50 protein-coding genes (2 of these 50 cut by a window edge) are annotated in these 56174 nt (G+C 67.3%); 26 read left to right on the top strand and 24 right to left on the bottom strand.

Translation table 11 applies throughout. The features are described from left to right. Window positions 1-1132, bottom strand: the 5' portion of a protein-coding gene (locus ACFQE9_RS09335) for a helix-turn-helix transcriptional regulator (protein ID WP_379743695.1). 149 nt of this gene lie to the left of the window's left edge; the window shows 1132 of its 1281 coding nt (coding positions 1-1132); its start codon is at window positions 1130-1132; the stop codon falls past the left edge of the window. 139 nt (window positions 1133-1271) lie between these two features. On the opposite strand from ACFQE9_RS09335, the gene ACFQE9_RS09330 reads away from it, so the two are divergent. Together ACFQE9_RS09330 and ACFQE9_RS09325 are read left to right on the top strand one after the other, a co-directional pair. Further along, window positions 1272-1484 carry a DUF7554 family protein gene (locus tag ACFQE9_RS09330; RefSeq protein ID WP_379743692.1) on the top strand — a complete coding sequence of 71 codons (213 nt, stop codon included), beginning with the start codon at window positions 1272-1274 and terminating at the stop codon, window positions 1482-1484. A 105-nt stretch (window positions 1485-1589) separates the two neighbouring features. After that, window positions 1590-2129, top strand: a complete 540-nt coding sequence (locus ACFQE9_RS09325) for a 2'-5' RNA ligase family protein (protein ID WP_379743689.1) — start codon at window positions 1590-1592, stop codon at window positions 2127-2129. A gap of 36 nt (window positions 2130-2165) precedes the next feature. Here the strand turns inward: ACFQE9_RS09325 and ACFQE9_RS09320 are convergent, their stop codons facing one another. The 3 genes from ACFQE9_RS09320 to ACFQE9_RS09310 all read right to left on the bottom strand — a co-directional run bounded on the left by ACFQE9_RS09320 (window position 2166) and on the right by ACFQE9_RS09310 (window position 3997). After that, the gene (locus tag ACFQE9_RS09320) at window positions 2166-2891 is read right to left on the bottom strand and encodes a Zn-ribbon domain-containing protein (RefSeq protein ID WP_379743686.1); all 726 of its coding nucleotides are present in this window, start codon (window positions 2889-2891) and stop codon (window positions 2166-2168) included. Further along, a complete protein-coding gene (locus ACFQE9_RS09315; RefSeq protein ID WP_379743749.1) occupies window positions 2892-3215 on the bottom strand; it encodes a DUF2073 domain-containing protein in 324 nt (107 codons plus the stop codon). Between the two features lie 140 nt (window positions 3216-3355). Then, window positions 3356-3997, bottom strand: a complete 642-nt coding sequence (locus tag ACFQE9_RS09310) for an Era-like GTP-binding protein (protein WP_379743683.1) — start codon at window positions 3995-3997, stop codon at window positions 3356-3358. 1098 nt (window positions 3998-5095) lie between these two features. On the opposite strand from ACFQE9_RS09310, the gene ACFQE9_RS09305 reads away from it, so the two are divergent. Further along, window positions 5096-7156: a Cdc6/Cdc18 family protein gene (locus ACFQE9_RS09305; protein ID WP_379743680.1), complete on the top strand. Its 2061-nt coding sequence runs from the start codon at window positions 5096-5098 to the stop codon at window positions 7154-7156. A 62-nt stretch (window positions 7157-7218) separates the two neighbouring features. Here ACFQE9_RS09305 and ACFQE9_RS09300 read toward each other — a convergent pair whose 3' ends face one another. Next, a complete protein-coding gene (locus ACFQE9_RS09300; RefSeq protein ID WP_379743677.1) occupies window positions 7219-8292 on the bottom strand; it encodes a S26 family signal peptidase in 1074 nt (357 codons plus the stop codon). A 151-nt stretch (window positions 8293-8443) separates the two neighbouring features. On the opposite strand from ACFQE9_RS09300, the gene ACFQE9_RS09295 reads away from it, so the two are divergent. Further along, window positions 8444-10219 carry a DNA-directed DNA polymerase II small subunit gene (locus ACFQE9_RS09295; protein ID WP_379743674.1) on the top strand — a complete coding sequence of 592 codons (1776 nt, stop codon included), beginning with the start codon at window positions 8444-8446 and terminating at the stop codon, window positions 10217-10219. 38 nt (window positions 10220-10257) lie between these two features. Here ACFQE9_RS09295 and ACFQE9_RS09290 read toward each other — a convergent pair whose 3' ends face one another. Then, window positions 10258-10692 (bottom strand): hypothetical protein, encoded by a 435-nt coding sequence (locus ACFQE9_RS09290; protein ID WP_379743671.1) that lies wholly within the window; start codon window positions 10690-10692, stop codon window positions 10258-10260. A 100-nt stretch (window positions 10693-10792) separates the two neighbouring features. Between ACFQE9_RS09290 and ACFQE9_RS15260 the strand changes: the two genes are divergently transcribed. Further along, the gene (locus tag ACFQE9_RS15260; protein WP_464384449.1) at window positions 10793-10882 is read left to right on the top strand and encodes a hypothetical protein; all 90 of its coding nucleotides are present in this window, start codon (window positions 10793-10795) and stop codon (window positions 10880-10882) included. Next, window positions 10883-11707, top strand: coding sequence for a DUF7089 family protein (locus ACFQE9_RS09285; RefSeq protein WP_379743668.1), 825 nt, complete (start codon window positions 10883-10885; stop codon window positions 11705-11707). Between the two features lie 41 nt (window positions 11708-11748). Here ACFQE9_RS09285 and ACFQE9_RS09280 read toward each other — a convergent pair whose 3' ends face one another. Both ACFQE9_RS09280 and ACFQE9_RS09275 read right to left on the bottom strand, forming a co-directional pair. After that, the gene (locus ACFQE9_RS09280) at window positions 11749-12330 is read right to left on the bottom strand and encodes a DUF7090 family protein (RefSeq protein WP_379743665.1); all 582 of its coding nucleotides are present in this window, start codon (window positions 12328-12330) and stop codon (window positions 11749-11751) included. A 95-nt stretch (window positions 12331-12425) separates the two neighbouring features. Beyond that, a complete protein-coding gene (locus ACFQE9_RS09275) occupies window positions 12426-12869 on the bottom strand; it encodes a DUF2391 domain-containing protein (RefSeq protein WP_379743662.1) in 444 nt (147 codons plus the stop codon). A gap of 127 nt (window positions 12870-12996) precedes the next feature. Between ACFQE9_RS09275 and ACFQE9_RS09270 the strand changes: the two genes are divergently transcribed. From ACFQE9_RS09270 to ACFQE9_RS09260, 3 genes are all read left to right on the top strand, one after another. After that, window positions 12997-13677 (top strand): class I SAM-dependent methyltransferase, encoded by a 681-nt coding sequence (locus tag ACFQE9_RS09270; protein ID WP_379743659.1) that lies wholly within the window; start codon window positions 12997-12999, stop codon window positions 13675-13677. Window positions 13678-13827: 150 nt separating this feature from the next. Beyond that, window positions 13828-14793 (top strand): MBL fold metallo-hydrolase, encoded by a 966-nt coding sequence (locus tag ACFQE9_RS09265; RefSeq protein WP_379743656.1) that lies wholly within the window; start codon window positions 13828-13830, stop codon window positions 14791-14793. Further along, on the top strand, window positions 14790-16814 hold the full coding sequence (locus ACFQE9_RS09260; RefSeq protein WP_379743654.1) for an AMP-dependent synthetase/ligase: 2025 nt from the start codon (window positions 14790-14792) through the stop codon (window positions 16812-16814). Before ACFQE9_RS09265 ends, ACFQE9_RS09260 begins: the two co-directional genes overlap by 4 nt. A 54-nt stretch (window positions 16815-16868) precedes the next feature. Here ACFQE9_RS09260 and ACFQE9_RS09255 read toward each other — a convergent pair whose 3' ends face one another. The 9 genes from ACFQE9_RS09255 to ACFQE9_RS09215 form a co-directional block, all read right to left on the bottom strand. Next, window positions 16869-18284 (bottom strand): DHHA1 domain-containing protein, encoded by a 1416-nt coding sequence (locus tag ACFQE9_RS09255; RefSeq protein ID WP_379743651.1) that lies wholly within the window; start codon window positions 18282-18284, stop codon window positions 16869-16871. 59 nt (window positions 18285-18343) lie between these two features. Beyond that, on the bottom strand, window positions 18344-19339 hold the full coding sequence (locus tag ACFQE9_RS09250) for a hypothetical protein (protein WP_379743648.1): 996 nt from the start codon (window positions 19337-19339) through the stop codon (window positions 18344-18346). Then, the gene (locus ACFQE9_RS09245; RefSeq protein WP_379743645.1) at window positions 19336-20535 is read right to left on the bottom strand and encodes a signal peptidase I; all 1200 of its coding nucleotides are present in this window, start codon (window positions 20533-20535) and stop codon (window positions 19336-19338) included. Before ACFQE9_RS09245 ends, ACFQE9_RS09250 begins: the two co-directional genes overlap by 4 nt. Beyond that, window positions 20532-21992, bottom strand: a complete 1461-nt coding sequence (locus tag ACFQE9_RS09240; RefSeq protein WP_379743642.1) for a hypothetical protein — start codon at window positions 21990-21992, stop codon at window positions 20532-20534. Before ACFQE9_RS09240 ends, ACFQE9_RS09245 begins: the two co-directional genes overlap by 4 nt. Next, window positions 21989-22798 (bottom strand): hypothetical protein, encoded by an 810-nt coding sequence (locus ACFQE9_RS09235; RefSeq protein ID WP_379743639.1) that lies wholly within the window; start codon window positions 22796-22798, stop codon window positions 21989-21991. The genes ACFQE9_RS09240 and ACFQE9_RS09235 overlap by 4 nt, the downstream gene beginning before the upstream one ends. Window positions 22799-23000: 202 nt before the next feature. After that, window positions 23001-24629: a hypothetical protein gene (locus ACFQE9_RS09230; RefSeq protein WP_379743636.1), complete on the bottom strand. Its 1629-nt coding sequence runs from the start codon at window positions 24627-24629 to the stop codon at window positions 23001-23003. 131 nt (window positions 24630-24760) lie between these two features. Further along, window positions 24761-26407, bottom strand: a complete 1647-nt coding sequence (locus ACFQE9_RS09225) for a SipW-dependent-type signal peptide-containing protein (RefSeq protein WP_379743633.1) — start codon at window positions 26405-26407, stop codon at window positions 24761-24763. 131 nt (window positions 26408-26538) lie between these two features. Then, the gene (locus ACFQE9_RS09220) at window positions 26539-28206 is read right to left on the bottom strand and encodes a SipW-dependent-type signal peptide-containing protein (RefSeq protein WP_379743630.1); all 1668 of its coding nucleotides are present in this window, start codon (window positions 28204-28206) and stop codon (window positions 26539-26541) included. Window positions 28207-28298: 92 nt separating this feature from the next. Beyond that, entirely contained in the window at window positions 28299-29855 is a 1557-nt protein-coding gene (locus tag ACFQE9_RS09215; RefSeq protein ID WP_379743627.1) for a vWA domain-containing protein, read from the bottom strand. Window positions 29856-30215: 360 nt separating this feature from the next. On the opposite strand from ACFQE9_RS09215, the gene ACFQE9_RS09210 reads away from it, so the two are divergent. After that, a complete protein-coding gene (locus ACFQE9_RS09210; RefSeq protein WP_379743624.1) occupies window positions 30216-30764 on the top strand; it encodes a DUF7344 domain-containing protein in 549 nt (182 codons plus the stop codon). A gap of 551 nt (window positions 30765-31315) precedes the next feature. Further along, on the top strand, window positions 31316-31930 hold the full coding sequence (locus ACFQE9_RS09205; RefSeq protein WP_379743621.1) for a DUF7344 domain-containing protein: 615 nt from the start codon (window positions 31316-31318) through the stop codon (window positions 31928-31930). 175 nt (window positions 31931-32105) lie between these two features. Here ACFQE9_RS09205 and ACFQE9_RS09200 read toward each other — a convergent pair whose 3' ends face one another. After that, entirely contained in the window at window positions 32106-32978 is an 873-nt protein-coding gene (locus ACFQE9_RS09200) for a DUF8054 domain-containing protein (protein WP_379743618.1), read from the bottom strand. A gap of 39 nt (window positions 32979-33017) precedes the next feature. Further along, window positions 33018-33920 (bottom strand): TrmB family transcriptional regulator, encoded by a 903-nt coding sequence (locus tag ACFQE9_RS09195; protein ID WP_379743615.1) that lies wholly within the window; start codon window positions 33918-33920, stop codon window positions 33018-33020. Between the two features lie 330 nt (window positions 33921-34250). On the opposite strand from ACFQE9_RS09195, the gene ACFQE9_RS09190 reads away from it, so the two are divergent. The 9 genes from ACFQE9_RS09190 (at window position 34251) to ACFQE9_RS09150 (ending at window position 43562) form a co-directional block, all read left to right on the top strand. Beyond that, window positions 34251-35585 carry an O-acetylhomoserine aminocarboxypropyltransferase/cysteine synthase family protein gene (locus ACFQE9_RS09190; RefSeq protein ID WP_379743612.1) on the top strand — a complete coding sequence of 445 codons (1335 nt, stop codon included), beginning with the start codon at window positions 34251-34253 and terminating at the stop codon, window positions 35583-35585. Next, window positions 35582-36952: a homoserine O-acetyltransferase MetX gene (gene metX / locus ACFQE9_RS09185; protein ID WP_379743609.1), complete on the top strand. Its 1371-nt coding sequence runs from the start codon at window positions 35582-35584 to the stop codon at window positions 36950-36952. Before ACFQE9_RS09190 ends, metX begins: the two co-directional genes overlap by 4 nt. Window positions 36953-37062: 110 nt before the next feature. After that, window positions 37063-37416, top strand: coding sequence for a DNA-binding protein (locus tag ACFQE9_RS09180; protein ID WP_379743606.1), 354 nt, complete (start codon window positions 37063-37065; stop codon window positions 37414-37416). 8 nt (window positions 37417-37424) lie between these two features. Next, entirely contained in the window at window positions 37425-38018 is a 594-nt protein-coding gene (locus ACFQE9_RS09175) for a DUF7411 family protein (protein ID WP_379743603.1), read from the top strand. A 168-nt stretch (window positions 38019-38186) separates the two neighbouring features. Next, on the top strand, window positions 38187-39503 hold the full coding sequence (gene hisS / locus ACFQE9_RS09170) for a histidine--tRNA ligase (protein WP_379743600.1): 1317 nt from the start codon (window positions 38187-38189) through the stop codon (window positions 39501-39503). A 108-nt stretch (window positions 39504-39611) separates the two neighbouring features. Beyond that, window positions 39612-40580: a PstS family phosphate ABC transporter substrate-binding protein gene (locus ACFQE9_RS09165; protein ID WP_379743597.1), complete on the top strand. Its 969-nt coding sequence runs from the start codon at window positions 39612-39614 to the stop codon at window positions 40578-40580. A gap of 4 nt (window positions 40581-40584) precedes the next feature. Continuing rightward, the gene (gene pstC / locus ACFQE9_RS09160) at window positions 40585-41529 is read left to right on the top strand and encodes a phosphate ABC transporter permease subunit PstC (RefSeq protein WP_379743594.1); all 945 of its coding nucleotides are present in this window, start codon (window positions 40585-40587) and stop codon (window positions 41527-41529) included. Continuing rightward, window positions 41526-42506 (top strand): phosphate ABC transporter permease PstA, encoded by a 981-nt coding sequence (pstA, locus tag ACFQE9_RS09155; RefSeq protein ID WP_379743591.1) that lies wholly within the window; start codon window positions 41526-41528, stop codon window positions 42504-42506. The genes pstC and pstA overlap by 4 nt, the downstream gene beginning before the upstream one ends. Before the next feature lie 147 nt (window positions 42507-42653). Then, window positions 42654-43562 carry an NADP-dependent phosphogluconate dehydrogenase gene (locus ACFQE9_RS09150; RefSeq protein WP_379743588.1) on the top strand — a complete coding sequence of 303 codons (909 nt, stop codon included), beginning with the start codon at window positions 42654-42656 and terminating at the stop codon, window positions 43560-43562. 71 nt (window positions 43563-43633) lie between these two features. On the opposite strand, the gene ACFQE9_RS09145 is transcribed toward ACFQE9_RS09150, so the two are convergent. Continuing rightward, window positions 43634-44485: a CPBP family intramembrane glutamic endopeptidase gene (locus ACFQE9_RS09145; protein ID WP_379743585.1), complete on the bottom strand. Its 852-nt coding sequence runs from the start codon at window positions 44483-44485 to the stop codon at window positions 43634-43636. A 66-nt stretch (window positions 44486-44551) separates the two neighbouring features. Continuing rightward, window positions 44552-45097: an NUDIX hydrolase gene (locus ACFQE9_RS09140; RefSeq protein ID WP_379743582.1), complete on the bottom strand. Its 546-nt coding sequence runs from the start codon at window positions 45095-45097 to the stop codon at window positions 44552-44554. 130 nt (window positions 45098-45227) lie between these two features. On the opposite strand from ACFQE9_RS09140, the gene ACFQE9_RS09135 reads away from it, so the two are divergent. The 3 genes from ACFQE9_RS09135 to ACFQE9_RS09125 all read left to right on the top strand — a co-directional run bounded on the left by ACFQE9_RS09135 (window position 45228) and on the right by ACFQE9_RS09125 (window position 46130). Beyond that, window positions 45228-45464, top strand: coding sequence for a DUF2061 domain-containing protein (locus ACFQE9_RS09135; protein ID WP_379743579.1), 237 nt, complete (start codon window positions 45228-45230; stop codon window positions 45462-45464). Window positions 45465-45591: 127 nt separating this feature from the next. Further along, the gene (locus tag ACFQE9_RS09130) at window positions 45592-45822 is read left to right on the top strand and encodes a DUF2249 domain-containing protein (RefSeq protein ID WP_379743576.1); all 231 of its coding nucleotides are present in this window, start codon (window positions 45592-45594) and stop codon (window positions 45820-45822) included. An 86-nt stretch (window positions 45823-45908) separates the two neighbouring features. After that, window positions 45909-46130, top strand: coding sequence for a DUF2249 domain-containing protein (locus tag ACFQE9_RS09125; RefSeq protein WP_379743573.1), 222 nt, complete (start codon window positions 45909-45911; stop codon window positions 46128-46130). Window positions 46131-46167: 37 nt separating this feature from the next. Here ACFQE9_RS09125 and ACFQE9_RS09120 read toward each other — a convergent pair whose 3' ends face one another. Further along, on the bottom strand, window positions 46168-48426 hold the full coding sequence (locus tag ACFQE9_RS09120; RefSeq protein WP_379743570.1) for a hypothetical protein: 2259 nt from the start codon (window positions 48424-48426) through the stop codon (window positions 46168-46170). A gap of 293 nt (window positions 48427-48719) precedes the next feature. Between ACFQE9_RS09120 and arcD the strand changes: the two genes are divergently transcribed. Next, entirely contained in the window at window positions 48720-50162 is a 1443-nt protein-coding gene (arcD, locus tag ACFQE9_RS09115) for an arginine/ornithine antiporter ArcD (protein ID WP_379743567.1), read from the top strand. A 33-nt stretch (window positions 50163-50195) separates the two neighbouring features. Here the strand turns inward: arcD and ACFQE9_RS09110 are convergent, their stop codons facing one another. Next, window positions 50196-51971, bottom strand: a complete 1776-nt coding sequence (locus ACFQE9_RS09110; RefSeq protein WP_379743564.1) for a hypothetical protein — start codon at window positions 51969-51971, stop codon at window positions 50196-50198. Between the two features lie 231 nt (window positions 51972-52202). On the opposite strand from ACFQE9_RS09110, the gene ACFQE9_RS09105 reads away from it, so the two are divergent. Both ACFQE9_RS09105 and ppc read left to right on the top strand, forming a co-directional pair. Next, on the top strand, window positions 52203-53090 hold the full coding sequence (locus tag ACFQE9_RS09105; RefSeq protein WP_379743562.1) for a dihydrodipicolinate synthase family protein: 888 nt from the start codon (window positions 52203-52205) through the stop codon (window positions 53088-53090). Window positions 53091-53380: 290 nt separating this feature from the next. Then, window positions 53381-56068 carry a phosphoenolpyruvate carboxylase gene (gene ppc, locus ACFQE9_RS09100; RefSeq protein WP_379743559.1) on the top strand — a complete coding sequence of 896 codons (2688 nt, stop codon included), beginning with the start codon at window positions 53381-53383 and terminating at the stop codon, window positions 56066-56068. Between the two features lie 27 nt (window positions 56069-56095). Here the strand turns inward: ppc and ACFQE9_RS09095 are convergent, their stop codons facing one another. Beyond that, window positions 56096-56174, bottom strand: partial view of a Gfo/Idh/MocA family protein gene (locus ACFQE9_RS09095; protein ID WP_379743556.1) — the 3' portion only. It continues 899 nt past the right edge of the window; the window shows 79 of its 978 coding nt (coding positions 900-978); its start codon lies off the right edge, out of view; the stop codon is at window positions 56096-56098.

Genomic DNA, 56174 nt, shown 5'->3' with positions numbered 1-56174 from the left:
CGAGTTTTTCCTCCTCGCGAAGCCCGGAGACGATCTGGCTCGTCCGGGCGTCGGTCCACCCGAGCGTCTGAACGACGTCCTGCTGTTTCATCCGGCCGCCGTTCTCGCGAAGCAGGCGAAGGACCCGCTCCTCGTTGCTCAACAGCTCCTCGGGATCGGATCCGGTTCCCGCCTGCGATCCCTCGGTCCCCGCGTCCGAGGTCGTATCGGTTTTCGACGCGTCACCGGTCTTCGACGCGGCACCAACTCCCGACGTCGATGCCGCCTCCTCCTCCTCCTCGGGCTCGACGGATTCCTCGCCCGCATCGGGATTCGCCCCCGCGGTCGGCGTCGACGATCCGTCCTGGTCCGTTCGACGACGATACGCCACCAGAAGGACGGCGACGGCGAGGACGGCGATTACGGCGAGCGCCAACGGAAGCGGACCGATTCCGGTTCCCAACACGCCCGCGGGGACCGCCTCGACGTGCGGCTCGTCGGCGGCGAAGTCGACGGGACCCGCCCAGGTGACCGAGGTCGAACTCGTCTCGTCGGGCGACGGTCGAACGGTCTCGAGCTCGTAGGATTCCGGCCACGCGAGCGTGAGACGCTGTCCCTCATCGAGGAAGAGCCCGGCGAGCGCGTCGCCGGCCGCCATCCGCTCGTCGGAGACGGCCGCGAAGTTCGTCCACTCGAACTCGTAGACCAACACCCCATAGGCCTCCGGCAGCTCGCGGCGTTCGGCCTCGACGGTGACGTTTTGGACCGCCATCGACCGGCCGGTCGCCGCGGCGGCGGCGTCGGCCGACGACTGCATCCGCGACCGGAATCGATCGGCGTAGGCCGACTCGTTCGCCGCGACGTCCGAACTGAGGTTCTCGAAGGCCGCCTCGCGCTCGTCCGTATCGAGCCGCGTCCGGTACTCGATCCGCCAGGCGGCGTCCCCGGACTCCGTCACCGTCGCACGAAGGGTCACCCGGTCGGCGTCGATCTCCTGTGCGGCGACCGATCCGCCGCCGAGTTCGAGGCCGGTCGCGGTCCCGGACGCTCCGACGACCACGAGGGCCGCAACCGAGACGACGAGAACGGCTGCGAACGTGACGAGAAGGGTACGTCGTGACCGATCGGTACGAACCGTCGCGTGTCCCCCCATGGAGGACGATGTGCGCCCACACCCTATATCGGTTACTCATGCGTCGGTGTGGTGACGAATGGATGATACGTTCGGACGGAGACGGGGGCGTCGGAGCGAGAGCCACAATCCTTATCGACGTACGAAAACGAGAACGTCCATGGACTCCCGAGGGCGAACGGGCACCGACCGGGCGAGCCTGGAGGTCGAGGATCTGTTGAAGATCGTGCTCGGACTCGCGATCGTCTGGTTGATCCTCGAGATACTCGACCTGCTGTTGGACATCACCTTCGCGGTGTTTCGGATGCTCCCGACGCTCATCGGGATCGTCCTCGTCGTCGTGATCGTCCTCTGGTTGACAGACAGGATCTGATCGCGACGGGAACGGACCACACCCATCTTTAGTACGGACCACGTGCTCTGTTAGTTTCACGGACCACGTGCACCGGTAGTTTCGATCGGTCCTCACTACTCGATCATGTTCAGCCTCAACGTTCCGCTTCCCCCGGCCGTCGACCGACTCGCCGACGATCTCCACCCGCAACTCGTCGCGTTCGATCGGCTTCGCGAGCGCCGCACGCTGGTCTGCAAGCGGATCGGTGCCGAGGACGTCGGAGTTGCCCCCGGACGGGACCCGACCGCGGAACGCGATCGCGCCGTGGCCGAGATCCGCGAGCGTGTCCGGCCGGTGCTCGACGGAACCGATCCGATCGACCTCCGAATCACCGGGATCGAGTACTTCCGACGGCCGACACGCGGACCGGGACCGGTCGTCTACCTGCGCGTCGAGAGCGGCGATCTCCGACGGGTACATCGACGCCTCTGTGGCGTCTTCGATCCGGTCGAAGGAATGGAGGGCGAGGAGTACACCCCGCACGTGACGCTCGCGCGGGGTGGAGATATCGAGGCGGCTGAACGCCTCACGAACCTCGAGGTGGATCCGATCGAGTGGCGCGCGGGATCGCTCGAAGTCTACGATCCCGACTTTCGCGAGCCGGCGGCGACGATCGAATTCTGAGTGTCGAAAGGGGGACGTGCGGCGAGAATCGGGAAGTCAGTCCTCGTCGGGGCCCCAATCGCCCGGCATCTCGATGACGTAGCGGCCGTCCTCCTGTAAGGAGATGATGTACTCCTGTCTGTCGTACAGCTCCATCAGGTTGAGTTCGTACTGGCCCGGACTGACGATCCGGATGCTCTCGAACTGGTCGTTGAGTTCCTCGCGGAGTTCCGCGAGTTCCGGGCTCGGATCGTGATCCGGAGCGGGGTCCGTGTCCGGGTGGTCGGCGGGAGCGTCCGAGGCGTTCTCGCCGCGACCGGGATCGACGTCGGGGTCGGAGTCGGCGGCGGACCCCTCCGGCGACCCGAACGAATCCGACTCCTTGGTGACCGACAGCTCGTCGGAGCTTACGACCGCGGAGCGAGCGTCGGCCTGGGCGTGATCCTCCATGCCGGAAGCGTCGTCGTCGATCTCCGTTGCGTCATCGGGGTCGGATCTCGGTCCCGATCCGGATTCCGATCCAGATCCGGATCGGGAAGCGGAGCCGCCGACGTTTGCGGTTCGCGCGGATTCCTCGTCTCCGACTCCACCGGGGCCATCGGACGCTCCGACCCCACCGGAGGCATCGGACGCATCGGCGGGCCCGCCCCCTCGTTCGTCGGGATCGATCGCGGATCCGGGTCTGAACTGGAACTTGTTGCCGCCGCAGTCGGGACAGCCGGAGAGCATCTGCTTCGAGCCGTCGGCGAAGGTTCGGCCGCACTCCGTACACTGGTGTGGCATCTACCGGCGGGAGACGAGCGCGCTGATGAGCGTCTCGTCTTTGTGCAGCGTTTTGAGCTGGTTGGCGGGGCCGATGACGGTGAGCTTCTGGGTCGACTCACGGCCCATGATCCGATCGAGGAGCGTCTTGTCGCCGGCGTCGGATCGGGGATACGTCTCGATCTCGATGCCGCTGAAGTCGTCGGGGCTGATCTCCGTCATCGTGACCTCGATGAGCTTCGACTCCTCGTCGGGCGAGAGCCCCTCCTCGAGGATGACGATGTTGCCGTCGCGGACGCCGTCGAGAATGAGCCGGATCTTCTCCATGCTCGTGAGCCCCTCCATTCGGGCGCCGCTTATCAGATCGATGCGTACGCCGTCGTCGTCGCCGGGCACGCCGTCGTCGCCGGGTACGCCATCGTCGCCGTCGGGATTCGATCCCCCCGGGACTCCATCGGGGGACTCGTCGGGTGTTGCCTCGGGCATTATCCGAAGTACTCCGCGATCTTGTCGTATACCTCGTCCATGTTGTCGCCCTCCAGGGCCGAAAGCGGGATCGTCTCGTGTTGGGGGAAGGCGTTCGCGACGCGCTGGACGTTCGATTCCGGGAGGTCGGTCTTGTTCGCGAGGATCAACACGGGGAGGTCCTGCGACTCGATGATCCCGATGAGCATCGTGTTGACCTGCGTGAACGGATCGCTTGAGGAGTCGAGGACATAGATGACGCCGTCGACGTCCTCGCGGAGCCAGTGCATCGCCTCCGCGACGCCCTCCGTGGCCTCGCGCGAGCGACGGACCGCGTCGTCCTTTTCCATCTCGTGGTCGAGGAACTCGGTGTAGTCGACCTTGGTCGTGACCCCGGGGGTGTCGACGATGTCGATCGTCACGGTCCGTCCGTTCCGTTCGATCTCGACGTCCTCCTTGCGACGAGCTCGTCTCGTCTCGTGGGGTATGTGGCTTTCCGGACCGACGGCGTCGCCGGTCCAGTCTCGGGCGATACGGTTCGCAAGCGTCGTCTTTCCGGCGTTTGGCGGTCCGTAGATGCCGATCCGCTTCGGCTCGTCCTCCGCAAACAGCCGGTCAGTGGCTCGCGAGATGCTGTCTTTGAGATTCGTGAGCAGTCCCATCCTGGCCTCCGTCCCTGCGACCGCGCGGGGAGTATACCGCAGTTTCCACGCCGCTCTCACTTAAGAACTGCGTCAGACGCGGCGAGGCCGGCGATTCCCCGGACCGTGGTTGAGGACGCGACATCGGCAGATATTGTGTGGCACGGTTCACAATACCGTGCGTCACGATCCGTGATATTGTGCGTCACGATCCGTGATATTGTATACCAGTATCTATTGAATATCGCGATCCGAGATGTCGCATACCATGCCCTACGGTCTTGCAGTAACGATGACGGATCCGTCGAGTTCTCGTCGATCGCCGAGGTCCGACGTTGGATTGGTGATAGGTCCGACGTTGGGTGAGTCCGGCGGCGGGTAAGTTGCACGTTGGATCGGTCCAACGTTGGGTCGGTGAGACGACCACCCCCCAACCCCTTCGTTTCGGGTGGAACTCGATCTGGAGGGGTGGGGGTCGGAGAGAGGGCGATCAAATAACGGTGGTTTTATTATGTGTTGTAGAGTAACGGACCCGTACTGCAGAAAGAGGTATTATTCACACCCAATATATATTTATTTTATCTATTCTACAGAGAATTATATTCCGGAATCCACTTCGAGCTCACGTCCAACGTCTTCCCTTCTGGTTCCACTCGAAACGAAGGGGTGGGGGGTCGGTGGATGGATGGAAGAAGACGAAGGGAAAAAGGCGTGATCGACCGAGTGCAGAGGATCAGGCCACGTCGATCGATATTTGATCGGACAGTACTCGTTGTCCGCTTCGGAGGATTCCTTGCAGACCAAGGCACACGTTGACTATCGAAACTATCGACGGTTTATGAATCGCTGATAATCCGTCCCGATCGTTGACTAGCAGCGTTCTCGCGACATGAGCCTGTGGGATCGATCCGTTCACCACACCTTCGATCCATTCGTCACACCCACCTTCCTTTCAATTGGAGAGGACAATACTTTTACCGTATGTGCACATCTGTTTCGCTTGCATCATCTGGACGCCCCGTCTCGAGCGATCTCACGTATCCATCGGGTTCATGCCGCCCAACGCCGATATCTCCGCTCCCTTCGGGGTGTTCTCCACATGAAACAGAGGGGTTGGAAATGGGTCAAAACGACACGACACAGGGGGAGGCGATCGACGAAACCGGTTCGAATAGTTCGACGCGAAAGGATCCATCCACGGCCCAGTCGGGATCCGATCCCGTCGAGGATCTCGACGAACAGGACGAGGAACAGGACGACGAACGTGATGGAGAAGCCGACGCTCGTGACGGGGATGACGACGAACGTGACGACGATGGCGATGTGACGTCAGGCGTCATAGACGACGCCACGACCGACGCTGACGACGATGTACCCGGTGACGACGATGTACTGACCGATGTCCACACGAAGACGATTCCGAACACCGGGGTGAATGACGACGCGGAGACGAACACGAATCCGAACGCGGAGACGAACGTGATCCCGGACTCCGCGGGGAACCCGAAGCCATCCGAAACCGGCCGATCGATCGGGGCCGACGTCGATTCACCCGATCCCTCGAGTCGCGATCGCTCCTCGCCGGACGTCGACCTCGACGGCGTGGTTCTCGACGACGAGGACGGCGACGAACAGACGCAGGGCCTCTTCGACGACCTGCTCTCCGGGGAGCCGATATTCGAGAACAAGGAGGTGCTTCGACCCTCCTACACCCCCCGTGAGCTTCCACACCGGAACGACCAGATCAACCGGATGGCCACGATTCTCGTCTCCGCGCTTCGCGGGGAGACCCCCTCCAACATCCTGATCTACGGAAAGACCGGCACCGGAAAGACCGCCTCCGCCAAGTTCGTCTCCAACGAGCTCGAGTCCACCTCGACGAAGTACGAGGTTCCCTGCGACGTTCAGTACATCAACTGCGAGGTGACCGATACACAGTACCGCGTGCTCGCGCAGCTCGCCAACGAGTTCATCGAGCAGAACGAGGCGGTCATCGACGACCGGATCGAGGAACTTCGGGAGCTCCGATCACGTCTCGAGGACGACTCCGACCCCGTCGACGACCGTTTCGACTCCACTGCCGACGCCGCTTCCGCCTCCGACTCCGCTCCGGACGACGGCGTGACCTCCGGCGATTCCACCTCCACCGATTCCACTCCCGTTGATTCCGTCTCCACCGATTCCGCCTCAAGCGATGCCGCCGATCCATCCGGCCCGATCGCCGGCTCCGAGTTCGACGACGTCGAGGCGATCGAGGACCGGATCGCCGAACTCGAGGACGACGCGGCGGACATGGAGGAGGTGCCCATGACCGGATGGCCCACCGACCGCGTCTACTCGACCTTCTTCGAGGCGGTCGACTATCGCGAGCGCGTGGTCGTCATCATGCTCGACGAGATCGACAAGCTCGTCGAGAAGTCCGGCGACGACACGCTGTATAACCTCTCGCGGATGAACTCGGAGCTCGACAACTCCCGGATCTCGATCATGGGGATCTCGAACGACCTGAAGTTCACCGACTTCCTCGATCCCCGGGTCAAATCGAGCCTCGGCGAGGAGGAGATCGTCTTTCCGCCCTACGACGCCAACCAGCTCCGTGACATCCTCCAGCACCGCGCCGACGTGGCGTTCAAACCCGACGCGCTCACCGACGACGTGATCCCGCTTTGTGCGGCCTTCGCCGCCCAGGAGCACGGTGACGCCCGACGCGCCCTCGATCTCCTCCGGACAGCCGGCGAGCTGGCCGAGCGGTCACAGGCCGAGATCGTCGGCGAGGAACACGTCCGACAGGCACAGGACAAGATCGAACTCGACCGCGTCGTCGAGGTGGTCAGAACGCTTCCGACCCAGAGCAAGATCGTCCTCTTTTCGATCATCCTCCTCGAGAAGAACGGCGTCCACAACATCAACACGGGAGAGGTGTTCAACATCTACAAACGCCTCTGTGAGGAGATCGACGCCGACGTGTTGACCCAGCGTCGCGTGACCGACCTCATCTCGGAACTCGACATGCTCGGCATCGTCAACGCCGTCGTCGTCTCGAAGGGCCGATACGGCCGGACCAAGGAGATGAGCCTCTCCGTCCCGCTCGAGGAGACCGAGGCCGTCCTCCTGTCGGACTCGCGGCTCGGCGACATCGAGAACGCCCAGCCGTTCGTTCAGGCTCGATTCGACAACTGATCCACGACTGATCCGTCCGATCGGCCGATCGGTCGAAATCCGTCGGGTCAGTTCTCGGCCGCTTACGTCCCCCGGACCCGTCCGTACGTGATCGCCGTGGCCCCGCCGACCGTGACGGTGACGGGATCGATCCCGTCGATCGGATCGAAATCCTCGAATCCTCCGGGGTCCGGAACGGACGCGACCGTCCCCTGTCCTCGGATCACCGTGTCGAAGAACTCCTCGGTCGTCGCCTCTCCGGTCGCGATCAGTCGGAGCCAGCCGAGGTAGGGGATCCGAACGCGAGCAACGCCGGTTATCCATTCGGATCGAACCGGCGGCGCGACCCCGTTCACCTGGTCGTACCGCGAGTTCGCATCCCCCTTCGTGATGTATCCCGAATGCGGGGCGGGACAGTGGGTGATATCCGAACAATCCTGGCTCCCGAGGTATCGCTCGTCCGCCCGATCGACCCAGTTTTCTCCCCCCTCGACGTGGAACCTGGCGCGGTGAATGATCGGCGACCCGATCCGTCCCGGGTGGGAGAACACCACTACGGACCCGTAGGTCCCGAACGAACGATATCCGGCGTCCTCCCCGCGCTCGTAGGACACTATCCCCCGATCGTTCGTCGCCGCCTCGGGGGCGAACCGTCCCGGATCCGTGACCACGATCAGGTCGCCTTTCACCATGTTCGGATCCATGCTTCCCGACTCGACGGCCACCATCGGCGGCCACACCCCGCTCACTCCGAACAGGAGCAACCCGACGAGAAGCACGATCAACACGCTCGTCGCCATCTCGCGGATCCACATCGCCGGCCCCCGGTCGGCCGAGAGGAACCGTCGGATGGCGCCCGTCGCGCCCGAATTCTCGTTTTCGATCGATTCTCGAGTTTCGTTTCGGCTCCACTCGAAGCCGTCGATCGGGTCGGCCGATTCGCTCTCGAGACTTCGTCTCTCGGGACTGCGGTCCGGATCGGAACTGACTCTTGGATCCGGTTCGGCTCCAACCCCGGAATCGACGTCGTGGTTTCCCGCTTCTCCGCTCCCGTCTTCACCGTTCGCCGCTTCCTCGGTGGAGCGGTCGGATCGGACGTTCTCCGTCCCCGTTCGATCGCCCGACGGCTCGTCCGATCGACCTCCTCCCGAACCCATTACCCGTCCGTTCGTCGTGTTCCGGTTTGAAGGTTCTGGGTCGAGCGAGGCGTTCTTCCGTTCGACTTCGCTTTCGAGTCGATCCGCGTTCCCCCGTTCGGAAGCTTCCCCGTTCGGCATTCTTTTGGCCCCGCTTCCCCTGCGGTCTGACGTGCCACTCGAGACGACCTCCCGGATCGTGGCCGAGCTCGCGGACCGCGGCTACAACGCCGAGCGCGAGGCCGTCACGCTGATCGCGAACGCGGGCGACCCGGACGCCACGCTCGAGGACGTCGTCGAGACGGCTCCCGAGGACGCACTCCGGATCACCGCCGACCACGTCCGCTCCGTCACGTCGTCGGACCCCTCCGTTTCGACTCGAACCACCGCCGATCCATCCGGCGAATCGGAACGCCGATCTCCAGTTGAAACGAAGGGGTCTACACACGGGGACAAAGTCGACCCGGAAGCCGATCGGGAGACGGACGAATTCGATCGCGGACGCGAGGGAACATCGATCGGTTCGCCTGGGGAGGGGAGGACGACCGACACCGCTTCCGATCGAGATTCCGCGCCCCCTGGCGGCCGGACCGTGTCCGCGGAATCACCTGCGTCATCCACGGACGGTCCCGGCCCGACCACGGACGGTCCGGATACCGCCACGGAGGGCCCGAACGCCTCCACGGAGGCCCCGAACACCCCCACGGAGCGATCGACGTCCACGGAACGATCGGCTCCCGTGGAACGGGCGATCGAGATCGCGGACGACATGACCGGGCGAAGCACCGGTACGGGGGAATACGCCGACTTCGTCAGAACCTTCCGTGACCGGTACGAGCGGCTCTCGAGGCTGCTCGGCGGCCGCGTCAACCACCGGCCGGCCAGCGCGATCGCGGACATGCCGGGCGGCAGCGACGCGGCGATGATCGGCCTCGTCAACGACGTGCGATCGACGAAGTCCGGCCACTGGCTCGTCGAACTCGAGGACACCACGGGGACGTTTCCGGCGTTGATCATGAAGGATAAGGGGATCGCGGACCTCGTCGACGAGATCCTCCTGGACGAGTGTCTCGCGATCGACGGGACGCTCTCGGACGACGCCGGGATCCTCTTTGCGGATTCGGTCCACTTCCCGGACGTCCCCCGGACGTTCCAGCCGAGCTTCGCGGACCGGCAGGTCCAGGCCGCGCTCATCTCGGACGTTCACGTCGGCTCCCAGGAGTTCATGCGGGACGCCTGGCAGTCGTTTTCCAGCTGGCTCCACACCGAGGAGGCCGAGGCGATCGAGTACCTGCTCATCGCCGGCGACATGGTCGAGGGCGTCGGCGTCTATCCCGACCAGGACGAGGAGCTCGACATCGTCGACATCTACGAGCAGTACGAGCGGTTCTCCGAGCACCTCAAGGAGGTTCCCGCCGACCTCGAGGTCGTCATGATCCCCGGCAACCACGACGCCGTCCGGCTCGCGGAACCCCAACCCGCCTTCGACGAGGAGCTCCGGGGCATCATGTCCGCTCACGACTCGCGGATCGTCTCGAACCCGGCCATGGTCACCGTCGAGAACGTCTCGGTGTTGATGTACCACGGCGTCTCGCTCGACGAGGTCATCGCGGAGCTCCCCGCCGAGAAGGCGAGCTACGACGAGCCCCACCGGGCGATGTACCAGCTCCTCAAGAAGCGCCACGTCGCCCCGCAGTTCGGCGGCCACACGCGGGTGGCCCCGGAGGAGCGCGACCACCTGGTGATCGAGAACGTCCCCGAGGTGTTTCACACCGGCCACGTCCACAAGCTCGGCTGGGGGAAGTACCACAACGTGCTCGCGGTCAACTCCGGGTGCTGGCAGGCTCAGACCGACTTCCAGCGGTCCGTCAACATCGATCCCGACGCCGGCTTCGCTCCCGTCCTCGATCTCGACACGCTCGAGATGACCGTCCACAAGTTCTCGTGATCGGATCTCCTCGAACGGGGCTGTTCTCCCGTCCAGCATCACCGTCGGTCGTCGACCTCGATCCGATAGCGAACCGTCGGCGTCCCCTCGAATCGTGGACCAGCGCCCGCCCGATCGAATCCGGCATCCTCCAACAGCTCTCGACGCTCCGTCTCCTCCCGGTCCACGATCGCCTCGATCGCCAGTCCCTCGCCGGACGCGAAGCGTTTCGGCTCCTCCAACAGGCGTTTCAACGCCGTCCGATCGCCGTCCAATCCGGTCACGTGGACGGTACCCCTGCGGGCGTCGAAGGCGACGTATCCGATCGGTTCGTCCGACGCCTCGGCGGCCTCGCGAGTCGATCCGGGCTCGTCGTTCGCGACCGCCACGCGGACCGAGCGGTCGTGAACCATCTCGCGAGCGGCGTCGACGGGCCGTCCCGACAGCGCCGCGATCGCCTCCGCGTCGTTCTCGACGGCGTCTCGTACGCGCACGGTCGGTGATCGGTCGAACTACACTTAAAAACATCCACCGGAGCTTCCCGTCTCGGGACGAACCGGATGGATTTAAGCGACCGGCGATCCGAGCCACGGTATGAGCACCCCAACGAAGGTCGTCCTCGGAACGGTCGGCGCCTCGGCTGTTCTTTCGATCCTCATCGTCCTGATGTACGCGTTCGGCTGAATGTTCTCGACGCGCGAGCTTCCGGCGGACCTCGAGGCGGTTCGGTCGACGCACGCGCCGGGGACTCCGGTCCTCGATGCGGACGCCGACTTCGAGACGATCCCGCCGGCCGCGGCCGAGGACCTCGGGCTCCTCGTCGATCGACTCGATCCGGCGAGCCACCCGACCGACTGGCTCCCCGAGGACGCGCCACAGGTTCTGTACCGCTACTGCGGCGGGGATTTCACCGTCGGAATGCCCGGCGACGGGACCGTCGTTTGGACCGATCAGACGGTTCCGGAGACGGTGATCTGCAAGCGCCGCGGCGAGCACACGCCCGACGACTTCCTCGCGTTCCTGATCGCGCGCGCCCTCGTCGAGATCGGCGCGGAAGCCCCGAACGGAACCGCGATCCCGGACCACTTTCTCCCCTTCTTCGGCGAGCGATACCGCGATCTCGACGCCGCGATACGCGGCACCGACGCCCTCGGCGATCCCGGGCCGGCGGACGTCTATCAGATCGCCAACGCGCTCTTCGACGCCTGGATCGGCCTCGTGACCCGCGAGACCTTCGCCGGGTGGGCGGGCGAACACGACCGGCTCCACGACGCGTGGGTTGACGCCGGCGATCGACTGACCGATCGCCTCGAGGCGCTCCCCGGACGGATCGCCCGCGGGGAGACCGACTTCGCCGCCGCGACCGAGTACGCCTGCTCCGCGGTCCGCCACGACCTCGACCTCCCGGCGCCGTTCGCGGCCCTCGACGCCTCGGTCTACCTCGAACACGGGCCCGACTACGCGGTGGCTTGGACCGAACGCACGCTCGAGGCGCTGGACGGCGATTAGTGGTGGGTGGTGGGCGGATCGTGATGAACGATCGCTGATCGCTACCGCATCTCGACCGTCACGCTGCCGTCCGCCTGCAGGTCGACGACGCCGTCGAAGAGCTCCCGAAACCGATCGATGTGCGCGTCGTCGTGGACCTCCTTCGAGAGGTGAAACAGCCCGACTGCGTCGTGTTCGTCGAGCAGCTCGAGGATCGAGGCGGCCGCCTCCTGTGCCGCCTCCTCGTCCGCGTAGTAGGCCATCTCCGTCAGCGAGTCGATCGAGACGCGGAGCTTCCCGTCGTGTTCCGCGAGGAAGCGCTCTATCGAGTCGACCACGCCGTCGAGGTCGTCCGGCGAGGCGACGTAGTGGACGTCGTCGCCGGACCGTCGCGAGTATCCCCGTTCGACCGAGATCGTATCGAGGATCGTCGCCGTCGACTCGTCGACGTCGTAGTACTCGAGCTTCTGTTCGACCTCGCGGGCCGTCGTCCGCGTCGAGACCACGAGAAACGCGTCGGTATCGGCCTTCAGGAAGTCGGTGTCGATGCGGTCGGTCTCGCCGATGCTCGGGTGTATCAAAAGCAGTCCGGTGCCGCCGGGGATCGTTTCGGGGCCGTTCTCGATGGCCAACGTGTACTCCATACACGCCGCTACCCCCGAACGGACTTAACTGGTTTGCAGGCGCGAGATCGATCCCGGGAGGCACCCTTTGATTCCGCAACCGCATCCAGCAACGATCAGAACACGCTGTCGGCCGTCGCCGCCCCGACGACGCTGAAGACGGCGCCGACGGTGACCGCCTTCGCGGTCGTGATCCACACCGCCCGTCCGGTCATCCCTTGGTCGATCAGGAAGGTCTCCGGCGCGTCGAAAAGCAGCGCGAGAACTAACACCGATCCGAACGACACCGTCATCAGCGACAGAAACCGGATCGGGATCCCGGCGACCGCCTGTTCCTCCTCGGGCTCGCGGCCGGTGTCGGCCCGGTAGAGCGCCGCGTATCCGATCGCCGCGACGACGCCGGCCGTCAGGACGGCCTGGATCGCGTTCATCCCCCTCGCGAGGACCCACACCTCCTCGGTCACGACGAAGGGTCCCGCAAGCAGGAACCCGCCGACGGTCTGCTGGGCCGAGTCCGCGATCCGGAAGTTCGGCCGGCGGAGCGCCCGCGGTCGTTTCATACGCCGCGTCGGTTCCCCTGGGTCAAAAATCCGCCGTTGGAAACGCGGTCGGTCCCGTTGGACGCGACCGAGCGCTCCGAGTCCGAGCGTCCGAACCGGTTTTCACCTCGCCGCACGCACGTTGAGTATGAGCGTTCGCGAGGAGTTCGACGACTGGGCGGCGGAGGGACGCGACCGGGGCATGGAGCGGCGACACTGGCACACCGCGAAACACGTTCTGGCCCGGATGCCGGTCGAACCGGGCGACGCCGTCGTCGATCTCGGCACCGGATCGGGATACGCGCTTCGCGCCCTTCGCGAACGGGACATCGGATCCGGATACGGTCTCGACGGCGCTCCGGAGATGGTTCGGAACGCCCGCGAGTACACGGACGACGCGGCGATCGAGTTTCTGGTCGGCGACTTCGACGCGCTCCCGTTTCGCGACGACGCCGTCGATCACGTCTTCTCGATGGAGGCGTTCTACTACGCGAGCGACCCCCACTCGACGCTCTCGGAGGTTCGACGCGTCCTCAAACCCGGCGGGACGTTCTACTGTGCCGTCAACTTCTTCGCCGAGAGCGAGCACACCCACGAGTGGCAGGAGAAGATCTCCGTGGACATGACCCTGTGGAACCGCGCGCAGTATCGCGAGGCGTTCCGCGAGGCGGGGCTGTTCGTCGCCGCACAGGACGCGATCCCCGACCGCGAGACGGAGATCCCGCCGGCCGAGGAGTTCCCCACCGAGGACTGGGAGACGCGCGAGGCGATGGTCGACCGGTATCGGACGTGGGGAACGCTTCTTACCGTCGGCGTCTCACCGGAGTGAGACGTCCGACCGCTTTGGCGTCTCACCGGAGTGAGACGTCCGACCGCTTTGGTGTCTCACCGGAGTGAGACGTCCGACCGCTTTGGCGTCTCACCGGAGTGAGACGTCCGACCGACAACGCTTAACCGACCACCCGAGACACGTTCGCGTGTGAGACGCCACCATCCACGCGCCGCCGACGGAAGCGGACTCGAACCGGGGGCGTTCGAGGCGGTCCGCGGCGTCGAGGACCTGTATTACCACGAGACCGGGATGTACGGGACGACCGGATACGGGTCGGTCTACGTCTACGATACCCCCGATCCGGCCGTGATCGACACGGGGATCGGAACGAACCGCGAGCTGCTCTTCGAGACGCTCTCCGAGCTCGGCATCGACGCCGCCGACCTCGCGTGGATCCTCCCGACCCACGCCCACCTCGATCACGCGGGCGGTGCGGGGTTCCTCGCGGAACGGTACCCGAACGCCGCGGTCCGGATCCACGAACGCGGCGTCCGCCACCTGGTCGATCCGACCCGGCTCGTCGAGGGGACGAAGGCAGCCGTCGGCGACCAGTGGCGCCACTACGTCGAACCCGAACCCGTCCCCGACGACCGCATCGACGGCCTCGCCGACGGCGATCCGATCGACCTCGGCGACCGTCGACTCGACGTCTACGGGGCCCCGGGCCACGCCCCACACCAGACGATCTTCCACGAGCCGGACGACGGCGTCGTCTTCACGGCCGACGCGGCCGGCATCTACGTCCCCCGGATCGACGCGATCCGGCCGACCGCCCCGCCGCCGCAGTTCGACCTCGACGCGTCGCTGTCCGACGCCTCCACGATCGCGGGTCTCGACCCCGAAGTGCTCTGTTTCTCCCACTTCGGCCCCCGAAAGTACGACTCCGAGATCGTTCCGCGCATAAAGCGGACCTACGTCGAGTGGGTACAGGCCGTGAGAGAGAAACGCGCCGAACTCGGCGACGACGAGACGGTCGTTCGGCACTTCCGGGAGACGGCCGACTCGGAGGGCGTCTGGACCGAAGAGCGCGTGCGTGCGAACGCCGCACTCAACGCACGCGGCGTGTTATCCCACCTCGATCGGGAGGACTCTCCCGAGGAGGAGCCGCGATGAGCTACCGCGAGGCCGAGTCGCAGTTCTCGGAGCGACTGTCGCTGCCCGGGACGATCCCGCGGACGTTCGACCGCTGTGCCGAGCGCTACGGCGACCGGACCGCCCAACGCTACAAGGGCGGCGTCCACGATCGCTCGCTGGTCGAGGCAGGCGTGATCCCGGAGGCGCCGGACGGCTCGTACGCCGGGATCGATTACGACCGGATGCGATCGATCGTGGAACGCCTGGCCGCGGGGTTTCGCGAGGTCGGCGTCGGACCGGGAACGCGGGTCGCGATCTACGCTCGGACGCGCATGGAGTGGGCCCACGTCGACTTCGCCGTTCTCGCGGCCGGCGGCGTCGTCACCACCGTCTATCCGTCGGCGTCCCCCTCCCGGCTTCGCCACCTCCTCGACGACGCCACGGCGACCGTCGTCGTGGGCGAACACGCCGACCACGTCCAACGGGTCCGCGAGATCGAAGACGAGCTGGGTCACGACCTTCGAGCCGTCGTCACGATGGATGCAGTCTCGGACGGTGTCGCCGGTGCGGAGGCTTCCGACGCGCCGTCCGGCTCCGAGTGTCCGACCCTCTCTCTCGGCGACCTGTACGAGCGCGGATCGGCGTCCTTCGATCGGGCCGCCTACGACTCCTGGCTCGTGGACCGGCGGGCGGACGACCTCGCGAGCCTCATCTACACCTCGGGGACGACCGGCCGACCCAAGGGCGTCATGCTCACCCACCGAAACCTCCGGGCGAACATCGCGCAGTGTTACACCCGGCTCGGGCCGCGCCGGCACGCCGGATCGTCGGATCGTGGCTCGGAAACGCTGGACGACACGTCCGGAACGCCGCACCTCGGTTCCCACTCGACGGCGCTCTCCTACCTCCCGCTCGCCCACGTCTTCGAGCGGCTGGTCGGCCACTACCTCATGTTCGCCTCCGGCGCCACCGTCGCCTACGCCGAGAGCCCCGACACGCTCGCGGAGGACCTCTCGCTCGTCTCCCCGACCGTCGCGACCGGCGTGCCTCGCGTCTACGAGAAGCTCGACGCCGCGATCCGCAGGAACGTCGCCGAGTCATCGATCAAAGCGCGGCTCCTCGAGTGGGCGATCGACGTCGGCTCGTCGTCCGACCTCCGCCGAACCGCACCCGATGGTCCGCTCTCCTCGCTCAAACGTTCCGTCGCCGACTCGCTCGTGCTCTCGTCCGCTCGGGAGGCGTTCGGCGGCGAGATCGACTTCCTCATCTCCGGCGGCGGCCCGCTCTCCTCGGATCTCTGTGACCGCTATCACGCGATGGGCGTCCCGATCCTCGAGGGATACGGCCTCACGGAGACCTCGCCAGTCGTCTCGCTCAACCCGCCGGACGCGCCCGAAGTCGGTACCATCGGCCCGCCCGTGATCGACACCGACGTCAGCCTCGATCGCTCGGTGGGAGGGGATCTGGAACCCGATCGCGGCGGCGAGATCGGCGAGCTCCTGGTCGAGGGACCGCAGGTGACGAACGGTTACCTCGACGCTCCCGAGGCGAACCGGGAGGCGTTCACCGACGACGGCCGGTTCCGGACCGGCGACGTCGTCGAGTTGCGCCCCGACGGCTATATCGAGTTCCGCGGGCGCGCCGACAGCCTCATCGTCCTCTCGACCGGCAAGACGGTCGCGCCCGAACCGATCGAGGACGCGCTCGCCGGGAGCGACCTCGTCGAGACCGGGCTGGTCGTCGGGGACGCTCGGAAGTTCGTCGGCGCACTCGTCGTCCCCGACGTCGAGGCGCTTTCGGCGTGGGCCGCCGACCGCGGGATCGACCTGCCCGACGACCGCGCGGCGATATGTGCGGACGATCGTGTCCGCGAGCGGATCGCCGAAACGGTCGATCGGGTCAACGAGGGATTCGAATCCCACGAGCGGATCAAGCGGTTTCGGCTCGTCCCCGAACCCTTCACTCGGGAGAACGGCCTCCTCACCCCGACGATGAAGAAGAAACGTCGCGCGATCCGTGACCGATACGCCGCCGCCTTCGAGTCGATCTACGAGGAGTGAGCCGTCGACGGAGGCGTTCTCGCTGCCCGCTCATCCGGGTTGACCGCCGCCCACTCACCCGAGCTGATCGCCGACGATCGCGTTCGCGGTCTCGAGGAACTCCCGCCGTGTTCCGTCGGGGATCGTCGCCCCCGCGGCGACGTCGTGGCCGCCGCCCTCGCCCTCGACGGCCCGCGACGCCTCGCCCATGACGGCCGAGAGGTCGAGCCCCTTTCGGACCAGCCGATGTGACCCGCGTGCGGACACCTTCAGGTGGTCGGCGTCCTTTCTCGCGAACGCGACGATCGGCTTCGAGGCGTCGACCGCGGGCGAGCCGATCGCCATTCCGGCGACGATCCCGACGATCGTCTCGCGGATCCGCGACCCGGCGTCGAACCATTGGAGGTGATCCTCGTGGGTCACTCCCTCGGCCTTCACGAACTGCAGTCCCTCCGAGAGGTTCCGCCGGTGGTTTCGCAGGAGGGTTCGCGCCTGCTCGAGGGCCGCCCCGCGCTCGCCGAGACAGACCGCGAGTCCGACGTCCGCGCGCTCGTACCGCGCCGTCGCGTTGAGCAGGGTCGAGAACTCGCTGACGTCGCGTAGCTCGGTGCCCGGCTCCTCGTCGGTGAGGGTGTAGGCGGTCCCGACCAGCTCCTCGATCCGGTCCGCGGGCACGCCGCTCGCGACCGCCCGCTGCATCAGCGCGCTCGCGAGCGTTCGCCGGTCCTCGTCGGTGAGATCGACCCACCGACGCCACTCGCCGTCCTCGGAGCGCAACTCGAGATCGAGGTCCGACAGGAACGCGATCGCGCCCGCCTCGTCGTTCGAGACGCCGGGGATCCGCACGTCGCTCGCGTACTCGAGAAGCTTCGGCAGGGGCCGGGTCTGTTTCCCGTAGAGGGTTAGATCCGTTCCGCTCTCGACCACACCGGCCGAGACGGCGTGGTCGACGATCCCCTCGTTCGCCCCGGTCAGTCCCTCGGTACCGCCCTGCATGTCGCCGATCGCTCCCACGACCGCAAGCGCCGCGAGGTCGCGATTCTCGGGGTCCAGCGCGTGTGCGAGCACGTAGCTCGCGCCCGCCCCCGACAGCTCCGACGCGCCGTCGAGTCCGAAGAGCAGCGGATTGAGGTGGTACTCCGTCTCGGCGTCGGCGGGCTGGTGGTGGTCCGCGATCACCGGGGTGAACGCGCCCGCCGCCTCGTGTTCGGCGATCGCGTCCAGCTGGCCGGAGCCGAAGTCGGTGAACAGGACGGTGTCGAACTCGCGTTCCGCGATCGCCGCGATCGACTCCTCGTCGAGCTGCTTCTCGAAGACGACCTCGTGGTCGATCCCCGCCCGCGAGAGCGCGCTCGTGGCGATCGCGCCGCTCGTGAGCCCGTCCGCGTCGATGTGGGAGGCGAGCAGGACGCGGTCGGCCTCACGCAGGCGGGTCGCGCACGCCTCGGCGCGTTCGGCGAGGGCTGGAACGGGTGGACCGGCGACGGACATGTCCGTGAATAGTCGCTCCATCCGGGATAAACGCTCGCTCTGGAGTGGCCCCGCCTCAATCACTCCGTGTCGGAGTCCGCATCCTCGCTGCCGCTGCCGTCGTCGCCGGACTCGCCATCGCCTCCGGAACTGCCGCCGGTATTCTGGCCGCCAGTACCGGATCCGCCGTCAGATCCGCCGTCCCCGTCGCCGGACGATTCGTCTTCGCCGCCGTTCGATCCATCGTCTCCGTCGCCGGACGATCCGTCGTCGTCACCATCCGTGTCGCCTTCGGCTCCGCCATCCTGTTCGTCGTCCGCGTCCGTGTCCGTATCGCCATCGTTCTCGTCGGCGTCGGCGTCGGCGTCGGTATCCTCGTCGCCGCCGTCCGTTTCCTTCTCGTCGTTCTCATCGCCGTTGGCGTTCTCGTCGTCGCCATCGTTGTCATCGCCTTCGTCCGGGTTCGCCGGTTGCTCGTCGTCCGGATCCTCGTCTTCGTCCATCTGCTCGTCCTTCTCGTCCGATTCCGCGTCGTCGTTCTCCTTCGCTTCGCCATCTCCACCGTTCTCCTCGTCGTCTCCACCGTCCTCCTCGTCGGGAACTTCCCCGGCCTCGTCGCCCTGCTCGCCGCCCTCCGCACCGTCTTTCTGCACGTCGTCTTCCTGCACGTCGTCTTCTCCCAGTTCTCCGTCCTCGCCCTCCTGAGCTTCCTCGTCGTCGGGGGATTTTTCCTCGTTCACGCCGCCCAGCAGACCGATGGGTTGGCCGCCGTTCCCGTTTCCGCCACCGTTCCCGCCTCGCTTCGCGTTCGGCTTTTTCTGCTCGTCGCCCTCCTCACCGTCCTCTTCGGTCTCGTTCAGCGTCGCGATCTCCACCTCGGCATCCGCGTTGCCGTAGTTCCGCTCCACGACGTCCGTCGTGTACCCGTCCGGTATCTCTCCGGTCTCGATCGTGCCGCTCACCGCCGCCGAATCGCCGAGCAGCGCCACCGTCGCCGCGCCGCCGCCGAAGGCGGCGAGCGTGACGCACAGACAGACGATCCCGACCGCCAATCGACCGTATCTTTCGGTTGTCATTTCTGATCCTCCCCGTTTCGCCCCGTCGTGTCTCGAGCGGCGCCCATCGCCGACTCGTCGACCCGGGCGCCGTTTTCCACCGGGATCTCGACGCGATCCTCCGCTTTCGCTTCCGTCGATTGGGTCGCTCCATCGATCGACGCGGCGGACTCGGGATCGGGGTCGGAACCGGCGGGATCGCCGCCATCCGTGAGGCTTCCCGCTCCGTCCGTTCCGCCGGTCCCGGAGTCGACGATTTCCGGCGTCCCATCCGCTCCGCGTGCCTCGTCAGTTTCGTTGGATCCGTCCGAATCCGCCTCCGGATCGACGTCGGTCCCGTCGTCCTCGTCGCTCTCACCGCCGCTCAACCGCATCGAGACCATCGCGCCGCCGATCGCGAGCGTCGAGAGCACGGCCGCGAACGCGACGGCGATCGAAAGCGACGTCTGCAGCTCCCACGCGATGTAGACGCAGTAGGGCGTGACGAGGACCAACACGCCGGTCGAGAGCTGGAGGTCGTTCTCGGTGAGGACGACGTCCTCGTCCGGCTCCTCGACGGCTGTGGTCGCCTCCAGATTCCGATCGCCTCCGGCTGCCGCGCCGGTCGCGGTGGCCGCGTCCGAATCGACCGCGGTGGCGTCCGAATCGGTCGCGGCGGCGGTCGACGCTCCCGTCGTGGCCGACCCGTCCGCCTCTGCGTCCGAACCGCCCTGCGAGGCGCCGCGACTCGCCGCCAGAAGCGACCAGAGTTCCGTCACGATCAGCAGTCCGATCGGGATCGCAACGAGAAGCAGGAACCCCTCCCGCGAGTTGACCGCCTGGATGACGTAGCCGATGTACGGGATAGTGACGAGCACCGTCCCGAGGACGTTCCCCGCCGGCACCGTGCTCGCGTCCACGTCCTCGTTGGCGTCGCCCTTCGTCTCGAACTGCCGGTCGGCGCCCTCGCCCTGGACGCCGACGACGCGGTGGGTCACCGGCGTCTCCGAGCCCTCGCGAACGAAGGTGATCACGTCCCCGGTTCCGACGGCCCCCGGATCGGTCTCGTCGACGATCACGACGTCGCCCGGCTGGATCGCCGGGGCCATGCTCCCGGTGAGCACCACGAAGCTGTGCTCGGCGCCGATCACGCCCGGGACCGCGTAGATCACGAACGGGATCACGACCGCGAGCAGCACCAGCAGGCCGAGCCCGCGAACCACCGTGGAGCGGTTCATCGCTCGCTCACCTCACAGATGGCGTCGCCGTTCTTGTTGGTCGCGGCGACCACGGTCAGCGTCCGGGTATCGTCCGTGACCGTCTTTCCCGGGCCGAACGGCTTCGAACAGCTCGTGTGGATCGTTCCGAGCGTCCACTCGTCGTCGTTCGAGTCGACCACCGAGAGGTCGAAGTTCGGCTGATGATCCCCGTTGAGTGGGACGGTGAACTTGTCGCCCGATTCGACGTCCTCGACCTCAGTCATCTGTCCGTCCGGCGGGCCGCCCCCGTTCGACTGCTGGGGTCCACCCCCGCCCGACTGCTGCGGCTTTCCGTTGCCGTCCTCTTGCTGGTCGATCACGACGGTCACGGTCCCCGGGCCCTCGTACTCGAAGGTCGCGCTGGCGACGCGCTCGTCACCCTCGTTCTCACAGGGGGCGCAGTCGCCGTTTCCGCCCTCTCCGCACGTGAAGACGGTGATCGAGTCGATCCCCGGACGGGACGTGTCGTCGCCCTCGTCGCTCGGCGTACAGATGCGCCCGCGCGTCCGGGTGAGCGGATCGACATCGTGAGTGACGCTCTGGTCCTCCGACTCCAGCTCCACCTCGCAGATCGGCGGCGCCGTCGACTCGTCGCCGTCCTTCAACAGACGGAACGCGACACAGACGGTCTCGCTGGTCCCGTCGCCGTCGACGGCGTTCGTGACCTGGAGGACCTCGATCTCGTGTTCGTCGTCGCCGTCGAGCTCGTAGCTCGCACCCGGCACGAGCGTGTCGTCGAGCTTCACCGTGCCGAGTTCGCTGCACTCCTCACACTCGAAATCGGGGCACGTAGCGGCGTCGAACGCCTCCGACGTCGCCTCCGATTCCGGAACGTGGCGACACTGTTCGGCCACCAGTTCGAACTCGAGGTCGCTCGTTGCGTTGCCCGCCCACGCGGCGTCGCTCGGGAGCCGGTAGTCGAACACCAGACACGGATCGTCCGCCGCGGAGAGACACGGATCGTTCGGATCGTCGACCCGAACGCCGCCCGCGAGATCCCCGCGAAGCTCCGAAAGCGACGTCCAGGTCCCGCTCGAGTTGAGGGCCCGTCGGGTGTCCTCGTCGCCGCAGGTCTCCTCGATGGCCAGCCGAACCTCGAGGGCCTCGCCGAGCGGGTCGATGGCGGGCGGACAGGCGGTCCGAAGCCAGACCCGGATCGGGTTTTCGTCGATCGACAGCCCGAACCGTTCCGTCCGGCTGTCGCCCGGGTCGAGATCCCCGAAGGCGAACGTCGTCTTCCCGCCGAGCGTCTCACAGGACGTGGAGTCACACTCCACCTCGAGTCCGACCGCGCCGGCGCGCTGGGCGCTCGAGACGGTCTCGCGATCCGAGAGGTAGGCGGCGCTCGTCGCGCCCCCGGCCAGCCCGAAGGCGCCCATTCCGGTCACGCCGGCAAGTACCTGTCGGCGGCTTACGCCGGGCGGATCTCGGCTCATAGCTCACCTCCGCACTGTTCGGCCCGGAACGCGAGCCCGAACTCCGCCGCGGTTCCCTGGTAGGCGTTGGTGACCGACTCGTCGATCCGCCAGGCGAACCCCAGACAGAGGCGGTCGCCCTCCTCGAGACAGCCCTTGAGCCCGCTCGTGATGGGGAGCCCGTCGCCGTCCGGACCGTACTGGTCGCCGAGATCGCGAAGCGTCGTCTCGATCGCCGGGTTCTCGGGAACCGACTCCGCGCCCTGACAGCCGCCGATCCCGAGGATTCCGGTGTCGTACCACAGCGCCACCTCGATCACCTCGGCGAGGGCTCCGGAGACCGGCCCCTCGCCGCTTCCGTCCGTCACGAACAGCCGCACGCGGGCGTCCATCTCCTCGATGGCCAGCCCGATCCCGACCGCTCCGGAGTCCCCCGGGAGCACGTTCGAGGCGTCGATCAGCGGTCCGGGAACGCCGGAGGCCTCGCTCTCGACGCTCGGTCCGGTGGGCGTTCCGGTTCCGCCGCCTCCGCCGCCGTTGGTTTCGTTCGAGTCTTCTCCCTCCTCCGGGTCGTCGTCGCCGTTGGACCCGTCGTCCGTCGGCTCCCCGTTGTAGGTGCTGTTCCAGCCGACGCGGATCTGCGGTCCGTCCTCGGGGGTGGAATCGGGCGTCGCCGCGTAGGTGTACCGCGTGTACCGATCGACCGGACCCGCGGAGGGCCGGCTCGGCGCGAGTCGCCTCCCCGCGGTCAATCCGACGACGCCGATGCTACTCGCGCCGGCGAGGAGTCGTCGTCGTGTCAGCGTCGATCGGTCTTCGTTCGTCATGTCCTTCGTTCATCCCCCGTCGGAACGGCCATCGTTCCCCCGCTCGTCGCCTCGGGCAGCGGCCGTTCCCGTTCGAGTAATTCGATCGGGCGCTCGAGACATATGCATGCGTCCCCTACCGGTCGCGATTCCGGCGGTATGCACACCATACCGTCCGAAACGTCCGGATCCTGTCGCCCATGAACCGACCGGCGAGTCCGGATCACGACTGGGATCCTCCGTCGATCTCCTCCGTGCTCCCTTCGGTTTCGCTCCCGTTCACCTCGGTTTCGTTCCCGTTCTCGCCGTCGTCAGCTTCGCTCCCGTTCTCGACCCCTGGCGAGTCGTTGTGGCGGCACTGCTCGGTGTAGAAGCCGAGATCGAAGCCGACCGAGTCGGTCTGGACCTCGTTGCCGACCGCACACGGGAGCCACCACTCGAGGCCCACGTAGTGGGTCGTCGAGGGTTCGAAGCACTTCGGATCGGGATCCGGGTCCGGGTCGGGATCTGGATCCGGACCCGGCGTCTCGCCCTCGTAACAGATGCTGACGTGACTCACGCCGTATCGCTGGTCGCCGGTCCGGAACGGCGCGCCGAGCCCCTCGCCCGCGCTCGCGGTCAGGACCTCGCCGTTCTCCGTGCGCCGGCAGATGTTCGCGTTCGGGCCGCCCTTGACGATGATCGTGTTCGCCTCGAAGCCGTCGAGTTCGACGTCGAACGCCCGGACGTCGGAATCCTGGCCGCCCGATATCTCCGTGACCGTGATCGTCACGGTCCCGACGGCGGTCTGGTACGTCTGCGACTCGCCGACCGCGCTCGGCAGGTCCTCGGACTCGATCTTGATCGCCCGGAGCAGTCCGTGGTCACCACAGGTCGGGTTCCCCGGCTCCACGTGGCAGTCGTCCTCGGTCAGCGTGACGCCGTCGTCGCCGACCGGCACGACCGGCGTGACCGGTCCGACCGGCGTGTCTCCGCCGTTCTCCGCACCCCCGCTCGGGGAAAGCGGCAGGCCACGTCCCTCGCCGAGCAGCTCCAGCACCGATCCCAGCGGACCCGTGACGATCTCCGTCTCGCCGTTCTCCACGAGGTTGTCGCCGTCGTCGTACCACAGCCGAACGAACAGGTGTTCGGCCAGTTGGCCCTCCTCGGGAAGCTCGTCGTACAGCTCCGCGAGCCGCTCGCGCTCGGGTTCGCTGTAGCCGTTCTGGGCGTTCTCCGTGAGCTCCCCGGTCAGCCAGACGTATCCGGGGTTGTCACACAGGTGATAGCTCAACGTGATCTCGCCGAAGTCGCACGGCTTGACGTCCGAAAGCGAGACGAGGGGCTCGTAGGTTCCCTCCTCCTCGTTCCAGGTGTCGTCGTTCTCGGTTCGCAGGCCGGTCCCGTCGCCGTCCTCGCGCGGGTCCATGTCCGCGGGGACGTCGGCGCCGAGCGCGCAGACGTACGCGTCGGACTCCGGGTCGTCCCACCCCTCCGGCGGGCTCTGTATCCCGTCGTCGGTGTCGTCCGGGTATGCCTCGAGCGCGGTCGCGTTCATGAAGTCGTCGACGTCCCCCTGTGGGACCGCGAAGACCGGCTCCGAGCTGGGGAATCCTCGCCGCTGGCCGAGGTCCTCGTCCTCGCCGAGATACGTCCCGTACTCCGTGCCCGCGCTGCCGTCGAAGTAGTGTTCCGACCAGTCGAGCTTGAGGTCGAGCGTTCCGGCGACGAGCGTGTTCCCCGTGAACCGCTCCTCGTCGTTCAGGTAGGCGGTGGTCCCGAACCCGGCGCCGGCCGAGGCGACGCCCATGGCGCCGAGTCCGGCGAGTACCGTCCGTCGCGAGAGTCCGGGTCGATCGTCGTTGTTGCTCATGATGTCCCCGTTGGGGAATCCCGCGGCCGGAGTCGAACCGGCCTCGGATCCCGACCACGTCGGCCGTATCCGCGGGAACCGTTCCGGGCGTCCGGAACGGAAGTTCGGGTGCGATGCCGCTCGATCGGATTTTACTCGGGGGTCGGAGTCCCGGTCGGCGTGGGAGTTGGCGTGCCGTTCTCCGCGGTCGAGTTTCCGGGGTCGTCGTTGTGGCGGCACTGCTCGGTGTAGAAGCCGAGGTCGAAGTGCGCCTCGTCGCCCTGGATGATGTTTCCAACCGAGGTCGGGACCTCCCACTCGAAACCGATGCAGAAGCCCGCGCGGGCGGGGTAGCAGTCCGCGCCGAGCTGGACCATGCCCTCGTCCTCGTCGTTCTCGAGTTCGAAGGTGTTCTCCATCAGCTCCTGGAGCGTCCCCTCGAAGATTGCTTCCTCGCCCTCTTCGACGACTTCGTCTTGCTCGTTTACCTCATCCTCGTCGTAGACGTTGTTACAGTCCTCGTCGTACCAGACCGTGACCTCGACCTTCTCGGCGAGATGGCCGGAGTCCTCGACCTCGTCGACCGTCGTCGGGCCGTCATTGCCGGCTTGGTCGAGTATCGCGTCGATCTCGGGTTCGGTGAGGGTGCCGCCGTTCTGTGAGAAGTTGGCGGCGGTCATCCAGACGTAGCCGGGGTTGTCACACAGATGGAGCGAGAAGGTGATCTCGCCGCTGTCGCCCGGTTTGACGTCGGTGAACTCGACGAGGTGCTCCTGGTCGGGGTAGTTCTCGCTCTGGAAGACGGCCGGCACGTCGAGTTCGGAACCGCTGTCGATTCCACAGGAACTGTGGATGGTGACGGGGCCTACCTCGTTGTTCTCGCTCTCGTCGAGACCGCTCTCGAGAACGATCTCGTCGGAGTCCTGGCCGCTTCCTCCGCTGAGGATCATGACTTCCTCTACGATGCCGTCGTCCTCCCTCCGGCTCTGCTCGGCTGCGGCACCGTTGAATGCCGCTGAAAGTCGGATGGCGAACTCGTCGTTGAGTGGGCCGAGCGCGCCGCCGTCGGTGTACCCCTCCTGCCACGCCCAGTCGGCCGTCCACTCGGAGTAGGGGTCCGGCCCGTCGTCCTGTTCCTGCCAATCTCCGGTCCCGGTGAAACCGGATCCGTTCGGGGCGCCCTCGAGAGTGTAGGAGGCTACTCCGCCGCCGTTCGCCTCCTGATCGTCGTTAACGACGACGAGGCTCAGCTCGCCGTTTGCCGTGTTCTCGTAGAGGAAGATTACGCTCGTATCCGCCCTCGTAATATCGCCGTTTTGAGCGGCGAAGTTGCTGTAGTCGTAGAAATCCTCCACGCTCTCCTCTCCACTCAGCGGTTCGATGCAGTAGGACTCGTCGCCGTAGGTGACGTAGTACTCGTCGTCCTCGCAGTCACAACACGCGGGAATCTCGGCGGCGTCGAACACCGGCTCCGTCTCGCCGGCGCCGGAGTAGTGGACGCCGTCGAGGTCTTGGAGACCGTCGCCGTAGCTCTGGTCGTCCATCGCGGTGTCGGGGTAGGCGTTCACGGCGTGGTCGCCGACTTCACCGTCGCTGCCGGGGATCGGCCCGTTGTAGGTCTGTTGCCAGTCGACCTTGAGGTCGAGTTCGCCGGCGGTGAGCGTGTTTCCGGTGAACGATTCCTCGTCGCTGAAATAGGCGGTCGTGCCGAGGCCGGCACCCGCGGAGGCGACGCCGATCGCGCCCATGCTCGCGAGTACCCGTCGACGCGACAGCCCGAGTTTATCTTGCTTGCTCATGCTTGCACATCCCCCTTACGGGGAGCCCCGCGGCCGGAGTCGAACCGGCCTCGGATCCCGGCCACGTCGGCCGTATCCGCGGGAACCGTCCCGAGCGATCGGAACGGAAGTTCGGGTGCGATGCCTCTCGATCAGGCTGTCTGTTCGGTGCCGTTCTCCGTCGAGTCGTTCTCCGCAGTCGCGTTTCCGGGGTCGTCGTTGTGGCGGCACTGCTCGGTGTAGAAGCCGAGGTCGAAGTGCGCCTCGTCGCCCTGGATCTCGTTGCCGACCTCGGTCGAGACCTCCCACTCGAAGCCGATACAGAAGCCCGCGCGGGCCGGGTAACACTCCTGATCACCGTCATCGACGCCGAGGGGGATCATGCCATCGTCCTCGTCGTCCTCGAGTTCGAAGGTGTTCTCCATCAGCTCCTGGAGCGTTCCCTCGAAGATCGCTTCCTCGCCCTCCTCGGCTTGCTCGACCTCTTCGGGATCGTCGTAGACGTTGTCGCAATCGTCGTCGTACCAGACGGTGACGTCGACGTGGTCGGCGAGGCGACCCGCCTCGAGGTCGACCTCGCCATCGTTGCCGTACTCTCCGTCGAGTAGGGTTTCCCGTTCAGGTTCGGTGAGGGTGCCGCCATTCTGTGAGAAGTTGGCGGCGGTCATCCAGACGTAGCCGGGGTTGTCACAGAGGTGGAGTGAGAAGGTGATCTCGCCGCTGTCGCCCGGTTTGACGTCGGCGAACTCGACGAGGTGCTCCTGGTCGGGGTAGTTCTCGCTTTGGAAGACGGCCGGGACGTCCAGCTCGACGCCGCTGTCGATCCCACACGAGCTGTGGATGGTGATCTGATCGACGTTGTCCCCAGCTTGGGTGACCTCCTCTACGACGATCTCGTCCGAGCTACCGAACCCGGATCCGCCGCTCAGAACGACGAGTTCCTCGATCTGTCCCGACCCTAACGGATTCCGGTCAGCCGCCTGGTTGAACGCGGCCGAGATCCGGAGCGCGAAGTCGTCCTCGAGGTGGCCGATCGCGCCGCCGTCCGTTCGGTCCGTTCCCCAGGCCCAGTCGACCTCCCACTCCTCGTACTGCTCGAATCCCTGGCTCTCGTTACCCTCGATGTCGTCTTTGACCTGCCAGTCGCCGCTTCCGACCAACCATCCCGAGCTGCTCGGGGCGCCTTCGATCGTCACCGACGCGGCGCCGCCGCCGTCCTCGTTCGTGTACGCGTCGTGTACGAACACGAGACTGAGATCCCCCGCATCGTCCTCGTGGAGGAACATCACGCTCGTGTCCTCCCGTTGAATGTCGTCGTTCTGGGAGGAGTACTGGACGCTTCCGCCGGCTTCGACGTAGTCGTAGAAGTCCTCGATGCTGTCCGCAGAGGTCACCGGCTCGATGCAGTAGGACTCGCCACCGTAGGTGAGGTAGTACTCGTCGTCCTCGCAGTCACAGCAGGCGGGGATCTCCGCCGCGTTGAAGACGGGTTCCACGTCGCCGGCGCCGGAGTAGTGGACGCCGTCGAGGTCTTGGAGGCCGTCGCCGTAGCTCTGGTCGTCCATCGCGGTGTCGGGGTAGGCGTTCACGGCGTGTTCGCCCACTTCCCCGTCGCTGCCGGGGATCGGTCCGTTGTAGGTTTGCTGCCAGTCGACCTTGAGGTCGAGTTCGCCGGCGGTAAGCGTGTTTCCGGTGAACGATTCCTCGTCGCTGAAATAGGCTGTGGTGCCGAGTCCGGCACCCGCGGAGGCGACGCCGATCGCGCCCATGCTCGCGAGTACCCGTCGACGCGACAGCCCGAGTTTATCTTGCTTGCTCATGATCTTCGTCCCCTCGTGGGGGAATCCCACCGGCGGAGTCGAACCGCCGTATCACGGGGGAGAACCCCCGTACCACTGTGGGAGGTTCTCGTTCAGTCGGCGGTGCCGCTGCCGTTGGTGCTGTTCGCGCCCGACGGGAGCCCGTTGTCGTCGGTGAAGTTGCCGTCGAACGGGTTCTCCGGCGGCTCGTCGTTGTGCCGGCTCTGGAGCGCGTAGAAGCCGAGATCGAAGCCGACCGAGTCGGTTTGGACCTCGTTGCCGACGTCATCAGGCAGCTCCCACTCGAAGCCGAGACAGTGGGTCATTCCGCCGACGAACGGGTCGTCCTCCTCCGTGGAGCGGTCGCCGTCGAGGGCGATCCCCTCCTCGAGGGCCTCCATCGTGTTGGCGAGCGAGTCCTCGAGGATGACCGTCTCGCCGCCGGTGATCGTCTCTCCGACCTGCGAGAAGAGCTGCCCGATGGCAGCGTCATCCGCGCCGATGAAGACGTGGTCCTCGTCCGGATCGCTGGCGAGGTCATCGAGTTCGTCCTCGCTTGCCCCGCCGACGCCGATCGCGAAGATCTCCGTTCCGGCGTCCTTCGCCGCCTGTCCGTCGGTGTTGATGTCGCCGTCGCCGAAGACGACCATGATCCGGCGCACGCCCTCGGGACAGTTCTCGAGATCACCCTGTGCGGCGTCCACGCCGGCTTGTGCGTTGGTACCGCCGCTGGCGCTCAGGTTCTCGATCGCGGGCCCGACACCGTTCCCTGCGGCAGGATCGCCGGGCTGGTCGTCGTACACATCGGTGAGTGTCTGTACGACGCTCCCGTTGTTGTCGAACTCCGATACGCCGACCTGGTTGTCGGAGTTGGCATCGAGAATGGTCTGTGCGAGCTGTTGAGCTCCGTCCTTCGCGTTTTCGATCCGGGTCCCGCCCATCGATCCGGACGTGTCGATCACGAGTTGGACGCACACTTCCTCCGACCCCGTACCGTCGCCGGCGTCGTGGACGTTGTTACAGTTCTCGTCGTACCACAGCTTCGTCTGGATGGCGTCGGCGAGCTCGCCATCGCCGTCGATCTCGCTGTCCGAGAGATCGTTGTTCTCGTCGTCAGAGGCGGCCTCGGGCTCCGTGACGGTGTTCTCGTCGTTGGCCGTCAGCGCGCCGTTCATGTACATCCACGCGGGGTTGTCACAGATGTGGAGGCTGACGGTGACCTCGCCGGAGTCTCCCGGCTTCACGTCCTCGAGGGTGAACACCGGGATCTCGTCGCCGTTGATGAGTCCGAGTTCCGGAGCACAGAGATCCGTGTTCTGGACCTCGTCCTCCCAGAGGTCTCCGTCGTCGACGTCGGGGACCTCGCCGATCAGATAGGTCCCCTCCTCGTCCTCGACCTCCTCGACCTCGAAGGGCTCGCCGGGTCCGTCCTCGCTGTACCAGCCGTTGATCTCCTCCAAGCGGCCGGGGCCGCCCGAGTATGTCGCCTTGTAGTCGAGCTTCAGATCGAGCTCGCCCGCGGTGAGGCTGTTCTCCTCGAAACTCTCCTCGTCGCTGAAGTAGGCGGTCGTGCCGATTCCCGCGCCGGCCGAGGCGACGCCGATCGCGCCGAGGCCGCCGAGGACGCGACGTCGGGAGAGTCCGTGTCTGTTGTCCGTGTGATCGCTCATGGTGTGGTCTCCTGAACGGATCTCGTGGCCTCGACGGCCCGACCGTTCAGTTGTCGTTCCCTGTGAGCGGATCCCACGTAGTTACGAGTCGACACGTCACGTCCGAACGACCGCTTCGGGAGGATGGTGCGTGAATTCGGGTGTTTCAACGGCTCGTTCGCTCACGATCGGCGGTTTTGAACGATCCATTCTCCTCGTCAACACGTCTCAAACAGACCGTTCGGCGACCGTAGTCCGGCCCTACGGCCGTTCCCACGCCGCGTTCGCGACCGGTAGGGTCCCCATCCTGACGGTTGATCCGGCCTAACTGCGAGTCGATACCGCCTCTCGACGATCCATGACGACGAAGGTGATGTCCACATGCCCATGTTTCGAACCACCGACCTCCCGGAATCGGACGTCTATACCGTCCTCGCGAACGCGCGGCGTCGCGAGACGGTTCGCCATCTGACCACCTCGAACGGAACGATCACCCTCGGCACGCTCGCGACGGAGATCGCCGCCGAGGAGACCGGCCAGTCGCCCCCGCCGAAGGCGGCCTATGACAGCGTCCGCAGCTCGCTTCGCCAGACGCACCTCCCGATGCTCGACGATCTCGGCGTCGTCGAGTACGACCCGGACACACACGTGATTCGCCTCCGCGAGCGCGCACGCGACGTGGACACCTACATGGAGCTGATCACGCCCTACGGCATCACCTGGGGGGAGCTGTATCGGACGCTCGGCGTCCTCTCGCTTTTCCTCGTCGTGGCCGCGCTGCTCGAGGCCCCCGTGATCGCGCTCGTCGACCCGCTCTTGTGGTCGAGCCTCTCGCTCGCCGTCTTCGCGGTCGCCATCGCCGCCCAGTTTTGGACCCACCGCTGGTACGTGATCCGTTCCCTGCGCGGGCTCGAACGGGGGTGGCGGTGACCGATGCGCCCCACGGCCACTCACCGCCGACGCGCGAACCACCGACACGCGGGGATCCACGCCGCCCGGTCGCCGCCTGCCGACGTGTCCTCCGACGGGCTTCACCAACCATGTCGATCGTTGTCACTCGATTCATCACGATTTCGGAATCGAATGAAAATGTGGAACATACATACCACGACGACTCGTTCGAGGCCAGTTGTAGGACCTCGCCATCGTCGGCGTCGATGGCGGCGCCGATCGGGGGCCGGTTCCAGCCCCGTCTCGGCGTACTCGTCCCGGACCGACGCATCGAACGGATCCACGAACGCTTTCGCTCCGAACAGGCCAATGTTCCAACCCACCACCCCCGACTTTCGATCCGACCACCGACTCCCACGCACCCGGCTGGACGCTCCCGATCGCACGGCAGCCGCCGCGATTCTCGTCCGGTTTGCGTCCCCCGGAGTTCCGACGGCGTCCGCCGGTCGGGCGGACGTCACGGCACCCGTGGACCCCTCGAGCGCTCCCGTCGGGATGTGCCCGATCGGCCCGCTCGGGGAGGTGGTACGATGATCGCGTCTCTCGGGTTCGCGACGGAGCGCGCACAGGCGGTGGACTCCGGCGACCTCGACGTCACCGCGGAGGCGGGTGCTGACGGCGACGACGGGGAGCCCGACCGTGATCTCTCGAAGGACACGGTCTTCGGCATGCTGTCGAACCAGCGCCGTCGCCGCGTCATCGAGCACCTCAGCCGGGCGGAGGACCGCCGGATGACGATCCGGGACCTCTCGGAGGTGATCGCGGCCGAGGAGAACGACGTCTCCCAGGCGGAGGTGACCTACAAACAGCGGAAACGGGTCTACACCTCGCTGTATCAGATCCACCTTCCGACCCTCGACGAGAACGGCATCGTCGACTACGAGAAGCGGTCGGGAGTCGTCGAGCTGGCCGATACGGCGTCCGACTGTACCGTCTACCTCGAGACGGTTCCCGAGGGCCACCTGTCGTGGTGTGAGTACTGGATGGCGCTTGCGACCGTCTCCGTGGCGTTCGCGGCGACGTCGGCTCTCGGATTCCTTCCCTACTTCTCCGCGCACGGACACGTCTCGACCGTGCTCCTGGCCTCCGTGTTCGCCCTCTCGGCGATCGCCTTCGCGCTCACCGACGAGCGGACCCAGATCTGACGGCGGATTCCGGGGATCCTGTTTTGAAAGCGGGTTCGGATGATCCTGATTTGAACGCGATTCAGGGGTTGAACGTGAGTCGAAAGAGGCTCGCACCTCCCTCTTTCGAACTCCCTTGAGCGTACATCGAGAAACAGGCCACTCCGTTCGGAATCCGTCGACGGCCTCCCGGCCGCTACTGATCGGGTAGCTCGGCGGGATCGACGTCGAGTTCGAACAGTCGCGAATCACACGATCGACACGTCGCGGTCACCACGTCGCGGCTGCGACAGCAGGACTCCACGACGTCCTGTGACAACACGACCTCGCCGTCACAGGCCGGACACCGCTCGAGGAACAGCCGGAGCGCGCCGAGGATCTCCGCGCGAAGCGAGAGCGGGCGCCGCTCCCAGTCGGGATCCCATCGCGGCAGCTCCGTCGCCGCGGCCGCGTCCGCGACGCAGGCGGCACGCGACGGCCACGACGCCAGGTGGGCGTCGTCGGCCCACGCGAGGAACGACCGTGAGTGTGCCTCGAACTCGATGACGTCGGGATCCGCGTCGACGAACGTCCCGAGGCTTCGTTTGATCGTCGCCTCGTCGTTCCAGTGGTCGTGGATCGATCGGGTCCACGCGCGCTCGAAGTCGCGATCGAGAACCAGGTCCTCCTCCGAGGGGTCGTCGACGACGATCCCGATCTCGATCAACAACGCCTCGGGGCTCTCCCCGTCCCAGCCGAGCCCCTCCGCCCCTTGTCCCCCCTTTTCGAACCACGCCAGAACCCGGTCGGGAAAGTAGCGCTTCGTGAGCGTGGGCGTCCCGGGGATCAGGTAGCCGCGGAGGTAGATCGCGGCGACCGCGATGATCAACGTCGCCGCTGCGATCCCGAACGGCGACAGATCGAACGACATCGCGACGTATCCGGCCCCGATCGAGAGGACGATCGCGATCGCGACGTTCAGGATCGTACAGGGCAGACAGCGGTTCTCGCCGGTATACTCCGGCCGCCTCAACTGGGCGATGACTCCTCTCAGCTGGGAGATGACCCCCGTTTCGCTCGACGCCTTCATACCGGCCCGTCGGCTCCTCGGTGGTTAGTTATGGTCGCCCTACTGTTCCCGTTCGGTGCCCGTTCCCTCCGGTTTGTCGTTCGTTCCTCCTGGTTCGGTGCTCGTTCCGTCCGATTCGCTCGCCGGGACCTCGGAGTCCGTCGTCGACGTCCCGGTGTCCCTCACCGATCGATTCTCGCGTGCGAGCAGACGGCGGGCGACGACGACCAGCCCGTTCTCGCCCCCCGAACCGACGATCGCGTGCTCCTCGTCGGACTCCGGATGGATCGTGGTGAGGAGAGCCGCGGACCGGTCGACCAACAGCAGCCGGCCGATCGATCGCCCTTCATCGTCCACCTCGCACAGCCACTCGTGTTCGGACACGACGGTCTCCGCCCGCGGAAGCGCCTCCTCGATCCGGGACCGGACGGTCTCGGTCGCGGCCGCGACGATCAACGTCACTCCCTCGGCGACGCGTTCGAGCGCTTCGAGACATCCCTCCGTGAGGACCGTCCGACGCCCCAGCCCCACCACGACCTCGTCCGAGGCGTCGTCCACGAGCCGCCGGATCCGGTCGTCGATCGCCTCCCGTCCCGAGACCGTCCACACTTTCCGATCCTCGACGTCGGTTTCGTCGCCGGCGTTCGAGATCGCCTCGAGGGCGTTCGCCAGCCGGTCGAGGTTCCGCTCGTACCGCTCGCGAAACGTCCGGACGGCCTCCTCGATCCGCACGGGACGAAACCGCTTCGGACTCGAGTGCTGGACCGCGATGAGCCCGCGCGCCTCCAGCACGCGGACCGCGTCGTAGACTCGCGTCCGTGGCACGTCCGTGACCTCGCTTATCTCCTTTGCCGTCGCCGTCGACAGGTGCGTCAGGCCGACGAAGCACTCCGACTCGTACTCGCGTAACCCGAGCTGTTGTAACGCCTCAACCGCCTCCTCGCTTGGTTCCGGTGTTGCCATGTGTTTGGCTCCCCTCCCTCCCGAACCGCAGTTCAGCGGGACGTCGCGTCCGGCGACGTTCCGGAGACGGCGGCTCTCAGGAGACGCAGACCCGACGACTCAACCGCTATCACCCACGATCGCGTTCGTGCTCCCTTCTGTCGGAGATGTGATGTTATCTACATAGTTCTATCGGCCGTCCCACGTTTCACCGGACGACCCACCGCTCCGGAGAGCCTCTCTCAATAGGCGGCGTGGTCGCGTTCCTTCCGTGTGGACTCGCGATCGACGTCCGGCAGGGCTTGCCGTAACTGACAGTTATAGGAGTATTGAGATATATGCGTGTAGTACATGACCAGAGGGTTCAGGACCCGGAGTCTCCACGCCGGCGTCGAACCGGACCCGGCGACCGGGGCGCGCTCGGTTCCCATCTACCAGACCACGTCGTACGCCTTCGAGGACGCGGACGCGACCGCAAAGCGGTACGCGCTTCGGGCGGACGGCGACGTCTACTCGCGGATCTCGAACCCGACCGCCTCGGCCCTCGAGGATCGGATCGCCGACCTGGAGGGCGGGACGGGCGCGGTCGCGACCGGGTCGGGGATGGGCGCCTTCGACGCGATCGTCACGGTTCTGGCGTCCGCGGGCGACAACGTCGTCGCGAGCGCGGAGATGTACGGCGGGACCTCGACGTATCTCTCGACGATCGCCGACCGCCGCGGGATCGAGGCGCGCACGGTCGAGACCCTCGCGTACGATCGCTACGCCGAGGCGATCGACGAGGACACCGCCTTCGTGCACGTCGAGACGATCTCGAACCCCTCGCTCGCCACGCCGGATCTCGAACGACTCGCGGACGTCGCCCACGAGAACGCCGTCCCGCTCGTCGTCGACAACACCTTCGCGACCCCGGCGCTTTGCCGGCCGTTCGAACACGGCGTCGACGTCGTCTGGGAGTCCACGACGAAGTGGATGACGGGCAACGGCACGACCGTCGGCGGCGTCGTCGTCGACGGCGGGACCTTCCCGTGGGACCACCCCGACGCGGACTACCCGGAGCTGTCGGGCGAGAACCCCGCCTACGGGATCGACTTCTCCGAGCGGTTCGGCGACGCCCCCCTCGCGAACGTCGTCCGCCAGCGGAGCCTCCGGACCACCGGCGGCCAGCAGTCGCCCTTCGACGCCTGGCAGACGCTACAGGGCCTCGAGACGCTCCCGATCCGCATGGAGCGCCACTGCGGGAACGCCCGGGCGATCGCCGAGTTCCTCCGGGAGGACGACCGGGTGGCGTGGGTGAGCTACCCCGGCTTCGCGGACCACGAGACCCACGCGAACGCGGACCGCTACCTCGATGGATACGGCGGCATGGTCACCTTCGGCGTCGAGGGCGGCTTCGAGGCCGCGAAGACGCTCTGTGAGTCCGTCGAGCTGACGAGCTTCCTCGCGAACGTCGGCGACGCGAAATCGTTAATCATCCACCCCGCCTCGACCACACACGCACAGATGGACCGGACCGAACAGCGAAACGCCGGCGTCAGCCCGGACATGCTCCGGCTCTCCGTCGGCCTCGAGGACCCCGCGGACGTCGCCGCCGACCTCGATCGCGGGCTCGCGGCCGGCGAGCGAGCCGCCGATTCGGGGACGCGGGGCGGACCAGCCTCGCCCACGGAGGACCGAGACCGATGAGCAGGATCCCACACGACCACGGCGTCGCGACGCTCGGGGAGTTCACCTTCGAGTGCGGCCGCTCGATCCCGGAGTTGCGGATCGCCTACGAGACCTACGGCGAGTTCACCGGCGACAACGCGGTGCTCGCGTGTCACGCCCTGACCGGCAGCCAGAACGTCGCTCGCACGCCCGAGGAGGCGGGAAGCGACGCAACCGGGGACGACGCGGACGCCAACGGCGCGGACGACGTCGACGAGACCGGCGACACCGGCGATGCCGGCGACGCCCCCGACACGCCCGCCCAGGCCGGCCAGGCCCGCGCGTGGTGGGACGACGTCGTCGGGCCGGGCAAGGCGATCGACACGACGGAGTACTACGTCGTCTGCGCGAACGTCCCGGGCTCGTGTTACGGCAGTTCGGGCCCCGCGAGCCCCCGTCCGGACGGCGTCGAACCCGACCACGAGGTCGACCACGACCGGTGGGCCCTGGAGTTTCCGCCCGTCCAGGTCGGCGACTGGACGCGCGCCCAGCGTCGGCTGCTCGACCACCTGGGCGTCGGCCGGCTCCACGCCGTCGTCGGCGGCAGCGTCGGCGGGATGAACGTCCTCGACTGGGGCAAGCGGTATCCCGACGACGCCGACCAGCTGATCGCCATTGCGACCGCGGCCAGGCTCGATCCGCAGTGTCTCGCCCTCGAGGCGATCGCCCGGCGGGCGATTCGGTCGGACCCGAACTGGAACGGCGGCGACTACTACGGCGACCGACCGAAACCCGAGACCGGACTCGGGATCGCCCGGCAGATCGGCCACATCATGTACCTCTCGAAGTCCTCCATGGACCGGAAGTTCGGCCGACGGTCGGCCGGCCGCGACTCGTTGACGCGCGGCGAGGGGCTCGACGTCGCGGAGAACCCCGCGGCGACGTTCTTCCCGTACCGGGAGGTCGAGTCCTACCTCGATTACAACGCCGCGTCCTTCGCGGACCGTTTCGACGCGAACAGCTACCTCTATCTCACCCGCGCGATGGACGAGTACGACCTCGCGGCCGGCTACGCGACCGACGCGGACGCGCTCGCGGCGTTCACGGGCGAGGCGCTCGTGATGTCCTTTTCGGAGGACTGGCACTTCACCGTCGACCAGGCGGCCGACCTCTCCGACGCGTTCCGCGAGGCCGAGGTCCCCGTCGCCCACCACGTCGTCGACTCCGATCACGGACACGACGCCTTCCTCGTCGAGCCGGAGAGCGTCGGCCCGCCGGTTCACGACTTCCTCGAGGCGGGCCTCGACGGCAAGTCGGTCGTCGACGTCGCGGAGGCGGACGACCCCGTGGCCGACGGGTCCGGGCGCACGCACGCGCCGGTTCACTCCAGCCTCTTTTCGGGGTGACCGTTTCGCCCTCTTTTCGGGATGACCGTTTCCGATCGCGGGCCCGATCAGCCCCGCGATCGGTTCGCGCCTCCGAAATGGTTTTTCACGAGTAGCCGAAAGGGATCCGTATGAGCGACGCACCCGACGACGAACGGCTCGAGGAACTGCGCGAACAGAAGATGCAGGAACTGCAGGACCAGGCCCAGCAGGGCGGCGCCGACCAGGAGGCCCAGGACGCCGCCCGCGAGCGCGCGGAGGCACAACAGGAGGCCGTCCTCAAACAGCACCTCACCGACGGGGCCCGCCAGCGGCTCAACGCCGTCGAGATGTCGAAACCCGACTTCGCCGCGCGGGTGAAAAAGCAGGTCGCGGCGCTCGCCCAGAGCGGTCGCGTCCAGGGACGGATCGACGAGGACCAGATGAAGGAGCTCCTCCGTGAGCTCCAGCCCGACCAGAAGAGCTTCGACATCCGCCATCGGTGACTCGAGGGATGGAGCTGGCCCTCCTGTACAGCGGCGGCAAGGACTCCTCGCTTTCGGCGGTGCTCCTCGACCGGTTTTACGACGTCCGCTGTGTGACCGGCACCTTCGGGATCACCGACGACTGGCGACACGCCGAGCGCGCGGCCGCCGAGCTCGGGTTCCCGTTCGAGCGGATCGAACTCGAGGAGTCCGCCGCTCGCGAGGCCGTCGACCGGATGTACGAGGACGGCTACCCCAGAAACGGCATCCAGCACGTCCACGAACACGCCCTCGAGACCATCGCCGAGCTCGACGTCGACGCCGTCGCGGACGGAACCAGACGCGACGATCGCGTCCCGACCGTCTCGCGCGCGCAGGCACAGAGCCTCGAGGACCGCCACGACGTCGATTACCTCGCGCCCCTTTCGGGGTTCGGGCGCAACGCGGTCGACCGGCTGACGGAGGTGACCTTCGACGTCGAGTCCGGCCCCAGCGAGCAGATCGAGAAGTCCGACTACGAGGACGAACTGCGCGCGCTCCTCGCGGAGACCCACGACGTCGACGCCGTCGCCGAGGTCTTCCCCGACCACGAACAGACGTACGTCCGCGGTCGGACCGACTGAGGACCGATCGCCGACCCATCGGCCAAAGCGGATCGCGGACCCATCGATCGAGGCCCCGATCGGGTTTCGACCCGCGGTCGACCCGTTCTCCCCGCTCGGCTCCCTCCCGGCGTTCGTTCCCGTCCGCGAAGGGATGCTTTCAAGCGCTCGCTCGCCGAACCGCGGCGTATGTACGACCGACTGAAGGGGTTTCGCGACTTCTACCCGGGCGAGCAGTCCGCCCGCCGCGAGGTGACGGACACGGTGGAGGCCGCCGCCCGCAGCTACGGCTTCCGCGAGGTGGCCACGCCCGCGCTCGAGCGCACCCGGATGTACACGGACAAATCCGGCGAGGAGATCGTCGAGGAGCTCTACTCGTTCGTCGACAAGGGCGACCGCGAGGTCGCGATGACCCCGGAGCTCACCCCGACGGTCGCGCGCATGGTGGTCGCGCGCGGCCAGGAGCTCTCGAAGCCGATCAAGTGGTTCTCGACGCGCCCGTTCTGGCGGTACGAGCAGGTCCAACAGGGCCGGTTCCGCGAGTTCTACCAGACGAACATCGACGTCTTCGGGTCCGCGGAGCCCGAGGCCGACGCGGAGGTGCTCGCGGTCGCGGCGGACGCGCTCACCGGGCTCGGCCTCACCGGCGACGACTTCGAGTTCCGCGTCTCCCACCGTGACATCCTCGGCGGGCTGGTCCGCGCGCTCGCGGCCGACCCCGACGCGGTGGACGCCGCCGCCGCCATCCGCGCGGTCGACAAGCGCGCGAAGATCGACGAGGCGGAGTACCTCACCCTCCTCTCGGAGGCCGGCCTGGAGCGCGGGACCGCTCGGGACTTCGACGACCTCATCGCTGGCGTCGACGCGGTCGAGGACCTCGACGCGGTGGCCGAGGCGGGCGGCGCGGACGTCGAGGCCGCCGTCGAGAACCTGCGGAACGTCCTCGCGGCCGCCGACGACTTCGGCGCGGGCGAGTTCTGTGAGGTCTCGTTGACGACCGCGCGCGGGCTCGATTACTACACCGGCGTCGTCTTCGAGTGTTTCGACTCGACCGGCGAGGTGTCCCGCTCCGTCTTCGGCGGCGGACGCTACGACGACCTGATCGAGAGCTTCGGCGGCCAGCCCACCCCGGCCGTGGGGGTCGCTCCCGGACACGCGACGCTCAAGCTGCTTTGTCAACGTGCCGGCGTCTGGCCCGCGGAGGAGCTGTCGACGGACTACTACGTGCTCACCGTCGGCGACACGCGCGCTGAGGCCGCGCGGATCGCACGCGAGCTCCGCGATCTCGGCCACGTCGTCGAGGCGGACGTCGCCGACCGCGGCTTCGGCGGCCAGCTCGGTTACGCCGACTCGATCAACGCGGAGACGACCGTGATCGTCGGAGAACAGGACCTCGCGAACGACGAGGTCACGATCAAGGACATGGAAAGCGGCGACCAGACGACGGCGCCCGTCGACGAGTTCCCGCCAGAGGCGGGCCGGCCGACCTACGAGGACTACGAGTAGGCCGATTCTGCACACACTCTTCGCGACTATATATCTCTATATACCTCTATATCGAATAGATACCGCTAATAGTAGCGTTCATCCCTTTCACTCGAGTTGATGGGAGTGATGGACGTGTCCAACCGCGGCGATCGCGTTTCGACCGGAACGCGTCGACGATTCCTCACCACCGCAGGGGCGGCTGCGACGTTCGGCCTCGCCGGTTGTCTGGGCGGCGGCGAGGATCGCGAGATCCGGATCACGGGCAGCAGTACCGTGTTCCCGCTTTCGGAGGCCGTCGCCGAGGAGTACCAGCGCGAGACCGACGACGTGAACATCTCCGTCTCCTCGGACGGATCGACCGGCGGCTTCGAGCAGTTCTTCATCCCCGGCGACAGCGACATCAACGGCGCCTCGCGGCCCATCCTCGAGGAGGAGGTCGAGCGGTGTCGCGAGAACGGCTTCGAGCCGATCGAGATCCAGTGTGCCGGCGACGCCTTGACGGCCATCGTCAACAACGAGGCCGACTGGGTCGACTGCATGACGATCGACGAGCTCGGACAGATCTGGGACCCCGAGGCCGAAAACGAGCTGTGGTCGGACGTCAATTCGGACTGGCCCGACGAACCCTTCGAGCTGTACGGGCCCGCCACCACGAGCGGGACCTTCGACTACTGGACCGAGGAGGTCATCGGGAAGTTCCGCCGGATCCGCGACGACTTCGAGGGGACCGAACAGGACGACATCATCGCCTCCGGCGTCGAGGGGAGCGAGTACGCCCACGGGTACCTCCCCTTCTCCTACTACACGAACAATCAGGATCAGGTGAAGGCGCTCGACGTCGACGGCGGAAACGGCTGTACGGCACCGAGCTTGGAGGCCGCCTCGACCGGCGAGTACCCGCTCTCGCGGCCGATCTTCTGGTACGTCAACGGCAACAAGCTTACGGAGAACCCGGCACTCGAGCCGTTCATGCGGTTCGCCATCGAACTGACCGGCGACCAGTCGATCGTCGCCGACGACATCGGCTACGTCCCGATGAACGACGACGAGATCGAGAACAACCTCGCGAAGATCGACGACGCGGTAAGCGAGTGATCCGATGACGACCAGTCCCGCGATCGGCGAACGCTCCGACCGCGAGCGGCGGATCGGACGGGCCGTCAAGGGGGTCTTCCTCGTGTGTGCGGTCGCCACCGTGTTGATCACCCTCGGCATCATCCTCACGCTGTTCAAGGACGCGACGACCTTCTTCGCGCAGGTTCCCGTCGTCGACTTCCTGACCGGCACCGAGTGGAAGCCGACGCAGTTGACCGGCGGCGGCGAGTACAAGTTCGGCGTCCTCCCGCTTCTCAGCGGGACGATCCTCATCACCGTGGTCTCCGCGATCATCGCGCTGCCGACCGGACTCGCCGCGGCGCTTTACCTCTCGGAGTTCGCAAGCGAGCGCGTGCGCTCGGTGCTCAAACCCGCACTCGAGATCCTCGCGGGGATCCCGACCATCGTCTACGGCTACTTCGCACTCGTCTACATCACGCCCTTCCTCGAGCGGATCGGGCTGCCCGTGAGCACGTTCAACGCGCTCTCGGCGTCGATCGTCGTCGGCGTGATGATCATCCCGATGGTTTCGTCGATCTCCGAGGACGCCCTGTCGGCGGTCCCCGACGACCTCCGAGAGGCCGCCTACGGGCTCGGATCCACCAAGTTCGACACCTCCGTTCGCGTCGTCGTCCCCGCGGCCGTCTCCGGAATCTTCTCGTCGTTCGTGCTCGCGCTCTCGCGGGCGATCGGCGAGACCATGGCCGTCACCGTCGCGGCCGGCCAGACGCCGCGGATGTTGAGCATCCTCGAGATCGATCAGAACCTGATGCAGTCGAGCGAGACGATCACGGCCGCGATGGTGAACGTCGCACACGCCGAGGGCGGCGGCGGGACGCCCGCCTACTACTCGATGTTCGCGCTCGGGCTCGTCCTGTTCGTGTTCACCTTCAGCCTCAACATCGGCGCCGAGGTCATTCGCGACCGGCTCCGGGAGGAGTACCGATGAGCGCCGAGGTCGATGCGGGAGGCGCCGGGAACGGGCCCGCTGCCGGCTCCGACTCCGGCTCCGAGCCCGGCGACAACCCCTTCCGCGAGAGCGGCTGGGAGCCGCTCTACCGGTCGCTTCGCGACCGGTCGTTCGCGGCGATCCTGTTGATCGCGGCGATCTCCGGGATCGCGATGATGGCCATCCTCCTCGCGTACGTCGCCGTCGACGCCTTCTCGATCCTCGATCCCGAACACGGGTCGTGGGTCGACTGGCAGTTCCTCACGAGCCTGCCCTCGCGGACCCCCGCGGAGGCCGGCTTCCTCGCGCCCATCGTCGGCTCGCTCCTCATCCTCTCCGTGATGATCTTCGCCGTCTTCCCCATCGGGATCGGCGCGGCGATCTACTTGGAGGAGTACGCGCCCGAAAACCGGGTCACCCGGCTCGTCCGGATCAACATCGCGAACCTCGCCGGCGTTCCCTCGGTCGTCTACGGACTGCTCGGACTGGCCGTCTTCGTCCGCGGGATCGGCCTCGAGAGCGGGATCGTTCTCGTGGGCGGGCTCACGGTCGGACTGCTCGTGTTGCCCATCGTCATCGTCTCCTCCCAGGAGGCGCTGCGGGCGGTCCCCGACTCCTACAGACAGGCCAGCCGCGGCATGGGCGCGAGCGAGTGGCAGACGCTCAAGAACGTCACGCTCCCGCAGGCGCTGCCCGGCATTCTCACCGGGACGATCCTCGCGCTCGGGCGCGCGATCGGCGAGACCGCGCCGCTCATCATGATCGGCGCCGCCACGAGCGTCTTCAGCGTCCCCACGACGCTCTTCGACAGCGTCAGCGCGATGCCGATGCAGATCTACAACTGGCGTGCGCGGCCCCAACCCGAGTTCCGCTACGGCGTGGTCGCCGCCGGCGTCGTCGTGCTGCTCGCGATGATGCTGCTTCTCAACGCCACCGCGATCCTGCTTCGCAACCGGTACCAGCGTCGGGACGTCTAGACGGCCGGTCCGTCCCGACTCTCCGGCGATACCCCCTCTCGTCGCCGATCGTTCTCGTCGCCGACGGCCCCCGCTCGTTTTTCGTCGCCGAATCCCCTCTCGTCGCCGATCGCAACCAATAGGGCCCGTCCTCGTGATTCGACGCGTATGCACCTTGGCGTCATCGGCTTGGGCCGGATGGGACGGATCGTCGTCGATCGCTGCCTCGATGCGGGCCACGACGTGGTCGCCTTCGACCTCTCGGCGGAGGCGACCGCCGCGGCCGCGGAGGCCGGCGCGGAGCCGGCCGACTCCGTCGACGACCTGTGTGACCGCCTCGATTCGGGACGCGAGGACGGAAAGCGGATCTGGCTCATGGTGCCGGCCGGCGACCCCGTTGACGCCACGCTCGAGGACCTCGAGCCCCGCCTCGACGGCGACGACGTGGTCGTCGACGGCGGCAACTCACACTTCGAGGCGTCGATGCGCCGGGCCGGAGCGACCGACGCCGCCTACCTCGACTGTGGCACCTCCGGCGGCCCCGCCAGCGCCGAGGCGGGTTTCTCGCTCATGGTCGGCGGCCCCGAGTGGGCCTACGAGGCGATGACGCCCGTCCTCGACGCCGTCGCCACCGGCCCGGACGGCCACGATCGGATGGGCGAGTCGGGCTCCGGCCACTACGTCAAGATGGTTCACAACGGCGTCGAGTACGCGCTGATGCAGGCCTACGGCGAGGGCTTCGAGCTGCTTCACGACGGCCGCTTCGACCTCGACATGGAGTCCATCGCGCGCACGTGGAACAACGGCGCGGTCGTCCGCTCGTGGCTCCTCGAGCTGTGTGAGGAGGCGTTCCGCGAGGAGGGCTCGGACCTCGGAGACGTCGCCGACCACGTCGCCGGCGGCTCGACGGGAACCTGGACGGTTCAGGAGGCCCTCGAACAGGAGGTTCCGGTCCCGCTCATCTACGACGCGCTCGCCGAGCGGTTCGACTCGCGAAACGAGGGACGGTTCTCGCGGCGGCTCGCCAACCGGCTGCGGTACGGATTCGGCCGACACGAGGTCAAACGGCGGGAGTGACGCCCGACGAGGATGTTTTCTCCCCGATCGCCGTGCCGTTCGGCGGGTGGCGGAGGTCGACGGCCGCCGCCTCAAAACGCCGCGGCGGCCATCGCGATCCCTCCCGGAATCGCGTCCGCGTACGCGATCGTGACGTACAATAGCGTGAACAGGGTCGCGTTGTAGACGCCGTGGATGAGCGCGGGGACCACGACGTTTCCGGTGTACTCGTAGCTGGCCCCGAAGACGAGGCTCGGGACGATCAACACGCCGATGCTCACGAGGTTGCCCGTCGCGGAGCCGCCGGTGAGCGCGAACCAGTGGAGGCCCGCGAAGACGACGCTCGTGGCCACGATGGCCGTCACCGGCGAGAAGACCTCCCGGAGCCGGCCCTGGACGACGCCGCGAAACAGCAGTTCCTCGCCGGGGCCGATGAGGAGGATCGACGCGGGGATGAGAAGCAGGAGGACCTCGGGGTTCTCCATGCCGATCTGGGCGGCCTGGTTCGTCCCGGTCTCGAGGCTCGTTCCGGAGAGCGCTTGGTAGGCCGTGATCGCGAACGCGCCGGCGAGCGCCCCCGCGAACGCCAGCACGTACCCTCCCGCGACGACGAGGGCTTCGCGGAGGTTCGGGACGGAGGCGCCGATCGAAAAGCGGGTCGCGTCGATCGGGACCCCGAGACGCTCGCGGAGGACCGGCCGAATCTCCGGTTGCACCTGGACGTACGCGAGCGCCACGCCCGCACAGCCGACCCCCTGGACGAACACGAGGCTCAAGACGATCCCCAAAGAGGGAGTGACTTCGATCCCGATCAGGGTCAAGACGACCCCTCCGACGAGCGTGAGGAGGAACCCGAGGAGGAGGCCGCCGGCACCCAATCCGATCGCGACGACGATCGCGACGGCGGCGATCAGCGCGGTTCGTCCACCGACGTGGCTCGACATGCACGCGGGTTGGCGGCGGACGAGGAAAACTGTTGGCACACCGGTACGCCGAGTGTCGACGTGCTGCTACCGGGTGATCAACTCGTGGTACGTCACCGCCGTGACCGTGCGCCCGTCGTCGATCCGGCCGTCGACGACGTCCGAGAGCAGGTCGTCGTACGCGACGACCTCGACCGCGATCGACTCGTCGTGATCGAGGTCGCGTTCCGCCGTCGGCTCGCACCCCCGCGCGAGGACGTGCTGGTGTCTCGAGTTCGAGACGCCGTTCGACGGCTCGACGTCGAGAAGCGGCTCGAAGCCGTCGGCCGCGTAGCCGGTCTCCTCGGCCAGCTCGCGGGCCGCGGCCGCCTCGAGGTCCCCGTCGTCGCCCGGCTCCATCGAGCCCGCGGGAAGCCCGCGGTTGACCCGCCCCACCGCCTGGCGCCACTCGTCTATCACGACGACCTCGCCCGCCGGCGTGAACGGCAGGATCACCACCGCCGGGGGCTCCTCAAGGTAGTGGTACTCGCCCTCCGTCCCGTCCGGAAACCGGACCTCGTCGCGCCGGACGTCGAAGCCCGGACACGTGTAGTCGATCCCGCCTCCGGTCGTCTTCCAGGTGAGTCCAGTCATCGATCCCCGATCGGTCGAGCGCCGTGATAAACCGTCTGCACCCGCGGTGTAACTAAAAACAGTAACTAACGGTTGGAAAGGTTCGCACTATCGGTTATCTATAAGTCCTCGCTCCCGAAACGTCCGGTCGATGCCCGGGGGACTCTCGCGAACCGCCGTTCACTCGCGTCGTCGAGCGCTCGCCAAGACCCTCTGTTACCGGCTCCTCATGGTGGCGATCACCGTCTGTATCGCGTGGCTCGTCGTCGGCGATCTCGACGACGCCGTGAACATCGGCCTCCTCGCGAACGTCGTGAAGACCGGGACCTACTACGCCTACGAGCGCCTGTGGGACCGCGTCCGATGGGGCGTCTCGACGCCGGCCTGAGTCGGGTTCGAGTTCGCTCCGCTCCTCGAGCGGTGGGTCCCCCGAGCGCGCCGGCTCCGACCCGCGTCTCGCCCCCGAATACGTTCGCCTGAAGACGCAGGTGTCCCCGCCCCCGATCCGCCAGTGTATGCCAACGCTCGACGTCCGTGACGTTCCGCCGGTCGATCGACACGACAGGATACACGACGCGTTCGCCGCGATGGAGCCCGGCGAGACGCTGACGATCGTCAACGACCACGAGCCGAAGCCGCTGTTCTACGAGATGGCGGCCGAGGTCGAGGCTTTCGACGAGGAGGGGTACGCCGTCACCCGCGAGGCCGCGGACGAGTTCCGCGCGGAGTTCCCGAAGCGGGAGTGACGCCGAAACGGGATCGGCGTGTCCTGACCGTCGATCGAACATATTCGAGGGAATCGTCACCTGCGGTCCGTCCGTATCGACGCTCGATGAGCGTTCACGAACGCAGACTCGACGTTCGCGATCCGGAGGACCCGCCCTTCGACCGCATCCAGGAGGCCCTTTCGGACCTCGACCCCGACGAGCGACTGACGCTGATCAACGGCTTCGAGCCGGAACCCCTCTACGACGTGCTCGATCGCCGCGGGTTCACCTACGAGACGACGCAGGTGGCCGACGACGAGTGGCACGTCGAGATCGAACACGCGTGAGCGGCGGTGCCACGTCCGGTTGATCCCCGGGCATCCGCTACAGCGCGTCGCTCTCGCGGGCCTGCTCGGCCCGACGTCCCGCCTGATCGAGCCGGTTTTCGCTCGCTCGCGCGATCGGATTCGGCAGGTCGCCTTCGGCCGCCGCGAGCCGGTCGCTCACCCGACCGAGCCGCTCGATGACCGTCTCGAGGCGACGGTCGGCGTTCCCGCGCTCGCCGGCCCGCGCCCGTTCCGCGGCCGCTCGAGCGCTCTCTGCGACCGCCTCCAGGGCCCGGCGCAACCCCGTGATCGCGTTCGACGACCCGTCCGACGTCGTGTTTCCGCCGCCGGTCGTGGTGCCGGTTCGCCCGGAACCGTCCCCTCCGTCGCCGTCAGCGTCGTCGCCGTCGTCCTCGCTGCCTCCGTCGTCGCTCGTCCCGTCCTCGAGTGCCGCCACCTGCTCGTGTGTCTCCTCGGCGATGTCGGCGACGAAGCTCGCGAGCGACGCCTTGCCGGTCTCGGGGCGATCGATGCGGATCCCCGTCTCGTTCCCGGGATCCGGATTCACCCGATACGCGCCGACCGCGTCGTCGGAATCGCGGACCTCCGTCGTGTACGCTCCCCCCTCGTGGACGTAGACCGCGTCGGATCCCTCGACCGCCGACTCGTAGATGCGGCCGCCGAAGTCGTCCTCGACCGCCACGCGCGAGAGGTCGACGTCGGCCTCCGCGTCCGTGACCTCGAGCTTTCTCGCGTGTTCGCGTGCGACGAGCGGGATCTCCCCGTCGACGCCGGCGGTCGTCGCCGGGCCGTCCTCCGTGACGCTCACCCGCTCGCTGTGGGGCGTCCTCCCGGCTCCGTTCACCGTGAGCCGGTGGTCGCCGGCCGCCACGTCCCGCACGGCGGCGACGCCGCCGAAGGTCGGTACGGCCTCCGGGTCGCTCTCCAGGAGCGCGATCGATTCGACGGACGACTCCGTGGTCGAGATCCCCTCGTTCGTCGGCGCCTCCTCGTCGACGACCGCGTCCGTAACCCGGGCGAGCACGGTGTGGACCGGGGCCGCCTCGCCGATCGCCGCGTACTCCCCGGCCAGCGACTGTCGATGGTTCGCGGCCGTGATGTCCGTCGCCGGGTTCGAGAACCGCGGCTGGCTCCAGGGGGTTCCCGTCGTGGTGATGTGGCCGGCCATCGCGTCCTCGACCGCCTCCGGGATCGCGAACTCGAAGCTCAACTGCGGGCCGGTGAAGTCAGTGATGTGTTCGATCTCCGCGATCGGAACCAGTTCGTAGGCGACGTCCGTCGTCTCACCGTCCCCTCCGTTCTCCGTGCCGCCCGCCTCGTCCGCTTCCGTGCCGCCTGCCTCGCTCCCCTCCGTCTCCGCCGTCTCCTCGTGTCCGAAGACGAGTCCCGTCTCCCGCTCGGGGAGACTTGAGGGAACGGACTCGATCGCATCGAACGAGCGAACCGTGAGCTCCTCGTCGATCAGGGACTCGCGGGTGACCGAGGGGAGCCGGTCGTGTTCGTAGATCGGCGCCCCCTCGTACTCCGGCACCACGTAGGGGAGTCGGGACCCCTCGTCGCGCGGGAGCCCGTAGGCGAGCGGGATCTCCGCGAGGTCCTCGATCCCGTCTATCGCCGTGTTCGTGATGTCCGCGAGCAGTCCCTCCGTCGAGATTCGCTGGAAGCGGTCCGGGACCTCGTTGACCGAGAGGGCGCTCGAGTGGGAGCCGAGCTCGGAGAGGATCCGCGGCGTCGTCTCCGGGTCCGGATCGAGGAACTCGTTGTTCGGAACGCTCCGCGAGTGCGAGCTCGCGACGTAGAGACGCGGCTCCCCGTCGTCCGTGTCCACGAAGACGGAAAGCACCTCCCAGTCGTGCCAGTGGAAGTTGGTCGTGAACTGGTCGAACGCGGAGTAGTACCAGAACTGCACCGCCGCGAGCGGCGAGTCGTCGTACTCGACGACGTGGTAGAAGACCGTCGGGTTCGGCGGCTCCCCGTCCTCGTCGAACCGCTCGTGGTAGCCGTCGAGCGCGTCGAACCCGTCGACGATCGCCTCGCCGTCGCGCTCGCTCTCGTAGGGGCGTGGATCCGTCGGGAACCACTTCTCGGCCGCGTCGAAGTAGATCCGCGGCGCGAACCGCTCGGCCAGCTCCCGCGCTCGGTCGTCCGTCGCCTCCGTCGTTCCGGCGTCGTCCTCGCGTTCGAGCGCGCCACACCCCGAAAGCGACGCGCTCGCGGCTCCGGCCACCCCTTTCAGGACCGCCCGTCGATCGACGCGCGGTTCACGGCCCCTCTCGCCCCCCCGTTCCCGTCTCATTCGTTCGCGATCCGTCGCCCCGGCCGAATAACTCTTCCGTGCCGACGGGCCGCCTCACGCCCGTCCCGTGATCCGCCTCGGTCCGCTCGCGGATCCACACGTTCTACCTGCGGCCTCCACGTCCCATCCGCACCCCGCCACGTTCCCCTGCGTCCTCCTGGCGTTCCCCCGCGCCCTCTCGACGTCCCCCTGCGCCCGCCCACCCGCCGATATCGTGTTCGTTGGTAGCACGTTGTATGCTTTGTGGGAATAAACCAACGAAGTTTAATTCTCCAAGGACATATTCGCTCGTAATGGCTCCCGACTTCACCCCGACGACCTACGAGGAGATCCCGGTCGACCGCCGGCCGTCCCTCCGGCTCGCGCTCGTACCGGTCCTCGCGGTCGTCACCTTCCTCGGCGTCGGCTCGGCCGCGCTGGGGCTCGATCCGCACGTGCCGCTCCTGTGGAGCATCGTCTTCGTCGCCGGCCTCGGCCGGTACCTGGGATACGACTGGGAGGACCTCTTTTCGGGCATCTCGAACGGCCTCCTCATGGGCGTTCAGGCGCTTTTGATCCTCTTCGTCATCTACGCGCTCATCGCGACCTGGGTCAGCGCCGGAACCATCCCGGGGCTCATGTACTACGGTCTCGAGGTCCTCTCGCCGCGGACCTTCCTGCCCGCGGCGGCGCTGCTTTCGGCCGTCGTCGCCTTCTCGATCGGCTCCTCGTGGACGACCGTCGGCACCCTCGGCGTCGCGTTCGTCGGGATCGGATCCGGACTCGGGATCGCGGCGCCCATGACGGTCGGCGCCGTCCTCTCGGGCGCCTACGCCGGCGACAAGCAGTCGCCGCTTTCGGACACCACGAACCTCGCCGCCGGCGTGACGAACACGCCGCTTTATGCGCACATCCGTCGGATGCGTACCGGCACGGCCCTCGCGTTCGGCATCGCCGTGGCGGCCTTCGGCGCCCTCGGAGTGCGCGCCGCCGGCGACATCCCGGTCGACCGCCTCCTCGAGATACAGACCGCCCTCGCGGGCACCTACGAGCTGACGCCGCTCGTGTTCCTCCCCCTCCTCGTGACCTTCGGACTCGCGTTGCGGGGCCACCCCGCCCTCCCGGCGCTCGTCGCCGGCGTCTTCGCGGGCGTGTTCGCCACGGTCCTGCTCCAGGACGTCGGCTTCCTCGCCGCCTGGGAGGTCTTCATGTACGGCACCAGCCCCGAGACCGGAAGCGAACTGGTGGACGACCTCCTCGCGGCCGGCGGACTGACCGGGTCCGCCTGGACGATCACCGTCGTCGTCGCGGCGCTCTCGCTCGGCGGGATCCTGGAGCGGACCGGCGTCCTCGCCGTGTTGGCCCACGGCCTCGTGAGCACGCTCCGGAGCTCCGGCGGCCTCGTGGCCGGCACCGGCCTCTCGGCGATCGTCATCAACGTCCTCACCGCCCAGCAGTACATGAGCATCGTCCTGCCGGGCGTCACGCTGCGGAACCTCTACGAGGAGTTCGACCTCGAGAGCGACCAGCTCTCGCGGGCCGTGGAGGCGGCGGGCACCCCGACCGGGGCGTTGATCCCCTGGCATGCGGGCGGCGTCTACATGGCGACGGTCACGGGCGTCCCGACCCTCGAGTACGCCCCGTTCTACCTGTTCGGGTTCCTCTCCCCGCTCGTCCTGTTCGCGATGGTCCTCGTGGGCTTCGACGTCCCCGCCACCACCCGCCGCCACGTTCCGACCGCGCCCGCGGACGACTGACTCCCCCGAACCGTGTCCGCGGACGACTGACGATCACCACGTGAGCCAGCGCACGCCGAGGTAGCCGCCCGCGAGGCCGACGCCGAGCCCGATCTCGACCGGGATCGGCCCGATCGGGAGCGGTCCGGTCGGGATGGTCGCAAGCGGGAACCACCCGGTCGGGATCATTCCGAGCGGGAGCCGGTCCGCGACGAATCCCGGCAGCCAGCCGCCGTCCTCGTCGGCCGTTCCGTCGCCGTCGGCTTCGCTCTCGCCTCCGGTTCCGCCTCCCTCTCCGCCGTCGGACGCCCCGTCGCCGGACTCGCCGCCCGTCCCGTCTCCTGCGGAGCCGTTCGATGGGTCCACGACGATCGGCTCCGCGTCGCCGTCCCCGACCGCGTCCGCCGACTGTGACACCCGGATCGTCTCGACGTGTTCGGTCCCGTCGACGTCGATCGTTCGTACCCGGATCGTCGCGGGGTAGACGTCCATCCGGAGCGTCTCGTCGATCGTCACCGAGTCCGTGATCCCGCCCGTGTACGCCGTGTTGAGGTCGAGGACGTCGCCGCCGGGCGAGACGGTCTCGACGCGGACGCGGGAGATCTGTCCGTCGTAGACCCGTCCGCGGACCCGGATCCGCCGGCCGTCGACCGCCTCGGTCGCCTCGCGGTCGAACTGCACTCGCGGGGTGACGAGCTCGGTGTAGTTGACCGTCACCTCCCGCTTTGCGGGCGGGTTCGTCCCGTCCTCGGCGACGACGGTTATCGTCTCCGAGCCGCTCGGCACCTCGACCGTTCGGGTGAACGTGTGCTCGATCGGCCGCGCGCCGGGCGGCTGTGGGCTGAGCTGGTACTGCAGTCCGGAGCCGTCCTTCGGTCCCAGGCGGGTCCCGACCGACTCGACCCCGACGCGGTCGGAGGCCCGGACGTGGAGGCGAACGGCCGAGCGCGTCTCGACGGCCTCGCGGTCGAGCACCTCGATCTCGGGCGGGTCGGTGTCCTCGACGCGTATCTCGATCCGGTACTTCTTCACGTGATCGAACGCGTCGAAGAGCGTGATCTCGAGGGTGTTCAACCCCGCTCCGAGCTCCGGCTGGTTCGGCCCGAGCCGGAGCCGCTGGGAGATCGACTCGCCCGGATCCCGGAGCACGATGCGCTCGCGTTCGCCCCGGGTATTGTCGGCGTAGTTGTAGTGGTAGGTCGTCTCGATGATCGCCTTCTCGACGTGGGACTCGTCGTGGAAGCTCCCCTCGAGCAGAATGTTCGATTTGTTGAGCGTGTACTCGTCCTTCGGGCCCTCGTAGGTGTTGTTCTCTCCGGTGAATCCCGTCGAGAACGGCGAGTCGAAGGTCATGAGCGGGCGCGTCGAGTCCTCGGTGACCGTCGCGTCGTAGATCGTCGTCGACCCGTCGGTCTCGACGACGACCCGGAGATCGTGTGCTCCCGACTCGAGGTCCAGGTCCGTCGAGGTCTCGAGGGCGGTGTCGTTCGGGGCGTACGACCGGACCGTCCGGCCGTCGATCCGGACGGAGACGATCCGGATCGTCCCCTCGCTTTCGGCTCGAACGGAGAGCGTCGGGTCGTTCCCGGTCGTGATCGAGCCGCCGTCCTCGACCGCGGTGCCGTCGAGCGACACGTCGATCGTCGCGCCGGGCGATCCGGTCGTCTGTGCGATCCCGCCCGTCGTCCACGGGCCGTCGACGGCGTGCTCGACGTCCGTGGCTTCGTCCATCGAACCCGCGGACGCGGACGTGGCGGCGGCCCCCCCGACGGCGACGCCCGCGAGCGCGGCCACCACCACGAGGACCGCGAGATGGCTCCTTCGTGACATCCTCGTGGTAACTCGTCCGTGAACTCGCCGACCCGACGGATAAATGTACGCGTTCGCTCATCACGCGTGATAATCGACCACGACCGCTATGCCGGTCGTGGTCGATCGCGGCGGGCCGCTGTGCCGGTCGTGGTCGATCGCGGGACAGGAATCGTTCGGGACGCCGACCCGGAAACGACCCCGTTCCACGACATCACCGATATTTAACTCACCCGACCCCCTGGCCCCGGTATGGATCTGCGATCCACACTTCGAGGCGTCACCACCCCGCTTGTGACGCCCTACGACGGCGAGGCGATCGACGAGGCGGCCCTCGAGGGACTGATCGACCACGTACAGGACGGCGGGGTGGACGCGGTCTTCCCGTGCGGGACGACCGGCGAGTTCCCGAGCATGACGCCCGCCGAACAGCGCCGGGTGACCGAGTTCACCGTCGAGGCCGCCGACGTGCCGGTGATCGCCGGCGCGGCCCGGACCAGCGTCGAGGAGACCGTCGAGGCGATCGACGCGGCGGCGGACGCGGGCGCCGACGCCGTCGCCATCGTCCCGCCGTACTTCATCGCCGCGAACGCGCCCGAGGGGAACAGGCGGGTCTTCGAGTCGGTCCTCGATCGCGCGTCGCTTCCCGTCCTCCTCTACAACATCCCGCAGTGTACCGGCGGCCGGATCGAACCGGAGACGGTGGCCGCCGTCGCCGACCACGACCGCGCGCTCGGGCTCAAGGACTCGAGCGGCGACCTGGAGTACTTCTCCGCGGTCCTGCGCGAGACGCCCGAGGAGTTCCTCTGTCTGCAGGGGTACGACGCGCTCCTCGTCGCCTCGATGCGGATGGGCGGCGACGGCGGCGTCAACGCGCTCTCGAACGCGGTCCCCGAGGTGTTTCGCGAGGCGGTCGACCGCGTCGACGACGAGCGCGGCCGCGAACTGCAACTCGAGGCGATCGCACCCCTCTTCGAGGCGTGTACCGACTACGGGTTCGCCCCGGCCGCGAAGTCCGGACTCGTCCACCGCGGAGTCATTCCGACCGACGACGTCCGACCGCCCCTGGTTCCCGCCCCCGACGACGCCCCGATCGGCGAACAGGTCGATCGCACGCTCGCGGTCGCCGACCGCTCCTGAGCGGTCGCTTTTCCTCACTGGCCGTTTTTCGCGATCGGTCGTTCCCGCCGCTTCGAGTCCGCTCCGGACGGCCCCGTGCTCGGTCCCACACCCCCCGACGTCCCCCCGAAGCACCGTCCGACTCGCGGATGCACACCGATCCTTCATGTCCGGATCGATATCCGACATCGATGAATGACCGTCCAGTTTACTCCGCATCAACGGTCATTATCGATCGATCATCGGCGATTCGGATGGATATGCGGTCGTTCATCAAGGAGCTTTTACGTGCCGAGCCGCCTTGGTGTGGTATGGATAGACACACGAGAAACGTCCAGCAGGACGTCCGCGAGCTCGGCGCGTTGCTCGGGGACGTCCTCGAGGACCAGACCTCACACAGCGCCTTCGAGACGGTCGAATCCTGTCGGACGAACGCGATCGACTATCGCTCCGGCGAGATCGACACCCGTGAGCCGCTCGTCAGCGAGCTCGAGGGGCTCTCGCCGCACCACCAGCGGGTCGTCGCCCGCGCGTTCACCACCTACTTCGAGCTCGTCAACCTCGCCGAGGAGCGGGAGCGGGTCCGAACGCTTCGATCGGACTCCCAGGCGGAGACGCTCGAGGACGGCCTCGAGGCGGTCGCCGAGGAGCTCGGCGAGCGTGATCGCGAGACCGTCCGGCGCGTGCTCGATGACGTCCTCGTCGAGCCGACGTTCACCGCCCACCCGACCGAGGCGAGACGCAAGACGGTCAAATCGAAGCTCCGGACGGTCGCGACCCACCTCGAGACGCTCGACGAGCGGCTCCTCACGGACAAGGAGGCGGACCAGGTGTGGCGCGACGTCGACGCCGAGGTGACGAGCCTCTGGCAGACGCCGCAGGTCCGCAGCCGCCAGCCGGAGCCGGAGGACGAGGCGCGAAACGTCCAGTGGTACCTCGAGAACACGCTGTTCGACGTCGTCGGCGAGGTCTACGACGAGCTTGACGACGCGCTCGCGGAGACGCTCGAGAAGTCGATCGACGTTCCGACGCTCTTCGAGTTCCGGTCGTGGGCCGGCAGCGACCGCGACGGCAACCCCTACGTCACCCCGGAGGTGACCGCCGCCACGCTCGAGCGACAGCGCTCCGTGGTCCTCGACCGATATCGCTCACAGCTCGAGCGGCTCACGGGCGTGTTGAGCCAGGACGGCAGCCGGATCGAGGTCGGCTCCGCGTTCCGCGAGTCGCTGGACCGCGACCGCGACCGGCTCCCCGGAACCGCGCGCACCGCCGAGCAACGCTACCCCGGCGAGCCCTACCGCCAGAAGCTCGAACTCATGCGCGAGCGGCTCGACCGGGTCGGGGACGTCCGTCCCGGCGGATACGGGAGCGCCGATGAGCTACGCGAGGACCTCTCCGTGCTCGCCGAGAGCCTGCGGAGAAACGACGCCGAGAGCGTCGCCGATGCCCACGTCGACCCGATCGCACGGCGGGTCGACACCTTCGGCTTCTCGCTCGCCAGCCTCGACCTCCGCGACCACCAGGAGAAACACACGAACGCGATCGCCGAGGCGCTCGACCGGGAGGGGATCGACTACCGGGGACTCTCCGAGGAGGAGCGCGTCGAGTTCCTCACCGACGCCGTCCTCCAGGACGAGCCCGTGATCGACCTCGAGGACCGCGACGGGCTCTCCCCGGACACGGAGCGGGTCCTCCGGCTGTTCTCCGACCTCGCCGACTGGCAACGCGAGTACGGCAACGAGGCGATCGACACCTACTGCATCTCGATGACCGAGGAGCCGAGCCACGTCCTCGAGGTGCTGTTCCTCGCCGACCAGGCGGGCGTCGTCTCGCTTCCCGAGCACGCGGGGATCGACGTCGTTCCCCTCCTGGAGACCGAATACGCCCTCTCCGGCGCCCGGCGGATCATCGGGACGCTCTTCGAGAACGAGGCGTACGCGAAGGCGCTTTCGGCTCGCGGCGGCACCCAGGAGATCATGCTCGGCTACTCCGATTCGAACAAGGAGAACGGCTTTCTCGCCGCCAACTGGTCGCTGTACAAGAACCAGCGGCGCCTCGGCGAGATCTGTGCGGACCACGACGTCACGATGCGGCTGTTTCACGGCCGCGGCGGCTCCATATCGCGCGGCGGCGGGCCGATGAACGAGGCCCTGCTCGCGCTGCCGAACGACACCGTCTCCGGCCAGGTGAAGTTCACCGAACAGGGCGAGGCCATAGCCGAGAAGTACGCCAACCCGCGGATCGCCGAACGGAACATCGAGCAGATGCTCAACGCCCAGCTCCGTGCGCGACTGCAGGCCATCGAGACGCCGGAGGAGGAGGTCCGCGAGGAGTGGATCGACGCGATGGACGAGATGGCCGACGCCGCCCGCGCGGAGTACCGCGACCTCCTCGAGACCGACGGCTTCGTGAGCTACTTCGAGCAGGCGACCCCCATCACCGTCATCGAGAACCTGAACCTCGGCTCGCGGCCCGCCTCCCGATCGGACGAGCGCACCGTCGAGGACCTTCGGGCCATCCCCTGGGTGTTCTCGTGGACGCAGTCTCGGTGTATCCTCCCCGGGTGGTATGCGATCGCGACGGGCGTCGACGCCTACCTCGACGCCGGCGGGTCGATGGACGTCCTCCGCGAGATGTACGAGGAGTGGCCGTTCTTCCGAACCACCCTCGACAACGCCGCGGCCTCGATGTCCCGGACCGACCTCGAGATCGCGAGCCAGTACGCCGACATCGCCGACCCCGACCTCCGAGATCGGTTCTTCCCCCGCGTGAGCGAGGAGTACGAGCGCGCGACCGATCTCCTCGAGGAGATAAGCGGCCAGGACTCCCCGCGAACGCGCGAGCGCGGCGAGAACCTCGAGCTTCGAAACCCCTACATCGACCCCCTGAACCTGCTGCAGGTCCATCTCCTCGATCACGACGACCGAACCGACCTCGAGGAGCGCACCCTCCGGTTGACCGTCAAGGGGATCGCGGCCGGCATGAAGAACACCGGGTAGACCGTTCCCCGGTTATCCGGTAGTCTCTCACAGCGGGACCTGCTCGCCGGTCTCAACGCTCTCGTAGAGCGCGTCGATCACCCGCATGTTGTCGATCGAGTCCTGC

The organism is Halopenitus salinus (assembly GCF_042662125.1).
In the GTDB taxonomy this organism is placed as follows: domain Archaea; phylum Halobacteriota; class Halobacteria; order Halobacteriales; family Haloferacaceae; genus Halopenitus; species Halopenitus salinus.
This window is presented reverse-complemented; position numbering and strand designations above follow the sequence as displayed.

Coding starts and splice junctions, on each gene's coding strand:
- ACFQE9_RS09275 (WP_379743662.1), bottom strand. CDS start 12,869: ATGAAACGACCGCGGGCGCTCCGCCGGCCGAACTTCCGGATCGCGGAC.
- ACFQE9_RS09260 (WP_379743654.1), top strand. CDS start 14,790: ATGAGCTACCGCGAGGCCGAGTCGCAGTTCTCGGAGCGACTGTCGCTG.
- ACFQE9_RS09110 (WP_379743564.1), bottom strand. CDS start 51,971: ATGTCACGAAGGAGCCATCTCGCGGTCCTCGTGGTGGTGGCCGCGCTC.
- ACFQE9_RS09140 (WP_379743582.1), bottom strand. CDS start 45,097: ATGACTGGACTCACCTGGAAGACGACCGGAGGCGGGATCGACTACACG.
- ACFQE9_RS09315 (WP_379743749.1), bottom strand. CDS start 3,215: ATGGAGGGGCTCACGAGCATGGAGAAGATCCGGCTCATTCTCGACGGC.
- ACFQE9_RS09220 (WP_379743630.1), bottom strand. CDS start 28,206: ATGAGCAAGCAAGATAAACTCGGGCTGTCGCGTCGACGGGTACTCGCG.
- ACFQE9_RS09135 (WP_379743579.1), top strand. CDS start 45,228: ATGCCCGGGGGACTCTCGCGAACCGCCGTTCACTCGCGTCGTCGAGCG.
- ACFQE9_RS09125 (WP_379743573.1), top strand. CDS start 45,909: ATGAGCGTTCACGAACGCAGACTCGACGTTCGCGATCCGGAGGACCCG.
- ACFQE9_RS09205 (WP_379743621.1), top strand. CDS start 31,316: ATGATCGCGTCTCTCGGGTTCGCGACGGAGCGCGCACAGGCGGTGGAC.
- ACFQE9_RS15260 (WP_464384449.1), top strand. CDS start 10,793: ATGAGCACCCCAACGAAGGTCGTCCTCGGAACGGTCGGCGCCTCGGCT.
- ACFQE9_RS09145 (WP_379743585.1), bottom strand. CDS start 44,485: ATGTCGAGCCACGTCGGTGGACGAACCGCGCTGATCGCCGCCGTCGCG.
- ACFQE9_RS09235 (WP_379743639.1), bottom strand. CDS start 22,798: ATGACGAACGAAGACCGATCGACGCTGACACGACGACGACTCCTCGCC.
- ACFQE9_RS09285 (WP_379743668.1), top strand. CDS start 10,883: ATGTTCTCGACGCGCGAGCTTCCGGCGGACCTCGAGGCGGTTCGGTCG.
- ACFQE9_RS09175 (WP_379743603.1), top strand. CDS start 37,425: ATGGAGCTGGCCCTCCTGTACAGCGGCGGCAAGGACTCCTCGCTTTCG.
- ACFQE9_RS09255 (WP_379743651.1), bottom strand. CDS start 18,284: ATGTCCGTCGCCGGTCCACCCGTTCCAGCCCTCGCCGAACGCGCCGAG.
- pstA (WP_379743591.1), top strand. CDS start 41,526: ATGAGCGCCGAGGTCGATGCGGGAGGCGCCGGGAACGGGCCCGCTGCC.
- ACFQE9_RS09320 (WP_379743686.1), bottom strand. CDS start 2,891: ATGCCACACCAGTGTACGGAGTGCGGCCGAACCTTCGCCGACGGCTCG.
- ACFQE9_RS09325 (WP_379743689.1), top strand. CDS start 1,590: ATGTTCAGCCTCAACGTTCCGCTTCCCCCGGCCGTCGACCGACTCGCC.
- ACFQE9_RS09180 (WP_379743606.1), top strand. CDS start 37,063: ATGAGCGACGCACCCGACGACGAACGGCTCGAGGAACTGCGCGAACAG.
- ACFQE9_RS09195 (WP_379743615.1), bottom strand. CDS start 33,920: ATGGCAACACCGGAACCAAGCGAGGAGGCGGTTGAGGCGTTACAACAG.
- ACFQE9_RS09230 (WP_379743636.1), bottom strand. CDS start 24,629: ATGAGCAACAACGACGATCGACCCGGACTCTCGCGACGGACGGTACTC.
- ACFQE9_RS09310 (WP_379743683.1), bottom strand. CDS start 3,997: ATGGGACTGCTCACGAATCTCAAAGACAGCATCTCGCGAGCCACTGAC.
- ACFQE9_RS09105 (WP_379743562.1), top strand. CDS start 52,203: ATGGATCTGCGATCCACACTTCGAGGCGTCACCACCCCGCTTGTGACG.
- ppc (WP_379743559.1), top strand. CDS start 53,381: ATGGATAGACACACGAGAAACGTCCAGCAGGACGTCCGCGAGCTCGGC.
- ACFQE9_RS09150 (WP_379743588.1), top strand. CDS start 42,654: ATGCACCTTGGCGTCATCGGCTTGGGCCGGATGGGACGGATCGTCGTC.
- ACFQE9_RS09245 (WP_379743645.1), bottom strand. CDS start 20,535: ATGAACCGCTCCACGGTGGTTCGCGGGCTCGGCCTGCTGGTGCTGCTC.
- ACFQE9_RS09165 (WP_379743597.1), top strand. CDS start 39,612: ATGGACGTGTCCAACCGCGGCGATCGCGTTTCGACCGGAACGCGTCGA.
- hisS (WP_379743600.1), top strand. CDS start 38,187: ATGTACGACCGACTGAAGGGGTTTCGCGACTTCTACCCGGGCGAGCAG.
- ACFQE9_RS09330 (WP_379743692.1), top strand. CDS start 1,272: ATGGACTCCCGAGGGCGAACGGGCACCGACCGGGCGAGCCTGGAGGTC.
- ACFQE9_RS09200 (WP_379743618.1), bottom strand. CDS start 32,978: ATGAAGGCGTCGAGCGAAACGGGGGTCATCTCCCAGCTGAGAGGAGTC.
- ACFQE9_RS09215 (WP_379743627.1), bottom strand. CDS start 29,855: ATGAGCGATCACACGGACAACAGACACGGACTCTCCCGACGTCGCGTC.
- arcD (WP_379743567.1), top strand. CDS start 48,720: ATGGCTCCCGACTTCACCCCGACGACCTACGAGGAGATCCCGGTCGAC.
- ACFQE9_RS09300 (WP_379743677.1), bottom strand. CDS start 8,292: ATGGGTTCGGGAGGAGGTCGATCGGACGAGCCGTCGGGCGATCGAACG.
- ACFQE9_RS09120 (WP_379743570.1), bottom strand. CDS start 48,426: ATGAGACGGGAACGGGGGGGCGAGAGGGGCCGTGAACCGCGCGTCGAT.
- ACFQE9_RS09190 (WP_379743612.1), top strand. CDS start 34,251: ATGACCAGAGGGTTCAGGACCCGGAGTCTCCACGCCGGCGTCGAACCG.
- ACFQE9_RS09250 (WP_379743648.1), bottom strand. CDS start 19,339: ATGACAACCGAAAGATACGGTCGATTGGCGGTCGGGATCGTCTGTCTG.
- ACFQE9_RS09280 (WP_379743665.1), bottom strand. CDS start 12,330: ATGGAGTACACGTTGGCCATCGAGAACGGCCCCGAAACGATCCCCGGC.
- ACFQE9_RS09210 (WP_379743624.1), top strand. CDS start 30,216: ATGCCCATGTTTCGAACCACCGACCTCCCGGAATCGGACGTCTATACC.
- ACFQE9_RS09130 (WP_379743576.1), top strand. CDS start 45,592: ATGCCAACGCTCGACGTCCGTGACGTTCCGCCGGTCGATCGACACGAC.
- metX (WP_379743609.1), top strand. CDS start 35,582: ATGAGCAGGATCCCACACGACCACGGCGTCGCGACGCTCGGGGAGTTC.
- ACFQE9_RS09270 (WP_379743659.1), top strand. CDS start 12,997: ATGAGCGTTCGCGAGGAGTTCGACGACTGGGCGGCGGAGGGACGCGAC.
- pstC (WP_379743594.1), top strand. CDS start 40,585: ATGACGACCAGTCCCGCGATCGGCGAACGCTCCGACCGCGAGCGGCGG.
- ACFQE9_RS09305 (WP_379743680.1), top strand. CDS start 5,096: ATGGGTCAAAACGACACGACACAGGGGGAGGCGATCGACGAAACCGGT.
- ACFQE9_RS09240 (WP_379743642.1), bottom strand. CDS start 21,992: ATGAGCCGAGATCCGCCCGGCGTAAGCCGCCGACAGGTACTTGCCGGC.
- ACFQE9_RS09225 (WP_379743633.1), bottom strand. CDS start 26,407: ATGAGCAAGCAAGATAAACTCGGGCTGTCGCGTCGACGGGTACTCGCG.